Annotated in this window: 58 protein-coding genes (2 of these 58 cut by a window edge); 14 read left to right on the forward strand and 44 right to left on the reverse strand. The window is 44.6% G+C overall.

What is annotated here, in order from left to right; translation table 11 throughout:
- On the forward strand, positions 1–356 hold the final stretch of the coding sequence (locus tag LEP1GSC060_RS05845) for a histidine kinase N-terminal 7TM domain-containing protein (protein WP_002998816.1). It extends 2,197 nt beyond the left edge of the window; only the last 356 of its 2,553 coding nucleotides appear in the window; its start codon lies off the left edge, out of view; it ends in the stop codon at positions 354–356.
- Between the two features lie 3 nt (positions 357–359).
- On the opposite strand, the gene LEP1GSC060_RS05850 is transcribed toward LEP1GSC060_RS05845, so the two are convergent.
- Genes LEP1GSC060_RS05850 through efp form a run of 4 tightly spaced genes read right to left on the reverse strand, consistent with a single transcriptional unit; the run spans position 360 to position 2,938 of the window.
- Positions 360–1,058, reverse strand: a complete 699-nt coding sequence (locus LEP1GSC060_RS05850; protein ID WP_002999232.1) for an SDR family oxidoreductase — start codon at positions 1,056–1,058, stop codon at positions 360–362.
- A 12-nt stretch (positions 1,059–1,070) separates the two neighbouring features.
- Entirely contained in the window at positions 1,071–1,817 is a 747-nt protein-coding gene (gene mtnB / locus LEP1GSC060_RS05855) for a methylthioribulose 1-phosphate dehydratase (RefSeq protein WP_002998722.1), read from the reverse strand.
- A gap of 1 nt (position 1,818) precedes the next feature.
- A complete protein-coding gene (locus LEP1GSC060_RS05860) occupies positions 1,819–2,352 on the reverse strand; it encodes a 1,2-dihydroxy-3-keto-5-methylthiopentene dioxygenase (protein ID WP_002999244.1) in 534 nt (177 codons plus the stop codon).
- A gap of 19 nt (positions 2,353–2,371) precedes the next feature.
- On the reverse strand, positions 2,372–2,938 hold the full coding sequence (gene efp / locus LEP1GSC060_RS05865) for an elongation factor P (protein WP_002999096.1): 567 nt from the start codon (positions 2,936–2,938) through the stop codon (positions 2,372–2,374).
- Between the two features lie 880 nt (positions 2,939–3,818).
- On the opposite strand from efp, the gene LEP1GSC060_RS05875 reads away from it, so the two are divergent.
- Both LEP1GSC060_RS05875 and LEP1GSC060_RS05880 read left to right on the forward strand, forming a co-directional pair.
- Positions 3,819–4,724, forward strand: coding sequence for a phosphate ABC transporter substrate-binding protein (locus tag LEP1GSC060_RS05875; RefSeq protein WP_002998936.1), 906 nt, complete (start codon positions 3,819–3,821; stop codon positions 4,722–4,724).
- 220 nt (positions 4,725–4,944) lie between these two features.
- Positions 4,945–5,760 (forward strand): acyl-CoA desaturase, encoded by an 816-nt coding sequence (locus LEP1GSC060_RS05880; protein WP_002999267.1) that lies wholly within the window; start codon positions 4,945–4,947, stop codon positions 5,758–5,760.
- 135 nt (positions 5,761–5,895) lie between these two features.
- On the opposite strand, the gene LEP1GSC060_RS05885 is transcribed toward LEP1GSC060_RS05880, so the two are convergent.
- Both LEP1GSC060_RS05885 and LEP1GSC060_RS05890 read right to left on the reverse strand, forming a co-directional pair.
- On the reverse strand, positions 5,896–6,381 hold the full coding sequence (locus LEP1GSC060_RS05885; protein WP_002998797.1) for a hypothetical protein: 486 nt from the start codon (positions 6,379–6,381) through the stop codon (positions 5,896–5,898).
- Positions 6,378–7,298: an ATP-binding protein gene (locus LEP1GSC060_RS05890; protein ID WP_002999101.1), complete on the reverse strand. Its 921-nt coding sequence runs from the start codon at positions 7,296–7,298 to the stop codon at positions 6,378–6,380. Before LEP1GSC060_RS05890 ends, LEP1GSC060_RS05885 begins: the two co-directional genes overlap by 4 nt.
- Before the next feature lie 209 nt (positions 7,299–7,507).
- Here LEP1GSC060_RS05890 and LEP1GSC060_RS05895 point away from each other — a divergent pair, with 209 nt between their 5' ends.
- Together LEP1GSC060_RS05895 and LEP1GSC060_RS05900 are read left to right on the forward strand one after the other, a co-directional pair.
- Positions 7,508–8,407, forward strand: coding sequence for an NAD(+)/NADH kinase (locus tag LEP1GSC060_RS05895; RefSeq protein WP_036095566.1), 900 nt, complete (start codon positions 7,508–7,510; stop codon positions 8,405–8,407).
- Positions 8,404–8,745 (forward strand): STAS domain-containing protein, encoded by a 342-nt coding sequence (locus LEP1GSC060_RS05900; RefSeq protein ID WP_002999057.1) that lies wholly within the window; start codon positions 8,404–8,406, stop codon positions 8,743–8,745. Before LEP1GSC060_RS05895 ends, LEP1GSC060_RS05900 begins: the two co-directional genes overlap by 4 nt.
- A 4-nt stretch (positions 8,746–8,749) precedes the next feature.
- Here LEP1GSC060_RS05900 and LEP1GSC060_RS05905 read toward each other — a convergent pair whose 3' ends face one another.
- Positions 8,750–10,366 carry a PhoX family protein gene (locus tag LEP1GSC060_RS05905; protein ID WP_036095568.1) on the reverse strand — a complete coding sequence of 539 codons (1,617 nt, stop codon included), beginning with the start codon at positions 10,364–10,366 and terminating at the stop codon, positions 8,750–8,752.
- Positions 10,367–10,481: 115 nt separating this feature from the next.
- Here LEP1GSC060_RS05905 and LEP1GSC060_RS05910 point away from each other — a divergent pair, with 115 nt between their 5' ends.
- Positions 10,482–10,982 carry a hypothetical protein gene (locus LEP1GSC060_RS05910; RefSeq protein ID WP_036095570.1) on the forward strand — a complete coding sequence of 167 codons (501 nt, stop codon included), beginning with the start codon at positions 10,482–10,484 and terminating at the stop codon, positions 10,980–10,982.
- Here LEP1GSC060_RS05910 and LEP1GSC060_RS05915 read toward each other — a convergent pair.
- The 15 genes from LEP1GSC060_RS05915 to LEP1GSC060_RS05985 form a co-directional block, all read right to left on the reverse strand.
- Positions 10,963–11,493 (reverse strand): hypothetical protein, encoded by a 531-nt coding sequence (locus LEP1GSC060_RS05915; RefSeq protein WP_051061407.1) that lies wholly within the window; start codon positions 11,491–11,493, stop codon positions 10,963–10,965. The two genes, LEP1GSC060_RS05910 and LEP1GSC060_RS05915, sit on opposite strands and share 20 nt — an antisense overlap.
- Before the next feature lie 98 nt (positions 11,494–11,591).
- Positions 11,592–13,415: a molecular chaperone HtpG gene (htpG, locus tag LEP1GSC060_RS05920; protein ID WP_002999113.1), complete on the reverse strand. Its 1,824-nt coding sequence runs from the start codon at positions 13,413–13,415 to the stop codon at positions 11,592–11,594.
- A complete protein-coding gene (locus LEP1GSC060_RS05925; RefSeq protein ID WP_002998781.1) occupies positions 13,412–15,061 on the reverse strand; it encodes a BatD family protein in 1,650 nt (549 codons plus the stop codon). The genes htpG and LEP1GSC060_RS05925 overlap by 4 nt, the downstream gene beginning before the upstream one ends.
- A complete protein-coding gene (gene batC / locus LEP1GSC060_RS05930; RefSeq protein ID WP_002998888.1) occupies positions 15,055–15,765 on the reverse strand; it encodes a TPR repeat-containing protein BatC in 711 nt (236 codons plus the stop codon). The genes LEP1GSC060_RS05925 and batC overlap by 7 nt, the downstream gene beginning before the upstream one ends.
- Positions 15,762–16,808 carry a VWA domain-containing protein BatB gene (gene batB / locus LEP1GSC060_RS05935; protein ID WP_002999079.1) on the reverse strand — a complete coding sequence of 349 codons (1,047 nt, stop codon included), beginning with the start codon at positions 16,806–16,808 and terminating at the stop codon, positions 15,762–15,764. The genes batC and batB overlap by 4 nt, the downstream gene beginning before the upstream one ends.
- On the reverse strand, positions 16,805–17,743 hold the full coding sequence (batA, locus tag LEP1GSC060_RS05940) for a VWA domain-containing protein BatA (protein WP_002999222.1): 939 nt from the start codon (positions 17,741–17,743) through the stop codon (positions 16,805–16,807). Before batA ends, batB begins: the two co-directional genes overlap by 4 nt.
- Positions 17,740–18,609, reverse strand: coding sequence for an LB_053 family protein (locus LEP1GSC060_RS05945; protein WP_002998766.1), 870 nt, complete (start codon positions 18,607–18,609; stop codon positions 17,740–17,742). The genes batA and LEP1GSC060_RS05945 overlap by 4 nt, the downstream gene beginning before the upstream one ends.
- Positions 18,606–19,436, reverse strand: a complete 831-nt coding sequence (locus LEP1GSC060_RS05950; RefSeq protein ID WP_002999060.1) for a DUF58 domain-containing protein — start codon at positions 19,434–19,436, stop codon at positions 18,606–18,608. The genes LEP1GSC060_RS05945 and LEP1GSC060_RS05950 overlap by 4 nt, the downstream gene beginning before the upstream one ends.
- A gap of 6 nt (positions 19,437–19,442) precedes the next feature.
- Complete coding sequence (locus LEP1GSC060_RS05955) at positions 19,443–20,432, reverse strand: AAA family ATPase (RefSeq protein WP_002998693.1); 990 nt, start codon at positions 20,430–20,432, stop codon at positions 19,443–19,445.
- Positions 20,433–20,741: 309 nt separating this feature from the next.
- Positions 20,742–21,356, reverse strand: a complete 615-nt coding sequence (locus LEP1GSC060_RS05960; protein WP_036095510.1) for an LIC20036 family protein — start codon at positions 21,354–21,356, stop codon at positions 20,742–20,744.
- 230 nt (positions 21,357–21,586) lie between these two features.
- Complete coding sequence (locus LEP1GSC060_RS05965; RefSeq protein WP_002999236.1) at positions 21,587–22,906, reverse strand: LIC20035 family adhesin; 1,320 nt, start codon at positions 22,904–22,906, stop codon at positions 21,587–21,589.
- Positions 22,907–23,095: 189 nt separating this feature from the next.
- Entirely contained in the window at positions 23,096–24,166 is a 1,071-nt protein-coding gene (locus LEP1GSC060_RS05970) for a DUF1574 domain-containing protein (protein WP_036095514.1), read from the reverse strand.
- Between the two features lie 115 nt (positions 24,167–24,281).
- Positions 24,282–24,653 (reverse strand): PIN domain-containing protein, encoded by a 372-nt coding sequence (locus tag LEP1GSC060_RS05975; protein ID WP_036095515.1) that lies wholly within the window; start codon positions 24,651–24,653, stop codon positions 24,282–24,284.
- A gap of 62 nt (positions 24,654–24,715) precedes the next feature.
- A complete protein-coding gene (locus LEP1GSC060_RS05980) occupies positions 24,716–25,138 on the reverse strand; it encodes an SRPBCC family protein (protein ID WP_002998958.1) in 423 nt (140 codons plus the stop codon).
- Positions 25,139–25,147: 9 nt separating this feature from the next.
- Positions 25,148–25,951, reverse strand: coding sequence for an SDR family NAD(P)-dependent oxidoreductase (locus LEP1GSC060_RS05985; protein ID WP_002999322.1), 804 nt, complete (start codon positions 25,949–25,951; stop codon positions 25,148–25,150).
- Between the two features lie 158 nt (positions 25,952–26,109).
- On the opposite strand from LEP1GSC060_RS05985, the gene LEP1GSC060_RS05990 reads away from it, so the two are divergent.
- Complete coding sequence (locus tag LEP1GSC060_RS05990; RefSeq protein WP_002998698.1) at positions 26,110–26,328, forward strand: hypothetical protein; 219 nt, start codon at positions 26,110–26,112, stop codon at positions 26,326–26,328.
- On the forward strand, positions 26,309–26,689 hold the full coding sequence (locus LEP1GSC060_RS05995) for a PIN domain-containing protein (RefSeq protein ID WP_002998996.1): 381 nt from the start codon (positions 26,309–26,311) through the stop codon (positions 26,687–26,689). Before LEP1GSC060_RS05990 ends, LEP1GSC060_RS05995 begins: the two co-directional genes overlap by 20 nt.
- A 52-nt stretch (positions 26,690–26,741) precedes the next feature.
- Here LEP1GSC060_RS05995 and LEP1GSC060_RS06000 read toward each other — a convergent pair whose 3' ends face one another.
- The 4 genes from LEP1GSC060_RS06000 to LEP1GSC060_RS06015 all read right to left on the reverse strand — a co-directional run bounded on the left by LEP1GSC060_RS06000 (position 26,742) and on the right by LEP1GSC060_RS06015 (position 29,879).
- On the reverse strand, positions 26,742–28,010 hold the full coding sequence (locus LEP1GSC060_RS06000) for an NAD(P)/FAD-dependent oxidoreductase (RefSeq protein ID WP_002998657.1): 1,269 nt from the start codon (positions 28,008–28,010) through the stop codon (positions 26,742–26,744).
- A gap of 27 nt (positions 28,011–28,037) precedes the next feature.
- A complete protein-coding gene (locus LEP1GSC060_RS06005; RefSeq protein ID WP_002999217.1) occupies positions 28,038–28,589 on the reverse strand; it encodes a low molecular weight protein-tyrosine-phosphatase in 552 nt (183 codons plus the stop codon).
- Complete coding sequence (locus LEP1GSC060_RS06010) at positions 28,565–29,311, reverse strand: SDR family oxidoreductase (RefSeq protein WP_002998716.1); 747 nt, start codon at positions 29,309–29,311, stop codon at positions 28,565–28,567. Before LEP1GSC060_RS06010 ends, LEP1GSC060_RS06005 begins: the two co-directional genes overlap by 25 nt.
- Before the next feature lie 196 nt (positions 29,312–29,507).
- Positions 29,508–29,879, reverse strand: a complete 372-nt coding sequence (locus LEP1GSC060_RS06015) for a Crp/Fnr family transcriptional regulator (protein WP_002999066.1) — start codon at positions 29,877–29,879, stop codon at positions 29,508–29,510.
- Positions 29,880–29,964: 85 nt separating this feature from the next.
- Between LEP1GSC060_RS06015 and LEP1GSC060_RS06020 the strand changes: the two genes are divergently transcribed.
- Positions 29,965–31,119, forward strand: coding sequence for an acyltransferase (locus LEP1GSC060_RS06020; RefSeq protein ID WP_002999132.1), 1,155 nt, complete (start codon positions 29,965–29,967; stop codon positions 31,117–31,119).
- Between the two features lie 371 nt (positions 31,120–31,490).
- Here LEP1GSC060_RS06020 and LEP1GSC060_RS06025 read toward each other — a convergent pair whose 3' ends face one another.
- From LEP1GSC060_RS06025 to LEP1GSC060_RS06035, 3 genes are read right to left on the reverse strand one after another with little or no spacing between them, the layout of a single operon-like run.
- Entirely contained in the window at positions 31,491–32,093 is a 603-nt protein-coding gene (locus LEP1GSC060_RS06025; protein ID WP_002998685.1) for an NADPH-dependent FMN reductase, read from the reverse strand.
- 19 nt (positions 32,094–32,112) lie between these two features.
- Positions 32,113–32,820, reverse strand: a complete 708-nt coding sequence (locus LEP1GSC060_RS06030) for a ParB/RepB/Spo0J family partition protein (protein WP_002998874.1) — start codon at positions 32,818–32,820, stop codon at positions 32,113–32,115.
- Entirely contained in the window at positions 32,813–33,730 is a 918-nt protein-coding gene (locus tag LEP1GSC060_RS06035) for a ParA family protein (protein WP_002998784.1), read from the reverse strand. Before LEP1GSC060_RS06035 ends, LEP1GSC060_RS06030 begins: the two co-directional genes overlap by 8 nt.
- Positions 33,731–33,926: 196 nt before the next feature.
- Between LEP1GSC060_RS06035 and LEP1GSC060_RS06040 the strand changes: the two genes are divergently transcribed.
- Both LEP1GSC060_RS06040 and hemH read left to right on the forward strand, forming a co-directional pair.
- On the forward strand, positions 33,927–35,033 hold the full coding sequence (locus LEP1GSC060_RS06040) for a putative porin (protein ID WP_002999104.1): 1,107 nt from the start codon (positions 33,927–33,929) through the stop codon (positions 35,031–35,033).
- A gap of 11 nt (positions 35,034–35,044) precedes the next feature.
- The gene (hemH, locus tag LEP1GSC060_RS06045; protein ID WP_002998998.1) at positions 35,045–36,139 is read left to right on the forward strand and encodes a ferrochelatase; all 1,095 of its coding nucleotides are present in this window, start codon (positions 35,045–35,047) and stop codon (positions 36,137–36,139) included.
- Here the strand turns inward: hemH and hemG are convergent.
- The 10 genes from hemG to LEP1GSC060_RS06095 form a co-directional block, all read right to left on the reverse strand.
- Positions 36,107–37,423: a protoporphyrinogen oxidase gene (hemG, locus tag LEP1GSC060_RS06050; RefSeq protein WP_002999210.1), complete on the reverse strand. Its 1,317-nt coding sequence runs from the start codon at positions 37,421–37,423 to the stop codon at positions 36,107–36,109. The two genes, hemH and hemG, sit on opposite strands and share 33 nt — an antisense overlap.
- 15 nt (positions 37,424–37,438) lie before the next feature.
- Positions 37,439–38,419, reverse strand: coding sequence for an LA_0442/LA_0875 N-terminal domain-containing protein (locus tag LEP1GSC060_RS06055; RefSeq protein ID WP_155119635.1), 981 nt, complete (start codon positions 38,417–38,419; stop codon positions 37,439–37,441).
- Between the two features lie 94 nt (positions 38,420–38,513).
- Positions 38,514–39,863 carry an oxygen-independent coproporphyrinogen III oxidase gene (gene hemN / locus LEP1GSC060_RS06060; protein ID WP_002999107.1) on the reverse strand — a complete coding sequence of 450 codons (1,350 nt, stop codon included), beginning with the start codon at positions 39,861–39,863 and terminating at the stop codon, positions 38,514–38,516.
- Entirely contained in the window at positions 39,860–40,882 is a 1,023-nt protein-coding gene (locus LEP1GSC060_RS06065; protein ID WP_002998860.1) for a uroporphyrinogen decarboxylase family protein, read from the reverse strand. The genes hemN and LEP1GSC060_RS06065 overlap by 4 nt, the downstream gene beginning before the upstream one ends.
- Positions 40,872–41,564: a response regulator transcription factor gene (locus LEP1GSC060_RS06070; RefSeq protein WP_002999271.1), complete on the reverse strand. Its 693-nt coding sequence runs from the start codon at positions 41,562–41,564 to the stop codon at positions 40,872–40,874. The genes LEP1GSC060_RS06065 and LEP1GSC060_RS06070 overlap by 11 nt, the downstream gene beginning before the upstream one ends.
- A gap of 1 nt (position 41,565) precedes the next feature.
- Positions 41,566–42,480, reverse strand: coding sequence for a sensor histidine kinase (locus LEP1GSC060_RS06075; RefSeq protein ID WP_002999126.1), 915 nt, complete (start codon positions 42,478–42,480; stop codon positions 41,566–41,568).
- Positions 42,480–43,811 carry a glutamate-1-semialdehyde 2,1-aminomutase gene (hemL, locus tag LEP1GSC060_RS06080; RefSeq protein ID WP_002998690.1) on the reverse strand — a complete coding sequence of 444 codons (1,332 nt, stop codon included), beginning with the start codon at positions 43,809–43,811 and terminating at the stop codon, positions 42,480–42,482. Before hemL ends, LEP1GSC060_RS06075 begins: the two co-directional genes overlap by 1 nt.
- Positions 43,808–44,761 (reverse strand): porphobilinogen synthase, encoded by a 954-nt coding sequence (hemB, locus tag LEP1GSC060_RS06085; RefSeq protein ID WP_002999241.1) that lies wholly within the window; start codon positions 44,759–44,761, stop codon positions 43,808–43,810. Before hemB ends, hemL begins: the two co-directional genes overlap by 4 nt.
- Entirely contained in the window at positions 44,730–46,358 is a 1,629-nt protein-coding gene (hemC, locus tag LEP1GSC060_RS06090) for a hydroxymethylbilane synthase (protein ID WP_002998991.1), read from the reverse strand. The genes hemB and hemC overlap by 32 nt, the downstream gene beginning before the upstream one ends.
- Positions 46,343–47,218 carry a Rossmann-fold NAD(P)-binding domain-containing protein gene (locus tag LEP1GSC060_RS06095; RefSeq protein ID WP_002998744.1) on the reverse strand — a complete coding sequence of 292 codons (876 nt, stop codon included), beginning with the start codon at positions 47,216–47,218 and terminating at the stop codon, positions 46,343–46,345. The genes hemC and LEP1GSC060_RS06095 overlap by 16 nt, the downstream gene beginning before the upstream one ends.
- 108 nt (positions 47,219–47,326) lie before the next feature.
- Here LEP1GSC060_RS06095 and LEP1GSC060_RS06100 point away from each other — a divergent pair, with 108 nt between their 5' ends.
- Together LEP1GSC060_RS06100 and LEP1GSC060_RS06110 are read left to right on the forward strand one after the other, a co-directional pair.
- Positions 47,327–47,536 (forward strand): hypothetical protein, encoded by a 210-nt coding sequence (locus LEP1GSC060_RS06100; protein WP_036095518.1) that lies wholly within the window; start codon positions 47,327–47,329, stop codon positions 47,534–47,536.
- A 223-nt stretch (positions 47,537–47,759) separates the two neighbouring features.
- Positions 47,760–48,584, forward strand: a complete 825-nt coding sequence (locus LEP1GSC060_RS06110; RefSeq protein WP_002999260.1) for a 1,4-dihydroxy-6-naphtoate synthase — start codon at positions 47,760–47,762, stop codon at positions 48,582–48,584.
- 55 nt (positions 48,585–48,639) lie between these two features.
- Here the strand turns inward: LEP1GSC060_RS06110 and metF are convergent, their stop codons facing one another.
- From metF to LEP1GSC060_RS06135, 5 genes are all read right to left on the reverse strand, one after another.
- On the reverse strand, positions 48,640–49,521 hold the full coding sequence (metF, locus tag LEP1GSC060_RS06115; RefSeq protein ID WP_002998769.1) for a methylenetetrahydrofolate reductase [NAD(P)H]: 882 nt from the start codon (positions 49,519–49,521) through the stop codon (positions 48,640–48,642).
- Between the two features lie 10 nt (positions 49,522–49,531).
- Positions 49,532–52,039 carry a discoidin domain-containing protein gene (locus LEP1GSC060_RS06120; protein ID WP_002999123.1) on the reverse strand — a complete coding sequence of 836 codons (2,508 nt, stop codon included), beginning with the start codon at positions 52,037–52,039 and terminating at the stop codon, positions 49,532–49,534.
- Between the two features lie 24 nt (positions 52,040–52,063).
- On the reverse strand, positions 52,064–52,993 hold the full coding sequence (locus LEP1GSC060_RS06125) for a helix-turn-helix domain-containing protein (protein WP_002999141.1): 930 nt from the start codon (positions 52,991–52,993) through the stop codon (positions 52,064–52,066).
- A 327-nt stretch (positions 52,994–53,320) separates the two neighbouring features.
- Positions 53,321–54,166 carry a ParB/RepB/Spo0J family partition protein gene (locus LEP1GSC060_RS06130; protein WP_002998823.1) on the reverse strand — a complete coding sequence of 282 codons (846 nt, stop codon included), beginning with the start codon at positions 54,164–54,166 and terminating at the stop codon, positions 53,321–53,323.
- The gene (locus LEP1GSC060_RS06135) at positions 54,150–54,902 is read right to left on the reverse strand and encodes a ParA family protein (protein WP_002999316.1); all 753 of its coding nucleotides are present in this window, start codon (positions 54,900–54,902) and stop codon (positions 54,150–54,152) included. The genes LEP1GSC060_RS06130 and LEP1GSC060_RS06135 overlap by 17 nt, the downstream gene beginning before the upstream one ends.
- A 249-nt stretch (positions 54,903–55,151) precedes the next feature.
- Here LEP1GSC060_RS06135 and LEP1GSC060_RS06140 point away from each other — a divergent pair, with 249 nt between their 5' ends.
- Positions 55,152–56,405 carry the 5' portion of a helix-turn-helix domain-containing protein gene (locus tag LEP1GSC060_RS06140; protein WP_002998950.1) on the forward strand. It continues 123 nt past the right edge of the window, so the window shows 1,254 of its 1,377 coding nt (coding positions 1–1,254); its start codon is at positions 55,152–55,154; its stop codon lies beyond the right edge, outside the window.

A 56,405-nucleotide genomic window follows, 5' to 3' on the forward strand; every position in this document is an offset into this window, starting at 1 on the left:
AAGAACTGCCTTTCGTTCCGATCTATCGGGACGACCTTTTACATCTATGGACGAACCTGATCATGAACGCAGTCCAAGCGATGAATTACTCGGGTAGGTTAAAGATCGGCGTAAATCGCGAGGACGATTTTGCGGTTGTCAAAGTGGAGGACTCGGGCCCCGGAATCCCCGAATCTATTCGGGAAAGGATCTTCGATCCTTTTTTTACCACAAAACCTCCGGGAGAAGGAAGCGGACTGGGCCTGGACATTTGTCTCAAGGTCGTCGAAAAACACAAGGGAATGATTTTTTACGATTCAGAACCCGGAAAAACCGTGTTTACGGTCAAACTTCCGATCAAACATTTAAATAGTTGAATATTATAATATTCCTTTACGGGGAAGCAATCGGATCTCGTCCGGATAAACGGCGTCCGGCAAAGTGGAAAGAGTGGCGAGCCATTTTCCGAAGTCGTCAACGGGGATCATATCGTCCTGCTCGAATCCCTCTCTTCCTTTCCAAACCTCCGTATAAACCGCGCCCGGATATACGGTAATCACTCGAATCCCTTTCGATTTCAATTCTTCCCGAAGAGCTTTTGCAAAACCCGCGATCGCGTGCCGACTCGCACAATAAGCGGTGGAATCCGAAAAACCCTGATAACCCGCAGTCGAAGAAAGATAACACAAAAACGAACCGGATTTTAAAAGCGGAAGTATTTCTTTCGTAAGCAAAAAAAGGGAATTTAAGTTGAGAACAAAATGTGCATTCCATTCTTCTAATGCGATTTGTTCAATGGGTTTAAAAAGTCCGCTTCCGAAGGTGAAATAAACGCCGGCCAAGGTAGACACCCGTTCTTTCAAGGCGGCTACGAATTCAAGGACTTCGGATTGTCTGGAAAGATTACACTGAAAATTTTTCCCTCGCTCAAAGTCGCCGTTCGGTTTCCAAGCCGTCCCCGTCCTAGAAACTCCGATTGCGGCTTGATCCAATAGATTCAAATTTTCTAATACCGATTTCCCGATCCCGGAACCGGCTCCGGCGACGAGGATGAGTTTATTTTCTTTCTCGAAGGACAAAAAATTTTTCTCTTAAAAAAAAGTGGCGGGGTATACGGGAAATTCCGTGGAAAACACTTCCTGACGGTTCAACTCGGTCGCGTCCGTAAGGAGATTCTTTTTTTCCACCGGATAGGACAGACTCTTCCAGGATACAATGTATTTAAGGATAAAGTCGGTCGTTTCCAAATTTCGGTTCGCTTGGATCAAATCCTTTCCCCAGACCGTAATCCCGTGTTTTTCAATGATACAAAACGGAACGGAGGGTTTGTATTCTTTCAGATATTTTTCCAAACAATCGGATATGTCCTGTACATTCGAAAAATTGTATATTACAGGAACGTAAACTTTTGGATTTTCTTCCCGGATCCCGTAGGCTTTTAAGATTTCGATCGAGGGCAATTCCAAAAGAGCCACGGGGGCGGCTTTGGTGGTGTTCGCGCGGATCAGATTGGATTCCAAGGTATGGACGTGCAACCCACATCCGGTTCCGTCTAACGCGCGATATACGGCCCTGTGGATCGAGGTTTCCGCGCTGGGTTTTAATCCCTTTGTCGCCTTGGAATTTTTAGAATCGGAAGGTTGTCCCGATTCCAAGTCCACATATACAAAATTACGTTTGTTTAATAGATTTTTATCCAGGCCGCTCCCGCTGACCCAGAATCCGGATTCTTCCGACAAACGAATGGAAAGATTTCCGGCCGTTCCCGGCATCCATCCGTTTTTATGATAGACGGCTCCCAATTCTGAGAGCCTTTCCAGTTGTTTTTTGACGGACATATCAGTCCAGGGAATTGGTTTCTTCCACGTAGTTCGGTACCCAACCGCTCATATCTTGAAAGTAACGAACCGCTTTGATTCTTTTGTTATCATCCAGATAAAACCAGTGATTTGTATTTCTGGGAACGGAAATAAAATCGTCCTTTACGACGTGAACGAGGAACTTCTCACCCTTAAGAGCAAATCCGAAAACTCCGGAACCGTCCACGATATATCTCACTTCCTCGTCCGTGTGATAGTGAACTCGATCGAACTTTGCTAACATATCGTTCAATCCCGATACGTTCGGATGTAACACGATCAAGTCTCTGGATTGATATCCCTCTTTTTCTTTGAGAGTTTCAAATCGATTATCCAGCGTTTTTAAAAGTTCTTCCTTTTCGTTATCGGCCAGGACTTCCTTATCCGTCAGATTCGACGCGTTAGGCGGAACCTTCCAGTGGTCGTAGTCGATTCCCCTTTCCTTGAGAAAGGATTTTACTTCGTTTGTTTCCCGGATCGGCCCCAGACCGTTTTGTCTTACTATCGTTGCCATTGATAACCTCCGCAGATTGTTATTTGTTGACCCTTTCCACGTAAGTGAGATCCCGCAGGTCTATTTTGATTACGTCTCCCTGCTTTACGAATATCGGAACGTTGATTTCTCCACCCGTTTCAACGGTGACTCTTTTTTGAGCCGTGCCGGACGTGTCACCTTTCAGACCTTCTTCGGCGTAGGTCACTTGCAGAACGGAAAAATTCGGCGGAATCACTCCGATCGGTTTCCCTTCGTAGAAGGTGACTTCCATCGCGGTTTCTTCCTTTAAAAAGGGAAGAATGTCTTCCACATATTCCTTGGACACGGGCATTTGTTCGAAGTCATTGGAGTCCATGAAGATGATATCGTCGCCTTCGGTGTAACAAATGGTCATATTTCTTTTTTCCAATTCGACGCTCTCCAATTTTTCCGCCGCCTTGAAGGTGCGTTCGATGGAGCTGTTTCTGGTAAGGTTCTTGAGTTTGGTTCTGATAAAAGCCGAACCTTTCCCCGGATTTACGAATTCGGTTTTGACAACCGAGTAAAGATCCCCTTCCACTTTGAGAACCATACCTTTTTTTACTTCTGTGATACCAAGAGTCATGGAATTTCCTAAGAATAGTTTACCTCCTTCTATTTCTTTGGAAACAGACACCCTGTCAAGAAAAAGAACCCACAACGCGATCCATAGAGAGCGTTGTGGCCAAAAGCCGCGGAGCGAAAGCGTTGGCTCTTAGCGAAGCTAAGAAACAGCGATCCATAGAGAGCGTTGTGGCCAAAAGCCGCGGAGCGAAAGCGTTGGCTCTTAGCGAAGCTAAGAAACAGCGATCCATAGAGAGCGTTGTGGCCAAAAGCCGCGAGCGAAAGCGTTGGCTCTTAGCGAAGCTAAGAAATAGCGATCCATAGAGAGCGTTGTGGCCAAAAGCCGCGAAGCGAAAGCGTTGGCTCTTAGCGAAGCTAAGAAATAGCGATCCATAGAGAGCGTTGTGGCCAAAAGCCGCGAAGCGAGAAACTCAATGTTTCTCCCTATGGGTCGAAACATAATGTTGGCTCTTAGCGAAGCTAAGAAACAGCGATCCATAGAGAGCGTTGTGGCCAAAAGCCGCGGAGCGAGAAACTCAATGTTTCTCCCTATGGGTCGAAACATAATGTTGGCTCTTAGCGAAGCTAAGAAATAGCGATCCATAGAGAGCGTTGTGGCCAAAAGCTGCGGAGCGACCCGTCGGGAGCGAACGCATTGAGTTTCTTATTCGCCCAAATTTTCAACCATCGAACTCATGTTAAGAAACAACAAACCCCGTTCTGCTAAAGTTTCCCGAACGGTCGGAGACGAAATTTGAGTTCGGAAAGCGTTCGATTGCATTTCTCAAATGACCCGGGGCTTTGTGCTAATTTGTAATAATTCAAGCGCGAATTGTAATAGACTTTTTGGATACGAAAGACAAGATCCCGGGGAATTCCATAGGGAACGTAAAAGTAAACATATGAAACTAAAGTTTATGATTCTATTCTTGATCTTCGGCGCGCTTACCGGAAATTGCAAACCCAAAGAAACGATCACGGTCACCGGTTCGGAGACGATGCACGTAATGCTTCAGATGATCGGTTTGGAATATTCGAAAAAGAAATCGGAAATCCAAGTTGTTGTTCACGGAGGAGGTTCGATCGAAGGGATCGAAAAATTATTTCAGAGTAAAACGGACATCGCCGCCGCAAGCAGACCTCTTACCGAAAAGGAACTCAAGGGGTTCGATTCCAAAGGAAAGTTCGAATCCCTTACGATCGCTTATGACGGAATCGCAATCATCGTTCATCCGTCCAATCCGGTTCGTAAAATCAGTTTGGAAACCGCTTCTAAAATTTTTTCCGGAGAAATTACGGACTGGTCGAAGGTCGGGGGCAAACCCGGAAAGATAGATTTAGTGATCCGAAACGACAAATCCGGAACCGCGGCGTATTTTGAAACGCACGTCCTCAAACAAAAAGATTTAGGGATTAAGAATTTCGAATCAAGAAAGAATGTGGAGTATTCCAAAACCGCTAAAATCGTTGCGGACAACGATACGATGGCGAAGGCGATTGATTCCAATTCGAACGCGATCGGATTTATGGGAATGGGAAGCGCCCTTTTTGAAAATAAGGATAAGGTACGCGCTTTGGAATATTCTCTTTCCGGAAAAAATCCTTTTACGGTTCCGAGTATCGAAAACGTCTACAACAGAAAGTATGAACTTTCCAGAGGACTCTATCTATTTTACCTTTCCGATCACGGACAAAAAATAGACGACTTTATCACGTATGTTACGAGTGAAGAAGGACAAAGGACGATCCTCAAAAGCGGATATTTAAGAGGAACACTTCCAACCGTAGAAGTCGAAGTCAAAAAGTAGGCAGTCCTAGTGAATAGATTTTAGAGATCAGAGATTTTACAGAATAGAAAGATCATGCTTTGTTAAATTCTTATCCCTCTGTTAGGCAAGGTCACTCTGAACTCTGATTTCTAAACCCTGAATCCTAGGAATCCCTCCCTTTTTTTTGAAATAATTCGCAATTTTTCCGCAACCTTTCCCCCCAAGCCCGCTCTATTTATGCAACAGGAGTTAATACCAAATGGCGATCATACTATCGTTCTTTATCGGGCACTGGTTTTTATCCGCTTTTGCTCAGTCGTTTTTTCTTCACAGATATGCGGCTCACGCGATGTTCAAAATGAACAAGTTCTGGGAAAAGTTTTTTTATATTTTCACTTGTGTGGCCCAAGGCTCCTCGTTTTTACATCCCCGCGCTTACGCGATCATGCACAGGCAACACCACGCTTACAGCGATACGGGAAAAGATCCGCATTCTCCGGTTGCCTCCGAAGGTTTTTTGGATATGATGTGGAAAACCGCGCTCAATTACGAAGCGATCTTGGAAGAAAAAGCGAGCGTAGAAAAAGAATTCAAAGGGAATTATCCTCAGTGGCCTGCGATCGACGTGTTGGCCAATTCTTGGACGTTTAGATTGACCTTCGGAACTCTTTACACGTTATTCTATCTTTACTTCGTTCCCGCGGGTCAGTACGGATGGTATCTGCTTCTTCCGATCCACTGGTTGATGGGACCGATGCACGGTGCGATCGTAAACTGGTGCGGTCACATGTACGGATATAGAAATCATAAAAAAAATCCGGACAACTCAAAGAACACACTGTTTGTGGACTTTATGATCGCGGGCGAATTGTATCAGAACAATCACCATGCACATCCCAATTCTCCGAACTTTGCGTACCGCTGGTTCGAACTGGATCTTACTTACCAAGTGATGAAGGTTCTTCATATGCTGAAAATCATCAAAATTCAAAGAGCGGTCTGGACCGCAAAAGGTAGAAAAGTGCTCCGTGGATCGGATGTTCCCTTGGAAACTACGTCCACAATCGCCGCCTAACGTTAAAACTTCGAAAAAACCCGTCTAAAAACCGGACGGGTTTTTTATTTTGGAACCTACCTCGTATTCCGAAAATACATTACATTTCCTTAAAATAACCTAAGTTCGGCGTAAAAAAGTTTGGGCGAATCCGTTTCAGTCTAAATTTTCGAGATCCTTTAAAACCTCTTCTTCATAATTCTTTTTAACTTGATCCAAGAAATTTTCCCGTAACGGAATTTTATCGTTTAAGATCAAGGAAAACAATTCGATTAACAAATGCCTTTTCTCGTCAAAACCGGTAAACAACCATTCGAGAAGTTCGAGCGCGAGATCCATCCTTCCATCGATTCCGATCATATTACGAAATTCTTGTTTGATTTCCTCTTCCTGATCGGCTTTCAAAAGGTTTCGGATTTTTTCGGGATAAAGATTCAGCAAGGTTTGTTTTTTTGCGTTAGGCGTAAATACGAAATGTTTTTGATCCGACGGAAGATGTGATAGAACGGCTTCCTCGGCCGCCTGGGAAGAAACGCCGCTTTCCTTAAGAGTTTTTAGAAACACTTCGCCTAACAAAAAATCTTGAAAGGGATGAAATGGAAATCCAGCGCCCGAAGAACCAGTGTTCGAACTTGAACTCATTCCTTTTCGATCTCAACTTGTTTGCGCACCTTTTCAAAAAGGTTTTCGAGTTCCGAAGAAGTGAATTCTTTTGTAGGTTCGAAAGAACAGAATACGGCTCTGTAATATTTGTCCTTATGAACGAGATAAAATCCCGACTCTTCCATTAGGGTTCTGAGTTTGGTTTCTCGGGAAGATGTGACCACGATCGTAACCGACGAAAGTTTACTCTTTCTGTGATCGATATGAAAGTAACAGAGGGCTTCTTCGGGATCCAACCGATCGATCTCTTCCTTGATTTCGTCGAAACTCGTAACGTCTCTCGGGCCTTTCGGATCTCGGTAATTGATCAAAACCCTTTTGAAGTAATGAACCTTATCGCCTTCGGGAGTGATTTCGACCCCGTTTAAAACCCGTCTTTCGTCGGCGAGTTCCTTCATCAAAAATTCTCCCCTACCCCGCGAGTTTTCTATGTCGAAAAGTTCGGAGGAGAAATCCCCTTTTTTTACGTTCTCGTTGATCTGAGAAAGAGTGTATTTCATACCCGGTTGCATTTCGTGTTTGAAAGACATCTTAAAAAACGGGTTAACAACTTCATTATGTAATTCTAATTCGATTTCCGCGTATTTTCCATGGCCGTGTTCCACGATGTTTTGTGTGGCTTCGGTAGCGATAATTCGGATCGTATCCGGATCAAGACCGGCTAACGAAGAATAACGATGTACGAAATTCTTAATCTCGTATAAGGTTCCTAAACTTTCGTCGATCCTTTTGCGAATCTCGTTTTCTACGATTTCTTCTCGAAAGATCCTGGCATAATATCGAACGTTCGCCATTCCCTTTTTCAGATAGGGAGAATAAGCCGTGTTCTCTATTTGCCGTTTGAGTTTTTTGTTTTCCTCTTCCAATTCTTGAATTCGTTTCTCTTCTGGGGACATAAAGCTCTTTAATTTTCGTAACGGACTTTCACAATTCCGATCTTTAAATCGGCGGATTTCTAATTTCTAAGAAAACTTTCGATCTTATGGATTCAAGTGATAATTCGCGTTTGGCGTCGAAAAAACAAAACAAGTCTTTTGTTCCCGACAGGTTTCGAAAAAATCTCGATCATTTCAAACCGGAATCGTTTATTGGTCTGGATCATTTCATGACCTTGGAAAAATTAAAGGCGGCCAAACGAGTACTCATTTTGGGTAAACGTACCAAGTTCGAGTTGGACTTGGAAGAATGGGGATCGCTCGAAAGAATACAAAAAATTTATAAAATTCAAAACGACTCTTTTACAAGAATTCACGAATCCCATCTCAGACAACTTTCCAGCCGCGAAACTCTCAAACGACTTTTCCCAAACAGCGCTTTTATCTTCAGAAAGGACATGGAACGTAACCCGCCTTCCGATTTCGATCTCGTGATCGCGCTCGGAGGAGACAATCATTTTACGTTCGTCGCACACCACGCAGTGGATACGCTCGTTTTAGGATGTAATTCCGATCCGCCTACATCCGTCGGCGCGCTTCTTTCCTTTCATGTGGAAGATATCCAAAAGGCACTCGAAACGAATTGGAAAAATACGATCATCGAAGAATGGCCCCTGATCGAAGTCAAAATTCATTATCCGGACGGGAAAAAAGTCAGCACCTTACAGGGAATCAGCGAGATTTCGATCCGCAACAACAGCCCCGATTTAACGAGCCGATTTTTGATCTGTCACGGAGATCAAATGGAAGAACAAAAATGTTCGGGGCTTTTGGTTTACACGGGAGCCGGTTCCACCGGTTGGGTTATGTCCTGTGAAAATACGGACACAACTTTTGACAAACAATCCCCGTTTTTTAAAGTCTATTGTAGAGAACTTCGAAAAAAGGAACATACTCGGTACACACTGGATCATTTTACGGTCGTAGATCGTTTCAGCCTGATTTCGGAAATGAAAGGCGGAATTTCGATCGACTCCCTTGCGGAAACGATTTACGATTTTCCACCGGGCGCAAAAGCTGAGTTTAGCCTCTCTAAAAAAAAATTACACGTAGTGGTGCGTAAATTATGAGTCAATTGAATATCACAAAGAAAGAAATCTCGACCGAAATTTTCGTTTATGCGCTCGACGGAAGATTGGATGAAAGCAGCTTTACCAATTTTAAAAGCGAAATCATCGACCCGCCTCATCCGAACGTGGTGATCCTGAACCTAAACGAACTCAAATACGTTTCCAGTTCGGGCATCCGCTCCATCTTCGAACTGAGACACAAACTTTCAAACGACGGTAAAAAACTTTTTTTGACGGAAGCGTCCGAAAAAGTGATTCAGATCTTCAACCTTCTAGGACTCTGGAAACCCTTCACACATTTTAATACGGAAGCCGAAGCTCTCGAAGCGGCCAAGTAAACCGTCACTTTAGATAAATTGCAACTACTCCGGATCTTGGAATCGAGTTTCCACCGTGAGGCCAACGGCTCGTGGGATTTCGATAGTCCTTGGTGGTTTCTCCCGGATGTTGAACCGAAAGAAACAACTCCTTTTGATCCGGAGTGAACCAAAGCCCCGTAAGTTCAGCTCCGATCGGAGAAGAAGCGAATTGAAACGCCCTACCCGCTTCGGGTCCCGAAGTCGGAATCACAAACAATCCGTTGTTTCCAAATTTCTTATATACGGATCTGTTTAAGTTCTTGCCGGAAATGTCGGTCACGACCCAGAGATTCCCTTTTTTATCAAACGCGAGATTGTCGGGAGCGGCAAAACCGGAACCCGCTCCTCCCGCAACAAACACTTCAAAATCGAATTCCAGGCCCGCGTGGTCCCCCGACTTTTCCCGGATGCGTAAAATTTGTCCGAAAAGATTTCCGTGTCTGTCGTTGTTGGTCATCGCGATAAAAACCGTGCCGTCCAACGGATGAATTTCTATGTCCTCCGGGCGATCCATCGGAGTCGCTCCGCAAATTTTAGCCGCGCTTCTACAATGAACGAGGACGTCCGCTTGGGTTTCAAACCGTATATCACCGTTTTCTTTTTTAGAATTTCTTAATGTTTCATTGGACTCCAGATCCAAAGGAATCCAAATTCCCTTATCGAAGTCCGCCGCATACAAAATTCCCTCCTCGAGTAACGAGGAATTGGCCGCACCCGGAGAAGGGTCGTAGGTGTTCTTGGATACGAACTTATAAACACATTCGTCGCGAGCGTCGTCTCCCATATACACGACGATTTTGCCGGAAGGAGACAAAACAAGCGCCGCGTTTTCGTGCGCAAATCTTCCCAAGGCGGTATGTTTGACCGGAACGGATTTGGGATCGAACGGATCCACCTCGATCACCCAACCGTAATGGGTTTCGTGAGGAAGTTTACAGGGTTCAATGATCCATTCCACGTTCTCTTCACAAGAAAGAACGGTGTTCCAAAAAGTAATTCCTCCCGCGCAGTTCGCAAACGTACCGAAAACCTTGTTCGTATTTCCTACCGCAGGACTTCCGGCCGCCGGACCCGTTAGACGAAATTGCGTAAGTCCGTTGATTCTTCTTCCGTAGGAAGAATTCGGAGAAAGAGTCCAGTCCCCGTTTTTTTTTGCGATTTCCATCACGGTTCCGCCTAACGCATACAGATATTGTTCGATCTGTTTGTCCGTTCTCTCGTTCGGTCCTTGTTTTTGGCTGTCGTATCCGTTCACGTAGTATTCCAAAACTCCGAGGGTCTCGTGATTGTTCCAAAGGAGTCCCGCATTCTTCCCACCCTTGAAAGGAAAAAAACAATTGAAGTCGGAATTAAAACCGAACGTATCTCCTCCGGAATTGATTCTATCTCCGTAAAGAGCGATCGTATTGTATCGATAACCGGGAGGTAAGATCAACGAGTCTTGTTCGCTCGGAGAAATCGGATAAAACCGCTCGTGCGGTTTGGAACGAAGGGAAGGTTTCGACTTTGGAGAAGCCGAAAGAATTCCCGATTTTGCAATCGCCAACGCGGATGCGCCCTTTCCCAAGTACCGCAAAAATTGAGATCTGGACAGATTCATAATGTCGAACTTTTCAGAATAAAAAAAGGCCGCCATCCTGAATTCCGTTTTATCTGGTTGTAATAATCGGATGAAGTTGGAAACTTATCCGGATAGAATTCCATTCTTTGTTTCCATGAATGCTACTTTCGATTCAACGCCGTTTTATAAAATACTTTTTACGATCGGCTGTAGTTCTATTTTTTTCTTTTTACCTTTTTATCTCATCGTATCCGGCAAAAACAAAAATCTGGATCCAATCTATCAAAGTCTCAGAGAACCGGGACCGACCGTTTTCGGAACTCTTACGGAATCGGTTCGTATAGAAAAGTCGGGGAAAAGAGCTTATCTGGTTTCCTATCGAGTCCCGGACGAATCCGGAAAGTTATACGAAATCACGGAACAAGTGGACGAGAATCTGCATCAAAAACTTCGGGTCGGCGACAGTATAGAAGTGCGCAGACAAACTCTCGAAACCTTCGGAAAGACCCGAGTTTTGGCGAGAATCAAAAAAAATTCCCTGTTTATAAACGATTTTGATTTTCTGGAAACGTTCGCGGCGACTGGACTTTGTTTTTCGGGGATTTTACTCGCGGCCGGACTTTATTATTGGATCTTCAAGGGTCGGGCAGCTTGATAAAAAAAGGATTTTCCTTTTGAAAAATCAACTGCACCTGATAAGGCTCCATAACGTAACGGGAAGGATTGATTTCGTAGGAAATGTATAAAAAGTATTTATCGTATATTACAATATACATATATTCTTGAAATCGAATGTGTTTCATTTGATTTCGGATGCCGCGCATCCAAATGGAATCGGGCCGCACCCTTTCGTAACGAACGCTCGCCGCCTTGATCTGTTTGAGAAAATCGGCGGACACGGAAGGTTCCCTTCTTTTCAGTTCGAGTTTAAAGGAACGGATCAGGTTGTATTCCAACTTCGCTTTTTCAAGGGCGTCCACGTCCGGAACGGTTCGGAAATAATATTCGTAATATTCCTTGTCGAGAGTGGGGGCGTCCTTTTTGTGAACGTCCGCATTATCCTCCGAAGGCGGACCGGAAACGGGGGTTTGCTCGTTTTGAGCGAATAACACATTCGCGCAAAACACGAGTACGATGAGAAACCGTTGTATCCGAAACCGATCCATAGAACGCACAGTCTATGTATCGGATCGACTTTGAAATTCCAATCCTTTTTTTATTCATCAACGTGAATTCGGCGGTTGTCGGTTCTACCGAACTCGCGTTAATGACCGCTCAACTCTTCGAGGGTCTCCGTGGTTCGTTTTAAGTATTCGGAGAACTCGGCTTCGCCGAAAATTTTAGAGGAAAGAAGGGCCATATCGTAAACGGTACGGGCCAACTTATCCGCCTTAGGCGAACTTACGCCTTTGGACAATTCGAGGATGTTCTTTACGAGAGCCGAACGTGTATTGATTACGAGTGTATGATTTTTCAAAAGATCGAGAGGTTTTTGACCGCCCAACATGTTCATCTCGCTCAATCTTCGAAGGTGCTCCGGAAGAAGGACCACGGCGGGAACACCCTCGGCTTTGAGAGGTTCCGCCTTGATTTCCAGACCGTCTCGTTTCAGAATTTTCTCGAAAAGTTCCTTAACCAGGTCCGCCTGTGTCTTGTTATCCGAGTCGACAATGGAAGAAGCATGTTCCTTATCCACGACCCCGTCCGCAAGTTCGGAATCCGCTCTTTGAAACTTCATGTCCGGATTTTTGGATTCCAAAAATTGAATGAAGTGGGAATCGATTCTCGTGTCGACCAAGATCGCTTCGAGTCCCTGAGACTTGAGCAGATCCATATACACGGAGGAAGTTTCCGACGCGTAAAAAACCTTACCGCCGTTTTTTTCCTTGTTCTTGTTCCAATAGTCTTCGAGACGAACGATTTCCCCGTTCGAAGTTTTGAAAAATACAAGATCCTTAGCGGCCTCGTAAAACTTGTCGTCGGTCAACATTCCGTACTTTACGAAAATGGAAATCTCATCCCATTCCTTTTTGAATTCTTCCTCGTTCTTTTTGAACTCTTCGTTCAAACGATCCGCGATTTTTTTAACGATATGCGCGGAAATTTTTTTAACCAGCGGATCACTCTGAAGATAAGACCTCGAAACGTTCAGGGGTAGATCCGGAATATCTATCGTCCCTTTTAATACGGTCAAAAACTTAGGAATCAAATCGTTCGCGTCGTCGCTAACGAATACGTGATTACAGTAGAGTTTGATTCCGGATTGATTGACGTCCAACTCGTGTTTTAATTTAGGAAAGTATAATATTCCTTGAAGACGAAACGGATAGTCGACGTTTAAATGAACGTGAAAGAGAGGTTCTCCCGAAAAGGGAAAAAGGTAATTGTAAAATTCCTCGTATTTTTCCTTGGTTACCGAGGACGGAGTTTCCGACCAAAGGGGGGTTTGTTTATTGGTCTGTTCGTTTTTGACGTAAATCGGAACCGGTAAAAAGTCGCAGTATTTACGAATCAGTTCTTTGAGTTTCCACTGATCCAAATATTCTCCGGAATCACCGTCGAGGTGGAGAGTGATTTTGGTGCCTCTTGCGGTTTTATCCGAGGACCGTAAGGAAAATTCGGTTCCTGATTCGCTTTCCCACACGACTCCGGTCGATCCTTTTTTATACGACTTGGTTTCTAGGATTACCTTTGTGGAAACCATAAAACAGGAGTAAAAGCCGAGCCCGAAATGTCCGATGATTTCGGGTTTGGCGCCTTCTCCTTGAAATTTTTTTACGAACTCTTCCGCGCTCGAAAACGCGATTTGATTGATGTATTTCTGAACTTCTTCGGAACTCATTCCGATTCCGTTATCTTCGATCGTGAGAATTCTTTTTTCCTGATCGAATTCGAGATCGATTCTATAATCGACACCTCCTTCGAACTCTTCGGAGAATGCGATTTTCCTTAACTTGACGATCGCGTCGCTGGCGTTGGATACGAGTTCTCGGATGAAAATATCCTTTTCGGAATAGAGCCATTTTTTGATGATCGGAAAAATATTTTCCGTCTCTACGGAAATTCTTCCTTTAATTTCTTCGCTCATAAATCTTTCTCCTTTAGATTTTTCAAAATACGATCGGCGATAGACAACAAGGTCCTTTTCTCACGGAAGTTCAACTTTAACGCAAGTTCCGCAAAACCCGGCTCGGCTCCGGAAATTTCCACGAGAAAAAAAACGTCCTTTTCGGAAATCCCTTTTGAAAGCAGGAACTGCCTTAATACCAAGCCTCTTTTAGTTCCGGTTTGTAAGTCAAGTTCTTTTAAAATCGGAATCCCCAAAATCGGAAAAAGGATCGGAAATGACATTAGAAAAGTTGCATCCGTTTTTTGAAAACGAAACCAAATCGCGACGATTACAAAAAGAAAAAATCCGAAAGAAAAAAACAAAAAACGAATTTTACTTTCTTCGGAAATCGAATTTGAGGATTCCACATTCTTAAAATCCCCTTTGGTTCGAGGTAATACGTTCGTCGACGGAATTTCCAAAAAAAGCGTCTTATAACTTCCCGTATCCGGATCGAAAAAAACGAACTCCTTCGGTTCTTGTTTCCAAACTCCGGACGTCCTCGTCGGAATTCCGTATTCAAAACGAGCCACGGAATAAAAACCGTAACCGCCGTTTTCCAACTCGGTGAATTTCCAAGACCTCGATGTGTCATACAACGTGACTTCCGGAATACAATTTTTTCCTTTCTTACAATCGACAAACGGTTCCTTAAGGGCCGAAAGATTTCCCTCTCCTTCGATCACGACGCTCAAATACAACGTGTCCCCCGCTTGGATCGTACTAGGATCGTTTTCCGTTTTTATACGAGCCTTGAACTTACCGACGGCTCCGCTGAAATTCCCTTCGAATTTAGGAAGTTCCTTCACTTGAATTCGATTGGGGGTTGTGCTAACGGTTTTTAAGTTGAAGTAGGATTGTAGTTGGCCTTCCAAGGAAAACGTGGTTTTGCCCAGATGGAATTCTCCGGCGCGCAGAGGAACCAAGGAATAAATTTCCTTGTTGTAAACGGCGATGTCGTAGACGTTCCCTTCGTACAATACTTGGTCGGGAACTTTTACGGAAACTCCGGAAAGCACCTCGCTTCTGAAATACGGAAACTGAATCGAATCCGCGGGATTTCGATCGAAGTAAGGTTTGCGTACGTCCTTATAATACAACGTAAAATAACCGATGATCGGTTCTCCGACCCAGGCTTCTTTTTTACTCGTCTGAAAGATCACTTTCAGATCCGCGTTTTCAGGCAGATCCTCTTCTTCAAAATGAAAGAAACGATCGAAAAAAGAACCTCCCCTACTCTTCGCGGTTTTGGACCTTGCAAGCACCTGAACCTGTAGGGGATTGGGAGCGAATTTTTTGCCGTTCACTTCTATACTCACGGAGGGAAGAGTAAAAACTCCCTGTTTGGCGGCCTTGATTTTGAATTTTAAAAGTCTTTTTCGAAACACTTGGAAGTTGATGATCGTGGTATTTTCTTCGGAGCCCGCGTAAAAAAGATCGATGTCTCCGTTGGAAAGATTTTTTTGAGGAATCGAAAACCGGGAACTCATGTCCATTTCAAAAACCGCATACGATTCCTCTCCGAGATGGAACATGTTTCGCGTAACGTAGAATTTGGTTTCATCCGCCGCAAGAGACTGAAACGCGAACAAAAAAAGGAAGATACGGAACAATCCTTTCACCAAAAAACCTCTCTATCCCGGCTCTTTCCGCTTTTTCTACGGACCTTATTCAGATCCAAGGAATCCAAAATTCTTTTCGTTTCCTCCTCGGTGAGACGATCTTTTTTACCGCGAGCCCCGTTGTGATCGCGTTTTCGTACCTCGTCGTCCTGAGACTGATCGCCGTTTCCGGCGCCGCGACTTTCCGGTTGATTTTGATTGGAAGAAGGGGAATTTTTTGAATCCTTAGATTGAGGACTCGAGTTGGGAGAAGTCTGAGAAGAAGGCGGAGTTCTACGAAGATATTCCAAATTCTTTCTTGCCTCTTTTAAATCGGGCTTCAGCTTCAAGGCTTTGATGTATTCTTCCGCGGCTTTTTTACGATCTCCCGTTCGCATATAACCGTTTCCCAGATTGAACCTCGACTTCCATTGAACCTCGGGGGAAGTGGAAGTCGCGGATTTTTCAAAATGACGGATCGCCTTATCGATGTTACCCGATTTGAATTCGGCCGCTCCCCGATTGAATTCCAATCGGGGATCCTCCGGAAAATAAGACTCCGCCTCCTGATACATTTTCAAAGAGTCGGCATATTCGCCCCGATTGTAACGTTCCAACCCTTCGTCGACCCGATTCCCTCCCGGGTCCAACTCGATCGCAAACAAAACGTCTGCAAAAGACAAACAAATCAGAATGATCAAATATTCTAATGTACGAATTCGTTTCATATCGTAACGTCCTGCGATTTCCGTCCGGAGAACAGGAAAAACTCAGCCAAAATCCAATCCGATAATAGGAAAAGAACCGCCGCCAATAAAAATTTACCGGAACCTTCCACGCGTTTCAAATCCTTCTTTCTGGAATACAAATTCTCTTCCAAGGAAAGAATTTCCTTTTGAAGAGACGTTACGTCCGGAGGATCGGAATCCAAGGAATAAAAGGTTCCGTCGTTTTTATCGGCAAGATTTTTTAAAAAAGTCCGATTCATCTTAGAATGAATGATTCCGGGAGAATTCATATCCGACGTCAGAGTTCCGTCCTTCAAAAGAAAACCTTTTAGACCCGAATTTTCGTCGTTATACGCGATCGGACCGCCCGCCTGCGTCCCGGCCGCCCAAACTTGAAAACTCGCCGGAAAGGAAACGGGTTCGGGATCGTTTTGATCTTCTCCGTCCGTTACTAAAATTAAGATTCGATTCCGAAAAACTTTTTCGGATTGGAGCAAAACGTCCGCTTTCAAAAACGCTTGATTCAAATCCGTACCCCTGTCCCCCACCATATCCGCGTCCAAACCGCGCACGTAGTCCGAAAACGCGGCGACGTCCGAAGTCATCGGACAGTATAAAAACGGACTCGCGGCAAAAACGATCATCCCAAATCGATTTCCGGAAAGAGAAGGCAACATACGCAGTAATATTTCCTTGAACCTCGCCAATCGGGTCGGAGGACTATCAATCGCTTGCATGGAAAGACTTACGTCCACAAGAAAGAGTATATCGACTCCTTTGAAAGATTCTTCCTTTTTTTCGTCCTTAGTGTTCGTTTTCAAACCGCTAAAAAACACACAGACCAAGGTCGCAAGGATCAGTAGAATTCTCACAAATACGAAACGCACATTCGGAAAGGAGGAAGCCCTCTCCAAACCGGGGTAAAAAATCCTCCATTCTCTTATTTTATAAACCACGAATATTCTAAGAATAGAATATATAATCCATACGAAAACGAGGGCGAAAAATACGTTTTTCAGATACGCCGAAAATTCTTGGATCATACGTAGTACCTAAGAAAAAAAGCCCGCAAGATCAGATCCAAAAGTAAAACGGCAAGGGCTCGATAGAGCCAGATCTCGTACTCGGTTTCCCGGACTTCCTTCGGAGGCGACTGTAAGGGATCTTTTTCAAGAGAATCGATCGAAGTAAGGACCGATTTCATTTCCTCCGGATCCTCCGCTCTAAAAAATCTGCCGCCCGTGTTCGCCGAAAGTTCCTGCAAAATTTCGAAATTGATTTCGTAAGAACTGTCTTCCTTTCCGATTCCGATGGAATAAATTTTGGCTCCGATATGTTCCGCGAGTTCGGTCGCGGTTACCGGATCGATTTTGCCCGTATTGGAAACCCCGTCCGTGATGAGCACGATCACTTTGGAACGAGCCTGGGAAGACCTCAATCGATACGTGGAAAGTATGATCGCGTCTCCGATCGCAGTCCCCTGCTCCGTTACGGTTTCCTCCTCGATCGTTCCTAAAATTTCGTTTAGGGATTCCCGATCTCCCGTAAGAGGAGCCTGTAAATAAGCCGCTCCCGCAAAAACCACCAGACCGAGCCGATCGTTTTTCCTTTTTTCGATAAATCTCCGAAGTAACTTTTTAGAAACTCCAAGTCTTGTTTCGGGAAGAAAATCCCTGCTTCGGGACATGGAACCCGAAACGTCCAGCGCGATCATGATATCGACACCTTCCTTTTCGTCCGGAAGAAAAAAGGTTTTTTTGCCCGGCCCGGCGAGCGCCACGATCATCAAACTGATCGTGATCGGTTTCAAGAAGGGCAGAAATTTTCCGAAGTTCTCGAACTTGGAAAGAACCCCTTCTCTTCTTCCGGGAAGTCGGATCTCCATCCTTCTTAAGTACATTTTGTTTTTGTAATATATGTACGCCCAGACCCAAACCGGAATCAAAAGAAGAAACGCGTAAGGATATTCAAAATTCATTTTTTATCCCAGATTCCTTTCCAGTGTAAAAACTTTTCTTCCGCTTCTTTTTTGGATAAATAGCCGTTTTCGGGTCTGAATTTTTTTTCGGTCAGGAACTCCCTCCAAAACTCAAGTTCCCGTTCTTCGAACGGAAACTGATCGTATAAAAAACGAAATAGTTCCGCTTCGGTGAAAGCGGACGTTTTTCTTCCGGAAAGATTGGCCGACTTTTCACGGATATAACCGGACAACAATCGGGCAAAGTCGCGCGCGGGAATCGGATCTCGTTTTAGAAGTTCGTTCAATCGAATCTCGTAGATCTCCATCCTTTCCAGAGTCGGCTCGGTTTGAATGATCGCGTCCAGAGGAGAATTTTTACCGGCGTAGATACGATACGCATAAATTCCGAAAACAAACAAAAGACCGGCGATGATCGTAAAAACGAACAACCTTCCCAGATAAGAACCGGAAAAAGTCAAAGGTGGAACGATATCCGCGGGTCCCGTGTCCGAATCGGAAATCGAAGACTCGATCAGAACTCGTTTTTTGGAAAATTCTTTTTTACCGTTTGCGTCCGTCCAAGAAATCGGAACCGGATGTTCACCCGTAACGTAAAAAACGAAATCCACAACGAGTGAGTTTTCTTTTTTTTCGGAATACAAAACTTCGAACCGGGGAATGTCCGGAGAATCCTCCAAAAAATGGATCCCCGCCTCCGGGAATTGTACGTCTTTAACTTCTCCCGTTTCCCATTTCAATTCGTATCGGATTTTTTCGGCGACGAGCGTTCTTTCCGGCGCAAGGAACTCGACCGGTTCGGCGTTCAGTCCGGAGTATAACATTAAAATCCAAGAATATACAAAAACATGAATGTTATTTTTCATTTTGAAAAATACCGGATCAAGTCCTTGGTTTTCAGCTCGTATTCGGTCAGATCCAAAAAAGAGGACTGAAAAAAGGAACGTAAGGATTTTAATTCGTATTGGGGAGAAAGACTTTTACTCAAAAAACCGCCGTTCGATTCTTCCGGGTCCCGAGTATAAAAAAAGGATAATAAGGATTTAGGAGGATCGATTTCCAACGGATCCCGAAATCGAATCGCGTGTAGAGAATAATATTTTTTTAAACTGGAGTATTTTTTTAAACTTCCGATTCCGATGAAGTCGCTTAACAAAAACACTTCCGCGTGTCTGTGAACCCGATTTTTCAGATATCGAAAGGGAAGTAAGGGTTCCGATTTTCTAGAAATCAGTTCCTTGCCCGAAATTTTTCGCAACACCGGAAGTAGTTCGTCCCGTGATCGCAAAAAATCGGTTTCCCATTCCACCTTGTCGCAATAAAGAACGATCTTAACTCGGTTTCCTTTTTGAACGTAAAGTAAGGAAATGAGCGCCAGAACCTGGAACGCGTTTGCAGCTCGGGAATGTTCCCCCGAACCCCACTCCATCGAAATAGAGACGTCGTAAAAAAGAATAGCCTGTCTTTCCTTTTCTTCGTAGAATTCCCGCACATACAATTCTCCGAAACGAGACGTTACGTTCCAATCGATCAGTCGAGTATCGTCCCCGAAACCGTAAAGACGAACGTCCTTAAAATCCAGTCCCCGTCCTCGTTTGGAACTTTCCGCAGTACCGGTTTTTTCCTTAAAGGAACGGGACTTACGTCCCAACTCGAGATTGGAGAGAATCGACAAAAATTCTTTACGGATCATAAAAACCTAAGGAACCGGAGTCGCCTCCACAACGGTCCGGATCAGAGTTTCCACGTCCAATTCCTCCGAAATCGCCTCGAACGTGAGTAATATCCTATGTCTTAAAATTTCCGCGAGAGAAACCTTTACGTCCTCCGGGATCACGTATGTCCGTCCGTTTAGAAGGGCATTTGCTTTAGAACTTTTTAATATACTTAAGGAGGCTCTCGGAGATGCGCCGTGGCGGATATACGGTATAAGTTCCGGAACGGTTCGTTCTTCCGGTCTCGTGTTCCGAACCAATCGAACGATGTAGGATTTGATCTTTTCTTCGATGAACACGTCGTCGAGCATCGAGGAAAGTTTCAGTATTTCCGCGGAAGTGACCGTTTTTTTGATCTTTCCGTTTGTGGTGTTCAGTTTGCCGTGTTGATCGAGTATGGAAATTTCCTCTTCCAACGCGGGGTAACTAACGTTGACCTTCATAAAAAATCGATCCATCTGCGCTTCCGGCAAAGGATAGGTTCCGTCTTGATCAATCGGGTTCTGAGTCGCGATCACCAAAAACGGCCTGTCGAGTTTGTAGGTTTTGTCTCCGATCGTGATCGTTTTCTCTTCCATACTTTCGAGAAGGGCGGACTGAACCTTGGCGGGCGCTCTGTTGATCTCGTCCGCAAGAAGAACTCCCGTAAAAACCGGGCCTTTTCTGGTTTCAAACTCGGCGGTCTTCGGATTGAATACGACTGTTCCGACAAGATCCGCCGGCAAAAGGTCGGGAGTGAATTGAATTCTTTTGAAGTCCAAGTCGAGGGCGCTTGCGAGCGATCTTGCGAGCAAAGTTTTTGCAAGTCCGGGCATCCCTTCCAAAAGGACGTGGCCTTGACAGACCAGACAAACCAGGACGTTTCGGATGACCTCGTCCTGTCCGGTGATTTCTTTTCCCAATTCTTGTTTAAGAATTTCCAGTTTGATTCTGGCAAACTCCACGTCTTCCGCGGAAAGCGAATCTTTTTCCATTCGGTAAGAATGAATCCGGTTGAAGTGAATTCAAGCCGGAAATCGCCATTCTCAAAGTCTATGAGGAGTTTCGTAAAAACCGGCTTCGATTCCCAGAACAATCTACTGCCAACGTTTTTTCATTATGAGTTAAACCAGCGCCAGCGATCCGAGCGACGCGGAACGCGGTTCGAAGAACCGAGCCGTTAGGCGAGTCGCGGCAGAGCGCGGTCGAATCTTTGAGCGCAGCTCAAAGATTCGAGGCGCCATTCGAAGCCAACTTGTGCGGTTGGTTACGGATTCAAACGTAACTCGAAAGAACAACTCCCGTTATCGTTTTGCGTCCCAATTGCCGGAACTATTGTTACCTCGGTAGGTTCCGCTCATCGAGCGGCCTTCCAAAACTCCCGTATATTTTTGTGAGAACGGAACGTTACTTCCGATCTCGGAACATTTCACTCCGACACAGGAACGGACGAATTGGATTTGATTCCCTTTTGTAAAAACTCCTCCGAGGAACTCGGGTTTGCCTTTTCCCCAGTTTGAAAATTTCAAAACTCCGTAGAGTTTTCCGTTTTTTCCTCCGAAAAATTGAAGAGTTCCTTTGTGAGGACCTACGTTCAATTGATAGGCGCCTACGAAAAGTTTATCGTTTGCGGAAAGTTCGGACGTATCACCGACCTTATCATCCGGTAAAAATTCGATCTTTTCGATCAGGTCCGTCGGAATTTCCTGATCCGGGTCCGTGATCTTCAAAGTTTTTGGATCGATGGAAATCAGAAGTCCTTGTGTAAAAGATCCGTTATACGTCACCTTTGCGGTCCTTTGAATACCGGAACCGCAGGTTTTCAGGAAAAAACCCAGGGCAAAAAACAAAATCGCAGTGGGAAAAAAAATCACCAGATCGCGCTTCCAAAAGGATCGGGAAGAATTTTCAGTGTTCATACGATATTATCGGAAAATTTCAAAAAGCGCTCACCCTTGAAAACAAAAAAGCGGAAGGCGCGAACCTTCCGCTTTTCCAATTTCGACGTTTTGTTTTTAAACGAAGACCTCGACTCAGGACGGGAAAACGCGGATATTACGTCGTAAAAAACGGCGCAACGTCCGCGGAACGGAAATGGATTTCCAGGTATATCATAAAACCGGAATATGTATTTCCGTCGTTTTCGGGATCACTTACAACCCTGCATTTCTCCCATTCTTTTGTTTTCGTTTCCATTAATGTAATATACTTTTCCGGAACGAGTGGTCCAACAATCGTTTTTGCGATTGGTTCCCACCATGATCGGACCTTCCCCGACTTTCACTCCGTTTTCGTCGTATTCGATCGCTTTGGCGTCGCTCACGATCTCGAACTGCTTTTTACCGTCTTTATAGTACGTAAACGGAATATCGGGTTTATAACTCGCCTTGAGTTCGTTCGTAGCCTCGTCTATGTTCATGATCGAAAACTGAAGTTTTCCCTTTCCGATCAACTGCCCTTCCTTGTTATACGCCTCTGCGGAAGACATCATAAATTCGTTCATCATCTCGCCTTTGTAAGCCGGATTTCCGTTGTTCCAGTTGAACTTCCAAACTCCTTTGCGAGTATGTTCTCTCTGACCTTCCGCAAAGATGTTTCCGTTTTTGTAATATTCTTTCCAGTAACCGGAACGAAGCGCTTTTTTCTCTTTCGGATCTTTTTCCTTTTCGGTTCCCGGCTCCAACTTCGGTTTATAACCGCCTTCCATTTGGAGAACTCCGTTGTCGTAGTAAGTTTTCCAGACGCCCGTTCTCAAATCGTCCTTGTAAGAACCTTCGCTCTGAACCGTACTTCCGTCCTTATGATAAGAAGTTTCGGCGCCTTGTTTTTGTCCGTTGGAATAGTTGGAAACTTTTTTCTTGGCGCCGTTTTGACCGGGTTCCGCGTAGTATTCGGTCCAGAGACCGTCTTTTTGGTCGTCCTTATAAGAGCCTTCCTCGTCCATCAGACCTTCGTTGTTTTTTTTCCAATAAGGCCCGTTCTTCTTATCGGCTTTGTAAGAAGTGCTTTCTGTTTGAACTCCGTCTCTTTTGAGTTTTTTCTCCTCTCCTTCTTTCACACCGGCCGCGTAAGGAGTGTCGCGAAGAACCTCTCCGGTTTCGTAAAGGGTTTTCCAAGAACCTTCCCTTTTATCGTCCTTGTATTCACCGGTTCGGATGAGAACGCTGATTTTCTTTTTTGTAGCGGAGTCTTCTTTCTCCTGATATTCTTTCCAAGCTCCGTTCCTTTTGAACTTCTTGATCTGATCCGGTTTCAATCCGTCGAGTTGTTCCGGAGTACAGGGTTTGCCGCCGCAATCCGTAACGACGGGGCCTTCGGCTTTCATGTTGAAAGTTTCCTTATATTTTTCCACGCGGATATTCGGAGGAAGAATTTGAATTTCCTGATCCTTGCCCTTGTTTTCCACGCTGGGAGTTGTAGAACAAGAAACGGCCGCAATCGTGATAAGAGCTAAACAAAGTTGTTTCATGATTATTCCTTAAAAGTTAACAAACTTCCCACAAACGTAAAGGAGTCGAATTCAAAAGTCAAGAAATTCCGAAATCACAAACAGATGCGAGTTAGACCGATTCAAAAACGATCGGACCTTCGACAAAGTATGGAGTTTGACCCGGCTTTTTTACGGCGAATCAAACGAAACAAAAACGTTCCCGGAAATTTACTTTTTGTCCAGATAGTAGTGGAGCAGAATGAAACGAATGAAAGGGCGGTAACAATCCAAGGAGATATGACCGCTGTCCGCATAAGTATTGCAGGTGTAGTACGAATCCTTACTCATATCGATCCAAGGAATTTTCCAATCTTCATGGATCGGATTTATTCTTTGCGACCAAGTTTCGGGAATTTGTAATTCGTCCAAGACCTTTTCCATAGGAGGAGAAACTCCCGGCCTTACGAATAAGATTTTAAGATTTTCCGCCCTTTGTAGTATAAAAATTTTTTTATAAAACTCATACTGCATCGGCGAAGGGGCGTAAGAAGGATAAATCCAACCGATCGTTTTACGGGCGGATTCCTGGATCTTACCGAAATCCTTTTCCACGTAAGCTCCCGCGGGAGAAATGGCGTTTCCCTTGTCGGTTTTTAAAGTGGCGATCGTCATCGCCTTAAGCATTTCGCCGATTTCGAAATTTTCGTTTTTCAGACGTTTGACTACGTTTCCGATATAAGGTTTATTGTAACTCACTCCGAAAAGAAAATTCGCAAAGTAATAGTTCACGTTTTCCTTTCCGAAAGTCCATGCGTATTTTAGAATAAAGATCGGATCGAAACTGTTTGCTAAATTCGATTTTTTGAATGTAGTACTGTTTTTGTTAAACTGAAACGGGTCCGTTTCGATTACGATCAGATCCGGGTGAACTCCGCCGTCTAGAACGAGTTTTTCCAAAAAGTAAAGATAATAGGCGGGAGTTGTAACGGCGGAAGAAAGATTGTATATATCCCAATCCGGATAAAAGGCTTGAAGATCGGAGTTTTGAAAATAGAGCATCCGAGAAGAACCCATGAGGATCATGAGCTTTTTTTTCTTTTCCGGATTTTTGGAATATTCCCCTTTCGAACCGTATTTGGAAACGATCTCTTGCAGAAGTTCCTTTTTGACGTCGTAGTAAATATATGTGAATTCCTGTTTTACGTAATCCCTGACCTTGTCCAAAAAGAAAATCTTATCGAATAGAAAGATCGCCAAAAAAAGTAGGACCGGATACCAGAGGAAGGGTTTGGACTTCAAGGGATTCTCCGAATCAAAGCCGCTCGATCTATTTGATGTTTGGAATTGGAAGGAAGAAGAGCCGGTAAAAACACCGGCTCAGATTCTTTGAGACACAGGGAACTGTCAAATGAAATCAGGCGGTTACCATGTCTTTCTGTGAGAACTGTTTGCGTTTTCTTTGTAACTCCGCAAACCATTCTCCGGCGTGTTTATGATAAGCGACCAAACGTTTGACGTGAATTCTTCTTTCGGGCATTAACACTCGTCTCGCTTCGTGAATGATTTCCTCCACGATCTTCGTGTGAAACGTAAAGTGACTGGAAAAAAGATTGAAGTAACCTCTTTCCGAAACTTCCCAAGGTCTGGAAGTAATGTCCGTAAAATATTGTTCCAACTGTCCGATATCATTGTCGAAGTCCGATTCGTAGGGAGAATTGACCACGGCTATTGCATCGGTGAGGTCGGTGAGGGTTTGAAAGTAAGTCTCTAATTCGGGTAGTTGCACAGGTAAAAATCACCTTTCCTAAATAGGTTCCTTTTACCATCTTTTTTAGAGGCCTTGCACGTTCAAGATTTTTTTAGGTAATCTTTCAAATGTTTTCCTTCTTCTTCCCAACCTTCCGACGCGGCTTCGACCCACACGTCATACTTATCGCCAACGGGATAACCCGAATTCGTAAGTACCAGTTTGGAAGAAGTCTCCCCCAAAGAATGAAACTCCAACTTCAATTCAATATCACCGGCGGGATGATCCTGCCAAAGTAGTATCAATTCTTTTAAAGGAATTATCTTTTTATAAATTCCGTTTGTCGTTAGATCCCCTTCCATCCCGAGTCTCCAAGTCCAAGCGAAGTTAGCTCCTTCTTTCGGACGACCTGTGACCTTATCCACGAGCCAGTAGGTCAACTCTTCGTTTACGGTAACCGCGTTCCAAACTCTCATCAGAGGATAGTCGAACTGAAATTCCTTGACAATACTTCTGGTTTCCATGTTTTCCTTCTAGTGAAAATCTTTATAAAGTTTTTTGAATAGAGTTCGTTCCAAAAAGGCGGGAGCGATATTGCGTAACCATTTAAGGAAAAAACCGGAACTGTCCATGATAACCAACCTCGAATTCGGATCTTCCACCGAATCGATCATCTTAAACGCCACCTCTTCCGGCGATTTGATCTTGCTACTCGGATATTGTCCTTCGTTCAAAACCTTACCGTCCCCGTCCAAGCCGGATGAACGGAGTTTTGTTTTGGTATAAGGGGGACAGAAAATGATAAACGACAAACCTTCTTCGGAGAGTTCGATTCTTGCGGCTTCCAAAACGGCGTGTAACGCGGACTTAGACGAGGAATACGCGCTTCTACCCGGAATACCGTAAAGCCCGCTCACCGTGGACGTGGCGATCACACAACCTCGGCTCAGTTTGATCTGAGGCAACAACCTTTGAATGAGATAGATAGGACCGAAAAAATTGATATCGAACGTTTTCCGAAAGGTTTGGATCTGGGTTCCGTCAAATCGGGAATGGGTCGTAATCCCTGCGTTTGCAAAAAGAACGTCGACACTTCGATACTCTTTGGAAATTTTTTTGACCGCCTTGTCGATTTCCTTTTCGGAACTCAGATCGGTCGGGATATGTACCAAGTCGGCGACGAGATTTTTTTTTCGATTTAAAAGTTCGGGTTTTGTTCTGGAGAGATTGACGAGTTTACAATCCGATTTGGAAAGAATACCTAGAATCGCTTCTCCGATCCCCGAAGAACCTCCGGTGACCACGATGGTTTTGCCTGTCCAGAACGAAGGATTCATATCAGGGGCATTCTTATCGCAAGATGCGAGTATTCAAGAATTTTTTAAGCTCAAATCGACACGTTTTTATCTTCCGGACGATCACAAATACATTACGTTTTCAGCGGGGCGTCTCCTTTTGTATTGACATTGATCTGTATTCTGGTATGGTTTTATGTATGATCTCTCCAGCCTACGACAAACGTATCACTGCCAATCTTCCCGAAAATCTGTTAAAAGACGCCAGGCTCGTTACGGGAAAAGGAATTACGGAAACGATCGTAATGGGTCTTGAGTTGCTCAAAAGAAGCAGAGCGTACGACAAAGCTCAAAAACTCAAAGGAAAAATCAAAATCCAAATCGATCTGGATACGAGCCGTGAGCGCACTCGTCGTTGATACTTCCAGTTTTATCAGTTACTTCAAAGTTGGAAATGAAACCATAGACGACGCCCTCAAAGAGGGAAGAGCCTATCTTTCTCCGATCGTTGCCGCGGAACTTCTGAGCGGAATCCGTTCCAAATCGGAGCAATCTCTGATGAAGGATTTTCTAGAAGATTTACCTCTCTGCGGAAATGAAATCGAATCCTGGTTTAAGACGGGACTTTTACGATCTAAACTTTATTCCAAAGGTTTGTCCGTTTCCATCGCGGACGCGCATATCTGCCAATGTGCGTTGGAACTGCGCGGACATCTGATCACGGAAGATAAGATTTTTCTAAAGATCGCAAAGATAACCGAACTCAAATTGATCCGTTAACGATTTTTTTCCGCGCCAAAATGCGAACTGTCGTTCCGTCCATCCCTTACCATCAGTCCTTATCCGCGCTGACCTCGTCCTGAATCACCCGAGCTTCCGCCCTAAAAGCGATATAAGACCAAACCCAGGTGATCAAAATCGTAACCTTATTTTTAAATCCCACCTGATAGAATAAATGAATGAAAAGCCAGGCGAGCCAACCGAAAAGACCTTTCATCTTAAAAACTCCCATTTGAGCGACGGCGTCCGTTCTGCCGATCGTAGCCATAGAACCCTTATCGATATAATGAAAGGGTTTTCGTTTTTTATTCTTCAGATCGTTTTGAATCAAAGCCGCGACGTATCTTCCCTGTTGCATCGCCACCGGAGAAACCCCGGGCAAAGGACGTTCCAGACCCTTGGAATAATTCGCGATATCCCCGATGACAAAAACTTCCGGATGATTTTCTATATTACAAAATTCGTCCACCATCACTCTTCCGCCGCGATCCAAGGTTGCGCCTAACGTGGATGCGATGACGTTGGCTTGAACCCCCGCCGCCCAAATCACGGTCTGAGAAGAAATCATTTTTCCTTCGAGTTGAACCCCGCGTTCGTTGATATCGATGACTCGGGTTCCGGTCAAAACCTCCACTCCCCTACTCTCCAGACGTTTTTTGGTAAATTCTCCCAAAGAAGCGTCGAAGGTCATAAGCAACCTCGGAGAAGCTTCGATCAAAGTGATCTTGGATAAGGCGGGATCGATCGTATGAAATTCGTCCCGGATGATCTGATGGGAAAGTTCCGCGATGGAACCCGCGAGCTCCACACCGGTCGGCCCTCCGCCGATGATCACATAGTTTAACAAGGATTTAACGACTTCGGGATCACCCGACAACTCCGCCTTTTCAAAGGAGATCAAAAGTTTATGACGGATCTTCAATGCGTCCTTTAGATTTTTCAGACCGATCGTATGTTTTTCCCAGTGATCGTTACCGAAATAACTGGATTTCGCCCCAGCCGATAATATTAGATAATCATAATTCGTTGAAGTGTTTTGGTAATAAACGATTTTTGAAACGGGGTCGATTTTTGTCGCCTCCCCTAAAACCACGGTCACGTTTCTACTCTCCCCTACTATGGAACGGGTGGGGATTGCGATATCCGCAGGACTTAAAACCGCCGTCGCCACTTGATAGAGAAGGGGTTGAAAGAGGTGATGATTTTTTTTATCGATTACGGTAATATCGAGATCGTTGTTTTGAGAGAGTTTTTTAACGGCTTGTAAACCGCCGAACCCCGCGCCGATGACGACTACTTTCTTTTTTTTGGATTCACTCATGTGTGAAAATGTTCCCCCACTTTCGGATTAGGCTTTTAAATCCAGTTTTCTAGAAAGGAGGAAATCGAGAAAGTCTTCTGCGGTATCGGAGACGATATTTTGCACTTCGTCAAAGTCCTTCAGAGTTCCGTAATACGGATCGGGAACCTCGGAATCTTTTTTGGAATCCTTTTGAAAAAACCGAAAGAGTTGAACCTTTTTTCTTTCTTCGTCCGAAGAAGCGAGATACAAAACGTCTTTCTGATTGGACTTATCCATCGTAAGAATGTAATCGAACTCCCGAAAGTCTTCCTTACGAAACTGTCTCGCCCGATGTGTAAGTTCGATTCCCTTTTTGCGCGCGGCCTGTCTCGTTCTAGGATCCGGAAGTTCTCCGATATGATATCGGGAAGTTCCGCAAGAATCCACGAAGAAGAAAGATTCCAATTTTTTTTTCTGAATCAAATCCAGAAAGGCGCCTTCCGCAGCGGGAGATCTGCAAATGTTCCCGAGACAAACGAATAAAACCCGGACCGGGTTTGTCACTGGCGCGTTTTGTTTTTCAAAAGGGGAATTTATTTCAGACTGATCTTCGACCATAAAAATTCGGGAATCCGTTTCATAAGATAACCCAGGAAGGCCCATGGGAACCAGGGAACTGTAGCCGATAAAACTTTGTTTTCAATACTTTTATATATTTTTTGTGCGCCTCGTTCCACCGAGATTACAAACGGACGAGATTTCATTTGATTGTTGATCGGAGTGTCTATAAATCCGGGATGAATCACCGTCACCGAAATTCCGTATCGTTTTACTTCTCCTCGAAGAGCCTCCATGTAAACGGAAAGCCCCGCCTTGGAGGAAGAATAACTTGCGGAACCCGGAAGCCCTCTAAAGGAAGCGACGGATGAGATCGCAACGATTTGTCCCGATTTTTGTTTTTGAAAGATCGGCAAAGCCGCTTCCACACCGGCCATAGCACCGATCAAATTGGTTTCGATCACGGCACGATCGGCTTCAAAACTTCTTCCACCGAAAGAAGAAGTGGTGGAAATCCCGGCGTTTAAGACGATCAGATCCAAACCTCCGAGTTCCTTTGCCAACTTGGGAATAACTTTAAAATTCTGATCCGGATCGGAAACGTCCAAGGCTGCAAAAATAATTTTACCCTTCGCGCCGGAAGATTTCAATTCGTCCGCGATTTTTTTGAGCGAATCCTTTCTTCTTGCGGTGAGAGCCACGTTAGCTCCCGATTGAGCGTAAAACCTCGCCAATTCTTTTCCGATTCCGGAACTTGCACCCGTAATGATTACATTTTTCATATAAGACAACTCGTGCAGAATTATAACCCGCTTCAAACATTAATTTCAAGGAAAATCCGTTTCTTTAAAACCGACGAAAGCGCCCGGTTCGATTTATATGTTATCTGAATCTTTCTGTTTTTTTGTTATCGACTTTCATTCGTTTTTTCGAATCTCTTTCGGAGCTCTCAAGTAATTGCAAACGGTTACTTTGGAGTTAATCGCCGAAATATTCTTCCATCTTTGAACCGAGAATCGCGTCCGTGTTCGCCAAACGATCCGCCAGGATTCGAACCATCTTGGCGGAAAAATCAGGATTTTTAATTAGAAATTTTTCAAGCTGTTGTTTGCTTTCAATCACGGCGAGTTGACAATCCAAAATCGCTTTGGCCGTCGCGGTTCTAGGCGTCGCGCGGAACAAGGCCATCTCTCCGAAAAAATCCCCTTTTTTCATCACGGCAAGACGTTGAACGATATGTTTTCGCGTAAAAAAAACTTCGACGGAACCGGAAAGAATCACATACATCGCGTTATTCGATTCTCCTTCTTTAAAAACGACTCCGCCGGCTGGGATCTCCAACTTGTTCATTCTTTAAACCGACCTAAAAGATTTACTTCTTAATCCATAAATCACATACTGACTTAATTACACTTTCAAAAAAGCATATTCTTTTATGATTTCAAATCTTTCCTTATTTATGGATGTGTTCGGACTATGTATACTGATCCTAACGTGTATTCTTTCCGACGCCCCTTCTCAAATTCTATTGTCTTCTCCGAAAAAAGAAGCCTCAAGTAACAGAAGTCAATCCGTGGATTTCGTTCGCGGGCTCGCCATCGTCGGAATCGTTTTCATTCATGTGAATTCGTATTATCAATATTTCGGTCCCGACGAAAACGCTTCCGCGTTGACTCTGGCTCTTTCAAACTTAGCCCGATTTGGAGTTCCTGCTTTTATACTTTCTTCCGGAATTTTTTTAAAGTTCACAAACTGGAAAGATTATTGGAAACCGAAGATCCTTTCTCTTTTGATTCCTTATTTTATCGTAAGTTTTTTTGCCGCTTACGTAAAACTGCAAACTCTTCCCAACTGGAGCGAGTATTTAGGCGGGATTCTACTCGGAACCTGGTGTGCGCCTTATTACTTCGTTCCTCTTTTAGTTTCCTTTTATCTAATATTCCCTTTTTTGAAACTGATTCTACCGGAGTCGCCGAAGTCGGTTTTCATTTTAGTTGCGACGACCCTTTTGGTGAATTTAATATCGAATCACTTATTTCGTTATTTTGAAATTCCCTTCTTAAAATCCGTCGAACCCATTCTGCCGACCGGATTTATTTTCTTTTTCACCTTTGGATTGTTGGCCGGAAAATGGTTTAAAGAACCGAAGGCTTTTTTACGACTTTCCGAAAAAACAAATTCCTCTCAACTCCCCTACTCATTCAGGAAAATTCTTTTCTACGGGATTTTGTTTTACTTAGTCGTAGTGGGGATCGTGGGTTATCTCTGGAAATTCGATTCGTCCAACCATCTGATCTTTTATCCGCTTGTTATGTTTCTTTTTCTTTTTCTTTGGGCGGAGAATTCTCAGGAGCAAAAGAGACATAAAAAATTCATCTCGGTTTTCGCTTTTATCGGAAAAAACAGCATGGGAATTTTTTTACTCCATCCGATCCTCATCCACCTAATGCACGCTTGGAATCCTTTTCATTGGGGTATTACTTGGGTTTTGATTTGGATCGTCGGATTTGCGAACGTCGTCGTTCCCCTTTTTGTCTGGTTGTTTACGATCAAAACGGCGAGTTTTATCTTTCGACGCGGCGACTCCTGAGCAAAGCCAAAGAAATAAACGGGCGTTCCTGCGCTTCAAATGGATCGTACACCGAAATCAAAATATAAAAAGCGCAGGCCGGGCTTGTTCCGCGCTCCGGCGTTCGCCTTCGGTCGCCTCTAACGAGGCGACTGCTTCGCACGCTCCACATCCCTAACGCTGCGCCCCATAGGAAGCAGCGTTATGAGTTTCAACGCGCTGCGCCCTGAAACGCGATCCATAGTGAACGTTTCACTGAGTTCAGAAAGTGTTCAATCGAAATAGGCGCCTCATTCTCTATGGATCATTCAGCGGGCGAGCAGCGGAGAGCCGCGAGTCGCTCACAACGTAGTTGTGAAATAAACGCGATCTATCGAACGACCCGAGAGACGTCACATCCCGTTTGCAAATTCTTTTTTAAAGGTCACGCCGGAATCGCGGACGGCTTTCAACGCCTCCCCGTAACTCACGAGAATTTTGAGAGCGAAATCGATCCGACCGCGGATATAAGAATCTTCCTTACTTGCCGATTCCGGACCGTTGAGAACTTGTTCCGCATCCCGAACGATGATATGTTCCGGAATATAACAGAGTTTCGTGTTTTTATAACTGCTCATCCTAAGTTCGGCGATCGGATAAGCGCCCCCCCTGCTTGCGGAAACCGCGCCTATCAAAACCGGTTTGTGACCGAGCAAGGAAGAATTACAATAAAGAAGAAAATTCTTGAGTCCCGGAGAAGCCATCCCGGAATATTCCGGCGTAACAAAAATAAAAGCGTCGGCGTTTTTAAGTTCGGACTCGATCGGTTTCCAGATCCGATCCCAATCCTCTCCCCCATCCCAAAAAGAATCGTCCCATACCGGAAGTTTATGAACGCCTAAATCTAAAACCCATGTTTGATGACCGAACGATTCAAGACGGCTTGACATCCACTTTGCGACCTTAGTCGACTGGGATATTTTTCGGTGCGAGCCGACTATAATAGCGAGTTTCATATTTTCTCCGTTTAAAAAATCAACCTTTGATTCCGTATTTCTTTTTCAGAGAGGAGAGTTCTCTCAAAAATTTATCCCTCTGATGCGAAACAAGTTTTCCCAATTGAATGACCACCTTTGTAGGGGCCGACTTTCGGGATGAAATCATTTCACCCCCCCTTCCTTCTTTTTGTTTCAAAAGGGCTTCCAGATTTTTTACGGAAGCGTCTTTTCCGGATCGGAGCAGGTCCTCCACCGACTTTTGATCCAGCCTTGCGATCGAACTCAACTGTTTTACGTATCTTTCGGTAAAACCCAAAACCTTGGAAACTTCTTCCGCCGTTTTTCTTTTTTCCTTTCTTAAAAACTGAATCGCACGGCCGACTTCCCAGGGATTCAGGCTTTTGCGTTTTTCGTTTTCGGCGAGCGCCATTTCAAAACATCTGTCTTCGGAGGCCGATGTTTCAATGGCGGCGATCCTATCCCACTTAAGAATTTTGGCGGCTTGGTATCTTCTTTCTCCCGCTACGATCTGATATTTTTTTCCGTGTTTTTTGACCACGATCGGTTCGATCAGGCCCAGACGTTTCATCGATTCCGTAAGATCGGAAACCTCTTCTTTTCCGAAAACCCGAGGTTGGGTCGGATTCGGAACGATGTCCGAAAGCTGAATTTCAGACTTCGAGGAATCTTTATCCCCGAACGCCGTAAGAAGATCCATACCTGCAAAGTCGGAACGTTTAGCCATTTGAAATCCTCCTTTTCAATTCATCCGCCAAGGAAAAAAACATCTGCATGACCTTGTTGTCGTATTCCCCCAAAAGTTTTTTCTTAGCCTGAGCCTGAGGGATGGACTCTCTCCTATACACAACGGTATCGAAAACTTCGAAATATTTCCGGATAACGTCCGCAAGTCCGGCGAGCGCCCGAGTGTCTTCGTATTGATTGAGGACGGCGCCCAAAAGATTGAGGGACGGGTTTGCCTTTTTTTTTATTTTTAGAATTGTTGAATGTAGATCCTTCAGACCTTGAACGCTAAAAGCTCGAGTCTGTATCGGAACCAGAACGTGATCCGCCGCGATCAAAGCGTTTTCCAAAATCAAACCTAAGGACGGCGGACAGTCTATAATAATATATTTATAGCCGGAGCGAACCGGCTTAAGCGCGTCCTTTAAAAGTTCAAAATCGTCCCTTTCATACGGCGTCGTAAAGTTCGCGAGGTGAATGGAAGAAGGTAGCACGTCCAAATCCGGAGCAAGCCGCACAAGCAGATCCTTTACCGGGACGGGATCTTCGCCCCTGTAACCCAAGGAATGAAAAACCGATTTTTCCACGGAGCCGAAAAAAAGTTGAGTGATGTTTGCCTGGGCATCCCAGTCCACAAGAAGCACCGGAGCCGACTTGGAAAGGGCTTCGGCCAAACAAACGGAAACCGTGGTTTTACCTTCTCCCCCTTTCTGATTGGAGACCGCTATAATCGTAGAGTCATAAATGCGTTCATTCGTTTTCTGAAAGTATTTTTCTATCACTTCACGTTCGAATTTCCCTTTTCCCGAAGTCGGAATTTTCCATTCCTTCACCTTGGATAAAAATTCATCCTCGGAGGAAATTTCGAACTCATCTAAAATCTGTCGGATCGTTAGATTTTTGGAACTCATTCTCGGAACCAGGATCGTCCGAACGCACTCACCGTGTCAAATCAATACTATGTCCCATCTGTTCCGACACGCTAAAAACTGTATTGCGTGGGTAGGGTAGGGCGATTAATCTGTCTTCGTCCGTCCTCAGAATAATACGGGGTGAAATGATTGCACCCCGAAACCGTGAACCCAATCCAAAAACAAAAGTAAACTTATGAAAATAAAAAAACTCTCCGCAAAAAACTCAGCGATCCTCGGCATTTATCTTTTATCGATCGGTCCGATTTACACACAGGCGTCTCCTCCGGTCTTGGAAGAACCTCCTAAACCCGTTCAGGAAAAAGAAAAGCCGCCTACACAAGAAGAGACTTTTTTTCAAAAACTGATCAGACAATCCTCCTTTACGATACTTGCAGGACGAAACGGTGGAGAGAATATTTTCGAAACCGGCACCAAATATCCGAATCTTTCTGGACTTCGCGGAGGCTCCAGGATCACGTACGCGAGAGACTTCAACTACGGCGGACTGGGTTTCACACTTCGTTGGCAAAAATGGGAGGCAGACCTGAATTTAAAAACCACCGGACGTTACGTGAACGCGGGTGAGGGTAGGGACGAGGACTTTTTTCTAGGCGCTCCGACCGTCGAAAGAGGAACCAAAATTTCAACGAGAGAATTTTCTTTCTACGATACTCCTTACACGTTCATCGGATCCCGGAATTTTGCGGACGGAAAGGGTCGCCTATCTATGAAACAACAGAGGCAATCCCTCATCTTAAGAAGATATTTCGGAGACACGGACTCCGATTTTAGAAAGGAAGGGAAAGGTCTTTTTCTCACCGGGGGATTTCAATATACGTTTATGAAATACGTGCTCTATGACGTGCTCCAGTTCTTCGATTCCAATCCCGTTTTTCTGAACAGGATCGGTTCCGGACTCAGTCTTTCGTATTCGACTTACGAATTTCCGCTGGGCCTCGGTTATCGATACTCGAACGGGGAATGGTTTTTTGAAACCTCGTTTTCCGGGATTTTTTGGACGGGACATTTCAGGGATTTTCACTATCAAAGGGCTCTCAATTTTATCGGAGACGTTTCGGGTTTCGGAATCGACTTCAACGCAAGCGCGGGACGAATTTTCGGAAATTATCTGGTGTTTATAAAACTCAACGAACACAGACTTTTCGGGGACGGTCATTTTGCAACCAAAGGAGGATTGAATGAAAGCGATATTCTCTCTCAACATCTAGGCCATTATAAAAATTACATGAATCTAAAAGAATGGAACGTAGAGTTGTCTCTGACCGGATTTTTGTATTAAAGGTAACACATTTGAAAAATAGAATTCTGTTAATCAACCTCGGCGGCCCGCGCGCCGCTTCGGAAATCGAAAAATTTCTGATCGACCTTTTCGAAGATCCTCTCGTTTTCGATCTGCCCCTTCCCGAATGGATCCGAAAACCCCTCGCAAGACTGATCGCAAAAAAAAGGGCGGGGAAGGTAGCCAAAACCTACGAGTCTATGGGATTCGGAGGCGGTTCTCCTCTTGTTTCGGAAACCTCCAAACAGGCGGAGGCAATCGCCAAGGTTCTTAAAAAAATCACGGGAGAAGAATGGGAAGGTGATATCACTATGACCTGCGGTTATCCCGATATTAGAAAATTAAATCGGGAATTCCTCGTTCCTACAAAACGGAATATTCTACTTCCCTTATATCCTCATTTTTCCAGATCCACAGTTTTGAGCACGGCCAAACTCGTGGAGCAAACGACTAAGTTTTGTCCCGTGAGTTTCGAAGGCTGGGTGGCTCCGTTTCATTCTTCCCGAGTTTATTTGGAATCGATTCGGGATCTCATTTTGGACTTTTTTCAAGACAGATTGAACCGGAAAGATTTTTTACACTCCGAGTCCTTTCAAAAAGTTGCGAACTGGGAAACGATCGATCTCGTATTCAGCGCCCACGGGATACCGATTCGTCTAATCCAAAAAGGCGATCGATATAGGGAGGAAATCCTAACCAACTTCGAAAATTTAAAACGCCTCCTTTACGAAAAAGGATTTCGAGGAGAATGTCATATTTCGTTTCAGAGTAGGGTAGGACCCTCGAAGTGGACGGAACCGAACACGATCACGATGCTCGAAGAACTCGGAAAAAAAGGAATCAAAAGAGTCGCCGTATATCCGATCAGTTTTGTGAGCGATCATTTGGAAACCCTGGAAGAAATCGGAGAACAACTCAAAAAAATCGCACAGGAAAACGGAATCGTAGAATACCACCGAATTCCGGCTCCCGGAATTTATCCGAAATTCATCGACGCGATGGCAAAAATCTGTTTAGAATCCGTCGAGGCTCCGAAAAAAGAATGTCTGTGTAAAAAATTAGGAGGACGTAATTTAAAACCGGGAGAATGTCCGATCAATCCGTGATCCGTTTCCGTCTCGCATAACGTTCCAGGCCCTTTCCAGGATCGAACTCAGGCCGATTCCGTATCGAAAATTTCCTTCCACAAAAATCCCATCGGGCAGACTACGATCCAGCTCTTTGTTGAATTCAAGGAGAGCGGAGTTGTATACGGGAAGCGCGGATTTCCAGATCGTTACGTAGTGATTGACGGGTTCGTCGTTTTGAGCCGCGATCTTTTTTCGATCCTCTTCTAAAATGGATACGATTTCTTTTTCTTTGAGTTTTACGATCTCCGCGTCCGACGCCCCTCCGAAAATAAACGTCTCGGAATAATGTCCTTCGGAAACTCTTCCGGAAAAGATGGAGGAATTGAGTAAAACACCCCTGGCCCGCACACCCGCGTCGAGGGGGAAAAGGATTCCAAATCCGGTTTTTTTTCCGAGCAGAGGTCTGTTGCCAAATCGAGTGACCGACACAACACCTAGAGTTTTACAGATCTTTTCGTATTTTTTAAAAACGGGAATACTCGAAGACAACAATTTCAGGGAAGATTCCAAACCGCAAGCGAGGATGATTTTCGCCTTCGGATATTTTTTTCTAAGAAAGTTCAGAGTAGGGGATTCCTCCGAACGTAATATCTTGGAGTTCGGTGACGATTTGATTTTTGTTTCCATCGCGTTTAGAAGTTCTCCCAAACCGCCCCGGAAACTCACCGTTCCTCTTCTTTGATTCGGAACTTTTTGTTTCGTCTTTTTTCTTAGAATCGTATCGCGAATGTTTTTTAAAAGGGAGCCCTCGGAAGAAATCCATTTTCCCAATACGAGTTCCGCGGACATATCCTTTAGATTTCCTGCATATACTCCCGAAAGCCCCGGCTCCAACAGGTTTTCAACGGCGCCTTTCCCCAAAACCCGAAACCCCCATTGATAGACCGATTCTCCCGGTTGTATCCCGGCGGAAATCGCAAAAGCTCCGTAAAACAGCCGCAAGGCGCTCCCGAAAGACAACGGTATTCTTTTGGGAACACCGTCCTTCCAGATGAATCTTTTTTTAGATTTTTTTTTTGCGGGTAGAAGATCCAGCTTAAACGCGGACGCAAGCTCTTCGAGAGGATAGGAATTTAGGATTCCGTTTGCGGCCGTTTCTACGAGCCCAAAGGGAGTTTGAACGGACCGGATCAGACCGCCGCAGCGATTTTGTTTTTCATAAAGAAAAACGGATTCCCCCTTTAAAACGGCCAGCGCCGCGTAGAGAAGTCCGGTAAAACCGGCGCCTACGACGATATAATCGGGCGGGCGCGTATTCACGGATTGATTTTTATCTTAAAATTGATATCTGTAACCGAACATATACTTGGATTCGAAAGTCGCCGCCGAAGTGAAGCCTCCTTGTGCGGTTCCGGAATTCGCCATCGGGTTGTAATCGAAGATCAATCCCTTTGTCGTTCCGTCCGAAATTCCGACCTTGGAAGAAATTTGTCCGCCGAAAATAAACGCATCCGCCAAGTTGATCAGATAAATTCCGGCTAACACGCCCATGCTGGTTTGAAGATTCTTATAAGCCTTATCCATTGCCTCTCTTTTGTCTTGATAAGGGCTGAACTCCCGATTGTAGATATGAAGCGCGAGCGGATCGGAAATCACGGGAGGTAAAGTCGGATTTGCGATTCCCAGCGAACTGAGTGCGAGTGCGTCCTTGGAGTACGGATTTCCGTAGTTCTCATATTCTCTTTTAGCCACCATATACTTGCGATTATTCTCATATACCGCGTAACCCGCGACTAAAAAGAGAGTTGGGTAGATAATCGCGGCAAACTTTCTGCCCTCCGCCCATTGTCCCCAACCCGGAAGCGCTGCGGATCTTGCAAACGCTCCGACACGGGAAACCTCCGGTTTTTTAGGAGGTGGAGTCGGAGGAGGAAGGGGTTTATTTTTTTCCGCCGCTTCTCTTTCTCTTCTGAGACGTTCTTCTTCCTCTTGTTTTTTCGTCAGTTCAAGATTTCTTTGTTTTGAAAGTTTTTCTTCTTCCAATCTTAGGATTTCCGCGTTTCGGATCCGCTCTTCCTCTTCTTCGCTCAGATCCTTATAAATGACTTTTAAAACTTCTCTTTTGGAGACGACCCGTTTGCCTTCCTTAGTTTGAATCGTAATCGTTTTTTGATTTTGAGTGACTACCTTACCGCGAAAACTTCCGCCCTCGTGTAAAAGAACGGTTTCCGCAGAAATCGAAAAAACGAAAACCATGAATACGGCGAAGATTAAAAAAAGTTTTTTCATAGATGATTTCACAACGAACCTTCCCACGATAAGCGACTACTAATCTACAAGAAATTTCGCATCTTACCTTTTTATATATGTTTTGGACGACTGTTTGACCGAAAACAAAGCCGTTTTCCTTTCAAATCGACCTTGAAAAAACCCTCAATTCCGGACTTTTTCTCCGCAATCTAAGATCCAAACCGGTGCAAACGTTTCTAAGAAAAGGTCGACCTTTTTCGGTCAAAGAGAGAAGATTTCCTTCCCACCTAATTAGAGTATCGTCTTCCATCGAGGCCAAATACAGCCTCACGTCTCGCAAAATTCTCTCAGGTACTACAACCTTTCCGGTCGTCGATAATTGCAGAATTAACGATCTTTGTATCAAATCCTCTTCATCCAACTTATGTCCTCTAAGTGTGGCAAACCCTTCCTCACGGATACGTTTTTCGTATTTTTTTACGATTTTTTCGTTTTGGTGGAAACAATCCCAACTATCCGAAATCGCGGAAACCCCGAGACCCAAAAGCAGGTCCGTGGTTTTAGTGGTATAACCCATAAAGTTCCGAAATAAATTTCCGTTTTTTGCAGCCTGAGAAAGAGAATCCGATTCCAAAGCGAAATGATCCATTCCGATTTCCCGGTAACCCGCTTGCAAAAACAGTTCCCTGGAAACTTCGTATAACTCGCGTTTTGCGGAACCGGAAGGAAGATCCGCTTCCGTAAACAATCTTTGCGCCGCCTTGAGCCAAGGAACGTGCGCGTAACTATAAAACGCGATTCGATCCGGACGCAGTTCCAAAGTTTTTTCCACGGTGCGTTTCATACTTTCCAAATTTTGTTTCGGAAGTCCGTAGATAAGATCGAAGTTTACGGACGTGTATCCCAACTTTCGGGAAAGTTCCGTGATTCTTTCCGTCATCTCGAAAGGTTGTGTACGATTGACCAACCTTTGCACTTCCGGATCAAAATCCTGAACTCCCAAGCTGACCCTTCTAAAACCGAAATCGTGCAGAATTTTAAGCTGCGTGTCCCTGGTTCTGCGAGGGTCGACTTCGAGAGAAAACTCGGGTTTCGAAGAGACATTCATTTTTTTTAATATGGAATCCAGAAGAATTTCCAAGTTTTTTTCGGAAAAGTACGTCGGAGTTCCTCCTCCGAGATGAAGCTCTTTCAGTTCCCTTTGGGAAATTTCCGGAACCTCCTTTAGATAATTAGAGAATTCTAATAGAATGGTTTCGACGTAAGGATCTTCCACGGAATGGTTTTTTGTAATCGAAGTATTACATCCGCAAAAAGAACAAAGAGTTTCACAAAACGGAATGTGCAAATATAAGGAAAGGGAGGAAGTTTCGGAACGAAGACGATTTCTCACCTGATTCAACCATTCCTCAAGCGTCGGGTTTTCGGACCAATACGGCACGGTGGGATAACTCGTATATCGAGGCGCCGGGATATCGTATTTTGCAATCAGTTCTTTTGTAGCCGTCATTGAAACGTCTCTCTCACGATTTCTACGAAAGTTTTCACATTGTCTTCGGGAGTTTTCGGCATCACACCGTGTCCGAGTCCGCAGACCCAACCGATTCTTTCTTCGGGCGAAAGATCACGATACGGGCTTAAGTAGTACTTTAAGGTTTTCTTAAATTCTTCCCTTTCCATAAACAATAAGGTTTGGTCGAAATTCCCCTGAACCATTCTTTTTTCATTTTTAAAAACTTCTTTCAGATCCCATCTATGATCGAATCCGAAACCCGCAAGGGTTGCAATCTCACGAATCGTTTGAAAATGCGGAGAACCCGTTCCTCTTCCATAATATCCGACTTTACCGGGATAACTGTCGGCCAAGGTTTTTATTCCGGGAAATACGATCTCACGAAAAAACTCGGGCGAAAGATCTCCTCCCGCCGTATCAAAGATCATAATCAACTCGGCTCCGCCTGCAAGTTGAAACGCGATATTCTCTTTTAAGAACGGGACTATCTTCTCCAAAAATTCATTCCGAACTTCGGTAAGAGTTTTCGGAAGAGAAAGATTTCCTTCGTGTTTTCCGGAAACCGCGTAAGTGAACAAGGTCCAAGGTCCGCCCACAAATCCTATGACGGATTTATCTTTGGGAATTTTTTCCCTGGTCAGTTTCATCGCGTCTTTTTGAAACTGCATAAAGGAAATTGAATCTTCTACGGAGTTCAATTTTTTCAGATCCTCTTTGGAACGAATCGCAAAACTTAAATTCGGTCCCGCGTCCGTATATTTAAGTCCCATTCCGAGCGCTTCCAGAGGAAACAAAATATCGGAGAAAAGAATCGCGACGTCAAAATCAAATTCGTCTACGGGACCGAAGGCGACTTCCGCGGCGAGCTCCGGAATTTTACAAAGTTCTTCAAAAGAATATTTTTGTCTCAGGGCCTGATAGTGTTTATGATAACGGCCCGCTTGTCTCATCATCCATACGGGTGGAATCTTTTGCGCGACTCCGCCGACGGCGTTGGAATATCGTTTACTCGACATTTTTGATTTCCCCGGTCCATTGATAACCTACACTTCTTACGGATCGAATCACTCTTTCACCTTCTTCGCCGAACGCTTGTCTAAGTCTTACGATCGAATTGTCTATCGTTCTGTTTGTGGGAAAACTTTCCTCTCCCCAAAGTTTATCCAATATTTCCGCGCGGCTGACCGTACGATCCCTTTCGGTCACGAGGAAGTGGAGTAGGGCGCAGTCTCTTTTGGAAAGCGGGAATTCTTCGTTTCCTTTTTTAATCCGAAATCCTTGAAAGTCCAAAACGTAGTCCTTATAAAAAAATCTGGTCTCTTCGATGGAATGTTTATGCGATTCCAATACGTGCCTAACGCGAAGCAGAAGTTCCTTGAGATGAAACGGTTTCGGAATGAATTCCTCCGCTCCGAGTTCGAATCCTCTGAGTCTTTCGGGCGCCCCCGCTTGTGCGGTTAAAAATAAAAACGGAGGACAGTCTTTTGTTTCTTTCAGTTCTTCCGCAAGAGTAAATCCGTCTCCGTCCGGTAAACGCACATCCAAAAGAATGAGATGAGGTTTTTCGTCCTTGACCAATTTTTTCGCTGAAATAGCGGAGACGGTCCAAAAGACATCGTATCCTTCCTTTTGCAGGCGTTCCTGAAGAGTTTCTCCGAGAGAACGATCGTCTTCGACTAACAAGAGTTTGGCTTTCATCTTAAAACGCAACCTCCTGAAAATTCAAGTCCACTCTAAAGCCGGAAGCGCTCGGAACGATTCGCATATTACCTTTCATTTTCTTCATTAACTTTTTTATAATATACAATCCGATCCCGGTTCCGCTCGTACTTCCGTGTCTGTGAAAAGGAATTCCCAAACCCTTGTATTTTCCGTTAAATCCGGACCCGTTATCCGCAACCGTAATCAGAACCCGATTCGATTTTTGTTTTTCGGAGATCACTTCGAGGACTTGAGCCTTGCCGTGTTTCAAAGAATTTTCCGCGAGATTTTTAAAAATACTTTCGAGCGCCTTTCTGTCCGCCAAAACGAAAACGTTTTCCAATCGTGTAAGATCGATTTTCAACTCGGGGAAATCCTCTCCGATCGAAAGAAAAATTTCGCGCACGTTCGTTTTTTCTATATAAAGAATTTCAGATCTTGTCAGACTCGCAAGATACATCGCTCGGTTCATCTGCGATTCGATTCTCACCGAATCCATCAACAATCGATGAATGAGTTTGTTTTCGTTGGGGTTGGGCATCTCTTCTTGAAGACTTTCGGCCTGAAGACGAAGACTCGCCAAAGGCGTTTTCATCTCGTGGGTTACGGTGGAAAAAAAATCGTGAATCATCTTGTTCCTTCGAATATCGCGATACGAGAGCCAAATCAAAGTGGCGCCTCCGAGAAAAAGCATCGAAAGAAAAAAAGTTCCTTCCATCTTGATCATTCTACTCTGTCTTTCCAAAACCGCAAGACTCTCCGAAGAAGCGGACGAATCCAGTTTGGCGCTGAGCCCGGCAACGGTGTTCGTAAGTTTTAGCCCGAGTAATAACCACCAAACTCCGAGTGAAACGGTGACAAACAACCAGACGATCGCAAACAGAATTCTAGAATTTTTCCAAAAATACGACATTAGAGTTCTTTGAGAGCGTTTTGAGCTATCTCCAAAGTTTTTGCGACGACGTCGTCGTTATGCGCCCAGGATAAAAATCCGACTTCGTAACCGGAAGGCGCGAGATAAATTCCGTTCTTTAGCAAAACATGAAATACTTTTGCAAACCCTTCCTTATGTCCTTCGGGAATTTGATCGATCCTTCTCACGGGCTGAGGCGTTTTTTTTCGGAACCAAAACAAGGAAGAATGTGTCACCGCTTCCCATTCCTGATTCGATTTTTCATTCAGAAGTTTTACCATTCCATCGGAAAAAGTTTTCGTTCTTTCAACTAACACGGTATAGACGGAATCCCTTTCCGCTTTTTTTAAGGTAGCAAGACCCGCCCTCATACCGAACGGATTTCCGCTTAAGGTTCCCGCTTGATAAACCGGACCCGAAGGCGCGACCAAATCCAAAAGATCCTTTCTCCCCGCGTAACAACCGACCGGAAAACCGCCTCCTATGATTTTGCCGTAGGTCACAAGGTCGGGACGAATTCCCGACAAACCGGCCATTCCCTGAAGACCGGTTCTAAATCCGGAAATCACCTCGTCAAAGACGACTAACGTTCCGTGTTTTTTAGCGACCTCTACGATTTTAAGAAGAAATTCCTTTCTTTGAATCAGCAGTCCGTAGTTTGCGGGAAGAGGTTCGATAATGAGAGCCGCGATATTTTTTCCTTCGGTCTCGAATATTTTTTCTACGGCCGTTTCGTCGTCCAAGGGAAGTACAAGAGTGTTTGCGATCGAAGTCGCGGAAATCCCGGCGCTATCGGAAGAGGATTCTCCCGCAAGACCGGAGCCGGCCTTTACGAGAAGAGCATCCAAATGACCGTGATAACATCCGTCGAACTTTAAGATTTTTTCCCTTCCGGTCGCGGCGCGTGCGACACGAAGCGCGCTCATTACCGCTTCGGTTCCCGAATTCACAAAACGAACTTTTTCGGCCCAAGGAATCCGGCTCGTTATAAACTCGGCGAGTTCCAGAGAGTAGGGCTCCGCCGCTCCGAAACTCCAAGCAAGGCCCGCGGTTTCACGAACCACTTCCTCCACTTCCGGATCCCTGTGTCCCAGGATCAAAGGACCGAAACTCAGGCAATAGTCGAAGTATTCCTTGCCTGCAATGTCGGTTAACGTGGCTCCGTTCGCGGAAGCGAAGAACACGGGAGTTCCTCCCACCGAACGAAAAGAACGAACGGGAGAATGGACTCCGCCGGGGGAAACTTTTTTGGCTCTTTCAAAAAGTTCTTCGGAAGTTTTCCCTTTCCAAAAATCGGAAATCAATTTCGAATCGGATGAATGTTGGCTCAAGATAAAATCTCCTTACCTCTTCTTGCGGCGTACGTAATCAAATAAGCGGCGCCCGCTCTGGAAAAAATCCGCCAGGTTTCTAACAAAGCCGCGTCGAAATCGCAAAAACCGTTTTGGGCAAGGTAATGGATCGAAGCGTATTCTCCGCTGACCTGATAAGCGCCGGTCGGAAGTCCGGTTTTTTCTCGAATCGGACGGATGAGATCGATGGAAGTCATTCCCGGTTTGACCATGAGAAAGTCGGCGCCTTCCTCTTGATCGCGGATCGAGGAAAAAATCGAATCCTCCCGATTACGAACGTCTATTTGATACGAGGAACGATCCCCGTGGCCCGGAGCGGAATCCGCGGCCGCACGAAACGGTCCGTAAAAATTGCTCTTAAACTTAGTAGAATAACTTAAAATTGGAATATTCGAAAAACCGTTTGTATCTAAAATGGAACGGTGACTTTTGACTCTTCCGTCCATCATGTCGCTTGGAGCGATTCCGTCCGCGCCGGACCGAGCGTAAGTCAAAGCGATTTCGGAAAGACGTCTAACGGAAGAAGGATTATCGATACTTCCGTCCGCGTGCAAAAGTCCGCAGTGGCCGTGAGTCGTGAGAGAACACATACAAGTATCGATCCACAAAAAGGCGTTCGGAAATTCTTTCTTTAAGGAGGAAATGGAACGTTCGTAAAAAGATTTCGGTATTTCCGAATCGGATTTACGTTCCGGAACGAGAAAAAGAATGAACTGTGTCACTCCCTTTTTAAGATCCGATTCCACTTGTTTTAAAACGGAAGTTTCCGTGTCCCTATAAACACCCGGAAGAGAATCCATCCTTTCTCTTTCTTTCAAACCCTCCGCGATAAAAATAGGTTGTATTAGTTTTTTTGAATTTAGACTTTCCGAAGACGCAAGATCTCTGAGCGAAACGTTAAGTCGGATTCTTCTTTGTTTGGTTTCCAAGGTCTTTTCCTTTGAATTCTTCGAGCCCTAAACTTTGAAGCCAGGACTTATAATGTATAAAGATGGATAGGTTTGCGGATTCTCCCAGAACTTTCCGGATATGGGAAGAAGTAATTCCGGGTCCGCAAGAGTGAAATCGATTTCGGATCCGAGGGTAAAGGGAAAGGGCTTTATCGAACTGAGAGGCGCTCATCCAAAAAAAATGGGTTTTTTCGGAAAGATCCGGGTGATCTTCCAACGCCTGCGTTTGATACGTAAGAACCCGCGGCAAGTCGGAAGCGATTTCCGTGGAACCTACGTGAGTGCATTTCACGAAATCCAAAGACATTCCAAAAATGGAATGTTTTGGAAGTTCCTCTTCCCCGAGGGCGTCCAAGGAACCGTACACCCAAATATCCCTTTCGGCGAGTTGAACCCAAGTTTTCAAACCGGACGTCCAAACAAGTCCCTTATGTTCCCAAACAGGATCCAAATTCGGAAACGCGTTCCCTCGTGTTACGAGCCAATCTTTTAAGATCAATTCTTCGGGAAGAACGACCCTGTGTTCTTTACCGTCAACGGAAAGAACAAATCCTTGGGAAGAATCCAAAGGAATTCGTTTTTGTTTCAACGCCTCTCCCGGAGCCGGATATACTTTTGCGACGGACTCGGCGTGCGGCGCCAAAAAATCGGAGAACTGTTCCTCGATCTCCAACGTTTCCCCCGAGTCGGTCAGTCCTCTTTGGTATAAAATTTTTCCGTAAGATTTCGGAAGAATGGAAACGCCGATCTTTTGATGACATCCCCCGCCGAATCGTTTTAGAATGGCTCGCTCCTCTTCGACTGCGGCCACCGTCGCGGGATTACTCAGAGATCGGATCAAATCCAAAACCCAAACGTCTTCGGTTCTTGCTTCGGCGGCGATCGCTCCCTGAGCGGGAGCGGACGGATTGAAGGAAAGAGGAAAAACCTGAAACACGGAATCGTTCAGAACTTCTTTTAAGAACTTTCGTATTTCTTGATATTCTAATTCGTTTGAGTGCGGGAAGTCTTCCGACAAAAGTCGATCGAGAGCGGCCTTTGCAAGTACGAGCCCGTCGGCGTCCGACTCTTTCCATTTGCGGATTCTCGTCTGAATGTTTCCCCGAACGGGCAAAAAGTCGAAGTCCGCATTTTTATAACGGGAAGGAAGCGACTTAGATAAGAATTTTCTTAAGTTGTATTCTCTTCTCGGAGAAGAGGTTTGGATTTTCAGTTCGCCGGGAGAATGTTTGGAGAGAGAGGATTTTTTCCAAAGTAGGACGTCTCTTGTGTCCGCTCGATCCAACACGCCTACGATCGTCGTTCCGGGACGGTCTTCCAAATCCAAGTCCTTCCAGGAATGGATCACGAGATCCACTTTTTTTTCCACGAGATCCTTTGTGAGATCTTGCGTAAAAACGCCCCTTGTTCCCATTTTCCAGAGAGGGGTTTGTAAATCCTGATCGCCCGAAGCTTCTCTAAAATGAAGTTCGGTTTGAATGTCCGGAAACTTTTTCTTTAGGGCGCCGAGTACAAGGTAAGTTTGAAGTCTTGCGAGAGCGCTTTTGCGGGAACCGATCTTTAGAACGCGGGACAAGTCAGATCTTCCCAGCCGAAAATGAATTGTTGCGTTTCGAGTTCCCGCTCCTCCACGATTTCGTCTAACGCAGGCCGAATTCTTTCCCGAATCTGCAAGGCCCTTTCCTCGACTTCACGAATCGAATCCAACATCGCTGCAAAAGATACGTATTGAACGGTATCGGGCCATCTTTCTTCCAAAGGGACCTCCCTGAAATCGACCACAACCGCGCCGTTTGCGATCAAATCCAAATGAGAAGAAAGGTCCAAGGGCGCCGCGATCACAATCGCTTCCGTGGAAGGACTCCAGTCGCTTAACAATTGTAGGGAAATATCGGATTCTTTAGAAAGTTCTAATAAACGTTTTTCGTTCCGGCCGACGAGAGTCACGTTTCGATTTTTCAACCAAGGAAGAATTTTTTCGGCGAGTTGTCCCGTTCCCAAAAGAGAAACCGAGGTTTGGTCTTTCAGATATTTATTGGCGAGACCTCCGTAAGATTGTTCGCCGATATTCTGAAGATAACGGGAACGAATACTTCTCGAATCCTGAATCAGACTGTCTCTGAACCTGGCAAGATAGTCCCCGAAGGCGGAAGAGGGGAGGGAGGAATTTTTGAACTTATCTCGAAATTGTGCAAGCACTTCGGTTTCACCCAAAAGTCTGGAATGAAGGCCGGAAATGACCTCAAGCACAAAACGATAACCTTCGTAACCATCATACTTTTCTAAGGTAGTGAAAAGCCCGGAAGGTTCTGCGTGTATCCGACTGTCTGCGATCCAAATCGTACGCATACAAGTCATCCAAGAATAGGAACCTGGAATCTCCACATTCTCTCTATCCTTTTGAATCGAATGATAAACTTGCAGAGTGGACCACATATCGATAAAAGAACTATACCCGTTTTAAAGCTCTGATTGTCAAAGAAGTGTCATTCCCTTAAAAAAGTTTCCGTTGACTTTATTGAGACCGGTTTTCAATTTGGAAGTATGCACTTGGATATACAAACACAGGATTGGATCGTATATACGATCGTGAGTCTAACGGCGGTTCGGCTTTTTTTTCCTTTGTTGTCCGTCATTCGAGAATTTATCGGCAAACCTTCGGGTAACGACGACGACGATTTCGGTTGTTACAACGGTGCGTGCAAAAGTTGCGAACCGGTCGCCTCAAAAAAGAACACTCCGATTCTCCGCTAAAACCGGAGCGACTTTCTCGTTGCTATGTCGTATAACGTGTCTCGCGGAAGTTTCTTCCCGTATCCAAAGCGTTGTTCGAAGTTGACGACCGGAGATTCCTAAAAAACGAATTGCAAGAATGGGTTTTCTTTTTTTGGCGAAATATAAAAATGATCTTACGCCGATAAACAAATCAACAAGGGTCTCTTGTTAGGACCGCTCGGTAAGACGAACTACAAAAACGATGGAATTCAGTTTAGCCTATTCCCCCTGTCCCAACGATACGTTTTTATTTTATCATCTTGTACATGGCAAGGTCGCCGAACGATTTCGAGTTCGGGAAGAACTTCACGACGTGGAAGAATTGAATCGGGCCGCGTTCCAAGGAAAGTATCAGGTCACAAAACTTTCTTTTGCAGCCTACTTTTCGGTGATGGATCGATATTCCATTTTGGATTCCGGATCGGCGCTTGGAAGAAACTGCGGGCCGCTTCTCGTTTACAAAAAAGGAAACAAGCCCGGAAACCCCAAAGGAAAAAAAATTCTCATTCCGGGAGAATTGACGACGGCCAATCTTCTTTTAAAAATTTTCCTAAAAAACGATTTCCGAGCGACTGCGGTTCGATACGATAAAATCATTCCTCTTCTTTTGTCCGGAGAATCCGACTTCGGAGTTTTGATTCACGAAGAAAGATTCACTTACGAAAGACAGGGCCTTTCCAAATTTCAAGACTTAGGAGAATGGTGGGAGGAAACGACCGGCAAACACATTCCGTTAGGCGCCATCGCATTTCGAAGAGATCTCGAAAAGGAGTGGAAGGAGAATTTTGATTCTTCCCTGAAGTTGAGCCTTGATCTTGCTTATAAAAATCGAGAAACAACTTACGAATATATCCTCAAACATTCCCAAGATACGACCCGAGAAGTCGTCGACGCACATATCGGTCTTTATGTGAACGAATTCACGCGATCGCTCGGCTCTGTAGGTAGAGACGCGATTTTTACGCTTTATCAGAAAGGCGTGGACGCGGGGTTTCTCCCTTCCGGAAAGGAAAAGGATCTGTTCTAATATCAGAAAATCATACTTTTTGCAAGTAACGAGCCTCGCCGAACAGGCTCAAAACTTAAAGAGAACCGCCCTTCAACTCCCTCACAATGTCGTAACTCGCATGAGATTGATTCAAAGTATAAAGATGGATTCCCGGAACTCCCATCGCAAGCAACTCCCTGCATTGTTTTACGGAGAAGTTTAAACTTCTCCTGTAAAACTCTTCGGGACGGTGTTCGACCTCTTGCAAATCCTGGATGAGAGAAGAGGGGAACCCACAACCGGCCATCGAACGGAACCGCTCAATCTGAGAAAATGAAGTGATCGGCATAATTCCGGGAATTATAGGAACGTTAATTCCGACTTTCCTCGCCAAGTTCAAAAAATTTTCAAAAATAGAATTCACAAAAAAAAGCTGAGACACCAAAAAATCCGTTCCTGCATCCACCTTCAGCTTCAAATTTCTCACGTCTTCTTCGAGAGTTTTTGCATCGGGATGTTTTTCGGGATAACAACCGCCTCCGATACAAAAGTCCAAATTTTCGGAACGAATGAAGGAGACAAGTTCCGTCGCGTTTTCAAAACCGCCTTCGGTTTTTTTAAACTCTCCTTCCCCTTTGGGAGGATCTCCCCGAAGAGCCATCAAGTTTACGATCCCGGAAGAACGAATTCCTTTTAGAATTTCCAAAATCCGATCTCGATCGGCGCCGACACAAGTAAAATGTGAAACCGTAGGAAAAGAATAATTCCTCGAAATCTCGGATAAGATCTGCACGGTTTTATCTCTCGTCGAACCTCCGGCGCCGTAGGTTACCGTGACAAAATCCGGATCGAGACGAGACAATTCCTTCACCGTTTCCATCAGTTTCAAATCTCCTTCCGGAGTTTTCGGAGGAAAGAATTCAAACGAATACACCGGCCCTTTTTCGGCGCCGTAAATTTCAGATATTTTTTTCATAAACTCCCGATCATTGAAAGCAGAGAAGAATTTGGATCTGCCCTCGTCCGCCGCGGAGAGGGGTCAGGGCTTTTCCAAAAAGACATCCGGGACGCAGAGACTCCGCCGAAATTCGAACGGCATGTCCTCCGGTCAAACCGGTCACAAGTAAACTCCCCGGTTGAATGGGATAAGCGGACGCGTCCGCATTTACAGTTACAACACCGGAAACGGCAACCAACCAATAAGTTCCGTCGGAAGGAGCTGGGTCACCGAAAAGAAGCGCCGCCGATTTTACGGCAACCCCAATCGTATGAGTTGCGTTAGCCGCCTTTGCTTTCTGTAATCGGCCGTCTTCTCCCATCACCAAAATATCCCCTTCCGAAATCACGTCCGAGGGATTTACGGAGAAAAACCTCGCGATACAGTCCGCATTTTTTCCCGTCGAAATTCGAACAGTTCCGGAAAATTCGGATTCTCCCTCCGCAAGAAACGCCTTGCCGGATCCGACTTCTCCAAAAGAAGGAATTCCTTTTCCCGTCGCAAAAAGGGCGACCCCCGATCGGGAATGAAAAATTCCACCAAACCCTCGTTTGGCGAGACCGACGACTCCGGCGCCGTCCTTGTCCGAAGAATCTCCTCGAACTCCGAATTTTTCTCCGTAACCGATAAGGCCCGTGTTACGAGCCGCTCCGACGATCCCAGCCCCTTTTTCACTTTCATTTTTTCCGTAAATGGGAGAGTGATTTTCCGGAGGAGGGGAGATATTCGTATAAGCCGCCTCCGTATTTCCTTTTACTTTCAGAAAACCGGTATGAGAACTGAAATCGTGATCCAAAGGCGCGTAATCGTGTGTATGCGACTTCGGATCTCTCTTGTCGGATAACCTTGGATCGTCTGCGGAAACGACCTTTCCCGGTGCGCCGCTACCAAGCGTTGCTATTTCCACGATTCCGGGATACGACGTGGTGGCGTTACGAAGCCGTTTATCGTTTCCTTGAACCACTACACCTTCTTTTGTTTCTCCCGATTGCGCCAACTGAATGATTCCATAAGTTTCCGTTGTGGCGATTTTTAGGCGTTTATCATTTCCTTGAACGGCGGCCTCCGAGGATTCTTCTCCGCTTTTTGCAAAACGAACGATTCCGGAAAATTCCGTATTTGCCTTTTTGATTCGAGGATCGTCTGCGGTTACGGCCTTTCCCGGTTCGGACGCACCCGGCTCGGAAAGGATCGCAAGTCCGTATTTTTTCGTTGTGGCGATTTTCAATCGTTCGTCGTTTCCTTGAACCACTACGCCTTCTTTTGTTTCTCCATTTTCTGCGAGTTCCACAATTCCAAGGCTCGACACCGTTGCTGTTCGCAAACGGTCATCATTTCCTTGCACTGCTCGTTCTGCCCGATTTTCGCCATTGGACGCCAGGCGAACGAGTCCGTGTGCGAGTTCCGTCGCATGTTTTAGGCGTTTATCGTTTCCCTGGACGACAACTCCTTCTTTTTCTTCTCCGTCTCCGGCAAGTTCGACAATTCCTTTGTATTCGGTGGACGCGTCTCGGAGTCGTCTATCGTTGGATTGAACCGCGACCCCTTCCGAATTTTCTCCGTCCACAGACAATCGGACCAATCCGGATCTTAAAACCGTCGCATAGGGAAGCGGCTCTGCAGTCGGCTTATTCGTCAAATCGTTCAGGTGCGGAGTCGCATACAATTCCAGCTCTACGATTTTTGATTGATAGAATTCCTGATTTTTTTTCTCTTTCTGGCGGGCGACGAGTTTCAGATAACGCACGTTTGTCGGTAAAAATCTCCACTGATACCAAACGCCCGGCTCGGATAAGAATTGATTCTCTTCCAACAATTGATTCCAAGATAAATCGTCTTCGCTGTAATAAACGATAAAACTTTCCGGAAAAAAGGTCGGTTCGAGTTTCGGCGTCAAAAGTCGTAACTCATTCACGCGACTGACGGATCCCAAATCGACTAAAAAGAATTCTTCTCCCGGTTTCGGAGTTTCTTTTGACGACCAACCATAGTCGGGTCGTTGGTCGATCAAATTCTCTTTCACCCAAAATCGATCGTGTTCCGTACTCACTTGAATTTTAACGATTCCTGAAATTCCGACTTCCAGTTGACCCAAAGAAATTTTGTATTTTCCGGAACCGTCTTTCTCCGACACTTGGCCGATCAATTTCAAATATTTTGCCTGAACCAAAGAGAAATTCCATTGTCCCGTTTTTTGGTTCAATCGCTTAAATCCGGTCTCTTGTAAAATCGGTTCCCAAACGATTCCGTCCATGGAAATCTCAAATCGAAATGTGTCCGGAAAAAAGGACGCTTCTTGTAAATTCGAATGAAGTCGTATTTGATTGAGGCTGGAAATTTCCTCAAAGTGGAGCGTTAGTGCGGAAATTCCCGGCGAACTTTTGGTTTCGGTATATCGGAGTAACTTTCCTTCCTTTAAATCGTATGTTCCTGTAGATTTGATTTCGCGTATTTTGATCAAACCGGGGTGGCTGATTCGTATGGATTCAGAGTTCATTCAAGATTTGTCCTGTTCTCTTTTTTAATATTTTACGGATGTAGTTCGATTTTCTTCGTTTTTTGCGGAAAATATAACCAATATCGGTGGACGGATTTCCTCTGTGAAGTACTTTGCTATGATCATTCGCAAGGTCTCGGGTAGCGGCTCCAATATACAAAGTGTTCTTCCGTCCGGCTCCACCTTGACTCTTTCCAGCTGTTCGATACTCGTTCGTGTCAATCGGTCTTTTGACCATTGCAAAAATCCTTTCCACGTATTGTCCTTTGGATATGTGGCTTCCTCGTTTTGATTAAATTCCGGCACGTCTGTTCGTCTTAGATTTTTACATATCCCCTGCACATATCTTAGATTCGTTTCCATTCCTCTTGCTTTGGCGATGGTAAGCGCCTCGGTTAAAATGGGTGTGCCGTATTTTTCTTCTATTCCACTTAAACTTAATTGCGCTTTTTTCTTTTCTAGTTCTTGGTTTTGATTGTTAGTTATGGTTATATTGATATGGTTTGGGGCTCCTTCTTCAAACCCCTGGGTTCCCTTCTTTGGCACCCCTGAGTTCCCAATTTCCTCACCCCCAGGGTATCCCGGAATATACCCCTGAGGTGGAATTTTGGTCCCTTGGTAGTTGAAACAAAAATAATACCGGGAACTTGTATGTCCCGTTCCCGGTGTAACTTGAAGCAGGCCCGCTTGGATCAAGTCTCTCTTTCCTTGTATGATTGATTTTTTGGTTTTAAATCCTGTTAGCTTTAGTAGTTTTTCCGTACTTGGCCATACTGGCTTAAAGTGCTGATCACTAAATTTAAGCAGCACTAAGTAAAGCGTTTTTGCGGCCGAAGATAGGTTGGCCCAGACACCCGATTCGATGATATCTGCGTAGAATTTTATGTAAGGATAATGCTCACCCATTTTTCTTTCGGGACCCTCCTCTTGGGAAAGTACATTAATTTTAAGCAAAAATTCCGAAGAGAGTTGACATTATCCGACATAATGATACTTATGTCTCATCCAACAACATTCCCTCGGGAGAATCCGGCCCCTGGTTAGCCAGGGGATTTTTTTCGTCCGGATCAGATATATGCCTTCGGCCTCAATCCTTTAGGATTTGGGCTCGGTACTATATTTCCGTTTACTATATTATGTCACATTAAACTTTTTAGGTCGGGGTTTGTCAATCCTATTGACCCCTTTCCCTTTGTTTTTGGTAATTTCTTTTGCTAAGTACATGTTTGTACTTTTTTGATGTCGCTTAACAATTTTATTAAGCGACATTGCGTATGAAGATTATATGGATTCGAATTTTTTACGAATTTCTTTTTTGATTAGTTTTAAGATTTCGCCTAACAACACTTCGTTGTCGGAACTGATTTGGATCAAACCTTGTTTTTTTGTAATCTTATATTCCGTTGATTTCGAATTTGAAATTTTCTGATTTACGGGATTCGTGATTTTAGGTGTAAATAAATTTTCCTCTTCTCGGTTAAAAGATTTTGCATCCTTTACGGTTTTAAGCGTACCTATCTGGAACAAATTTAAGAATTCGGAGAAGGTTCCTTTTCGAGAAGCGGAGACGGCTTGGATTAATAGATTTTTACTTTCAATCCCTGCCTCTTTACAGGACCTTAGTTCTTCTTTGCTCAAACCTGAGATTCCGAGAAGTTCCGTCATGTAACTTCTACTTTTTCCAAAAAGATTTCCTAACTCTTGGTCCGTGTATTTGAAGCTCGTCTTTAAGTGTGACATTGCTTCCACTTCTTCATAAGGGGATAGGTTTTCTCTTTGAAGGTTTTCTATGATTGCAAGTCGAAAGGTTTCTTTTTCGTTTCGGTCTAAAATTTTACATTCTATTTCCGTCCAGCCGAGCTGTTTGGCTGCGTGGTATCTTCTTTCTCCCGCTACAATTCTATAGTTTTCGTCTTCTGGATTTTGTTTTGTGACAATGATGGGTTGAAGAAGTCCGTCTTGCTCCAAACTTCTCGCAAGATCCTCGACTCCTTTTTTTCGATCTTGCCTCGGTTGGTTTTCCGACGGGAGAATTTTATCGAGTCGAATTTTTCTAACGGTCCCTTCTAATTTTTCAGCTTGGAACACATCTGCGAGAGAGCCAAGTCGTTTACTTTTTGAGCTCATTCAAAAACTCCTCTATAAACCCTTCGTATTCTTGAGCCTGTTTGCTGGTTTTGTTGTATTCGAATACGGATTTTTTAGCAAGGTGAGATTCTCCAACTGCAACCCCGTCCGAGATGCTTGTTTCGAAGATGCGGAAGTATTTTGTTAAAACAGGTATGATGGTTTTTGTCAATAGAGTTTGGGGTTTGAGTTGAGTTACCAAGGCGCCTAAGATTTCGAGGTTCGGGTTGATTCTTTTTTTGATGCTTGTTATTGTTTGCTGAAGTCCCACGATCCCATCGACGGAAAATTTTTCAGCCTGAAGGGGAATGATTACATAGTTGGATCCGACGAGCGCATTGATCGTAAAGATAGACAAGCTGGGCGGGCAGTCGATGATGCAAAAGTCGATTCCATCCACTCCTTGAAGTGAGTCTCTTAGGATGTACGGTGCGTCTACGGAGCTTCCGGAGAGCGTCTCCACTTCTGCAAGGTTCATTTTAGAAGGAGCCAAAAATAGATCGGGCTGCCTCGTCTCTATCATAATTTCTTTGATTGTCATCCTCGAGTTGAAAACACCATGCATCGACTTCGCTACACTTTCCGGATTTGTAAATATGCCGGTGGAATTTGCCTGAGGATCTATGTCAACGAGCAGGGTTTTTTTCCCTCTTCGCGCAAGCCCCATGGATAAATTGAGAGAAGTTGTCGTTTTACCTTCTCCGCCTTTTTGGTTTGCTATGGATACAACTATCATGAATTCTACCTTATACTCTATTGTCGGACATCCGACATTGAATCCTTATCGATACCGGGTATTGATTTGTGGAAATTTTGCATTCAAAAATCAAGTGAGTTCGCTTAGGTTCGGTCCTGTTCCCAGATGGAGCGAAGGTTTCTTATCTTCAATCATTTATCCAAAATTGTTATTTTTTCCTGAGATATTCATTCTTTCCAAAGATTACTGTCGGACGTCCGACATTCCCTCCTGTACTTGGTTGACAAGATGCTTAATTTTAAACATCTTTCTTTTGTGCATCCGTCTTTATTGAATCTTTTTTTTACAGAACAGCCGTCCATTCAATTCAAAAGGGATGCATTTTCGAATGCTCTGGAGGAGTGGGTTCGTATTTCTAACGGAGTTTGTGGCGTTTTAACTTTGAGTTTTGACCATGGTAAATCCTTAGTGGAAGTTGCTAATTCCGGTTATGACGATGATGGCTTTTTCTATTCTTTTTTATCTAGGGCAACCGGAAATTTAGACAAACTTTATCTAAACTCCGATTTTTCTCCCCTTTGGTTTTCCTCCGTCGAATCTGATCTTTTTCATCCGGAGGCCATCGGTTGTTTGGTCGGCGGAATTCGAGGAGACTCTTTTTTGGAAGGGTTTTTTCTAGTAGAATTTTTGGTAAAACCTTCCGACGCAATCCTTGCACTTTGGACCTTACTCGCCAAAAAAATCTCGGAAAATCCCCGTCCGAGTATTGCCGTTTTACGGGCTCATTCTTCCTCTTCGGCTCGAGTCGATTTCCTTAAAAAGGAAGGTATTGGAGAGTTTTTGGCGGAAATTTCCGGCGTTCAATCTTTACCGGATTGGCTCAGTGGTAAAAATTCTTGGGTCCGAATTTCCGGTCCTGTCGGTTCCGGAAAAAAAACCCTAGGTAAATGGCTGCATCGAAATTTGAGTCCCGAAAAAGGGATTTTGGTCCTAGGTTTTTTGCCCGAACAATTTTCTAAATTAGAGAAATCTTTGGACGAGTGGATTCGGATGACCGATTCTGGTACGATTTTGATCGAGGGCGTGGAGAAATTCACTTCCGTTCAGCAAAAGTTCTTTTTCAATATTCTTTCCGGGGGCGGCTCCGAAGATTTTCGACTCATTTTTACGGAAACTGAGGGTGTGGAGCCGAACGAAATTTTCAGGCCGTTCCGGGAATTTCTCCTCCAAAGAACGTTTGTTATTCCTAGTTTAGATACACTTAATTCCTCTCAAAAAAATTCTTTAATTCGACTGGTTTTGGATGATTTGAAAGAGTCGATAGGCCGCGAGGATCTTCGTTTGTCGGATGAAAATCTACAAAAGATTCTAAAAATGAATTTTGAGAATAATCTTTCCGGCTTGCGCAATCTTTTAGAGGAATCTATTTTGAGTTCTTCCGGTTCGGAGATCGGAATTCTGGACCGGAAAAAAATTCGGGATCGGACGTTGACGATTCCGGATTCTGAGGATCTGGATCTCCGAAGGGCGGTGGAGGCAGTG

The organism is Leptospira weilii serovar Ranarum str. ICFT (assembly GCF_000332415.1).
Taxonomy (GTDB): domain Bacteria; phylum Spirochaetota; class Leptospiria; order Leptospirales; family Leptospiraceae; genus Leptospira; species Leptospira weilii_A.

Bases quoted from the DNA above. Each gene is read 5' to 3' on its own strand.
- LEP1GSC060_RS05990 (WP_002998698.1), top strand. From the start codon at position 26,110: ATGATCTCTCCAGCCTACGACAAACGTATCACTGCCAATCTTCCCGAA.
- LEP1GSC060_RS06025 (WP_002998685.1), bottom strand. From the start codon at position 32,093: ATGAAACTCGCTATTATAGTCGGCTCGCACCGAAAAATATCCCAGTCG.
- LEP1GSC060_RS06000 (WP_002998657.1), bottom strand. From the start codon at position 28,010: ATGAGTGAATCCAAAAAAAAGAAAGTAGTCGTCATCGGCGCGGGGTTC.
- LEP1GSC060_RS05980 (WP_002998958.1), bottom strand. From the start codon at position 25,138: ATGGAAACCAGAAGTATTGTCAAGGAATTTCAGTTCGACTATCCTCTG.
- LEP1GSC060_RS05945 (WP_002998766.1), bottom strand. From the start codon at position 18,609: ATGAAAAATAACATTCATGTTTTTGTATATTCTTGGATTTTAATGTTA.
- LEP1GSC060_RS05880 (WP_002999267.1), top strand. From the start codon at position 4,945: ATGGCGATCATACTATCGTTCTTTATCGGGCACTGGTTTTTATCCGCT.
- LEP1GSC060_RS06005 (WP_002999217.1), bottom strand. From the start codon at position 28,589: ATGGTCGAAGATCAGTCTGAAATAAATTCCCCTTTTGAAAAACAAAAC.
- LEP1GSC060_RS06120 (WP_002999123.1), bottom strand. From the start codon at position 52,039: ATGAACTCTGAATCCATACGAATCAGCCACCCCGGTTTGATCAAAATA.
- LEP1GSC060_RS05910 (WP_036095570.1), top strand. From the start codon at position 10,482: ATGAATGCTACTTTCGATTCAACGCCGTTTTATAAAATACTTTTTACG.
- LEP1GSC060_RS05890 (WP_002999101.1), bottom strand. From the start codon at position 7,298: ATGTCCCCAGAAGAGAAACGAATTCAAGAATTGGAAGAGGAAAACAAA.
- LEP1GSC060_RS06065 (WP_002998860.1), bottom strand. From the start codon at position 40,882: ATGTCGAGTAAACGATATTCCAACGCCGTCGGCGGAGTCGCGCAAAAG.
- mtnB (WP_002998722.1), bottom strand. From the start codon at position 1,817: ATGTCCGTCAAAAAACAACTGGAAAGGCTCTCAGAATTGGGAGCCGTC.
- LEP1GSC060_RS06110 (WP_002999260.1), top strand. From the start codon at position 47,760: ATGGAATTCAGTTTAGCCTATTCCCCCTGTCCCAACGATACGTTTTTA.
- batB (WP_002999079.1), bottom strand. From the start codon at position 16,808: ATGATCCAAGAATTTTCGGCGTATCTGAAAAACGTATTTTTCGCCCTC.
- metF (WP_002998769.1), bottom strand. From the start codon at position 49,521: ATGAAAAAAATATCTGAAATTTACGGCGCCGAAAAAGGGCCGGTGTAT.
- LEP1GSC060_RS05950 (WP_002999060.1), bottom strand. From the start codon at position 19,436: ATGATCCGTAAAGAATTTTTGTCGATTCTCTCCAATCTCGAGTTGGGA.
- batC (WP_002998888.1), bottom strand. From the start codon at position 15,765: ATGAAACGAATTCGTACATTAGAATATTTGATCATTCTGATTTGTTTG.
- LEP1GSC060_RS06095 (WP_002998744.1), bottom strand. From the start codon at position 47,218: ATGTGGTCCACTCTGCAAGTTTATCATTCGATTCAAAAGGATAGAGAG.
- LEP1GSC060_RS06130 (WP_002998823.1), bottom strand. From the start codon at position 54,166: ATGAGCTCAAAAAGTAAACGACTTGGCTCTCTCGCAGATGTGTTCCAA.
- LEP1GSC060_RS06035 (WP_002998784.1), bottom strand. From the start codon at position 33,730: ATGAGTTCCAAAAATCTAACGATCCGACAGATTTTAGATGAGTTCGAA.
- LEP1GSC060_RS06015 (WP_002999066.1), bottom strand. From the start codon at position 29,879: ATGAACAAGTTGGAGATCCCAGCCGGCGGAGTCGTTTTTAAAGAAGGA.
- LEP1GSC060_RS06010 (WP_002998716.1), bottom strand. From the start codon at position 29,311: ATGAAAAATGTAATCATTACGGGTGCAAGTTCCGGAATCGGAAAAGAA.
- LEP1GSC060_RS05860 (WP_002999244.1), bottom strand. From the start codon at position 2,352: ATGGCAACGATAGTAAGACAAAACGGTCTGGGGCCGATCCGGGAAACA.
- LEP1GSC060_RS06040 (WP_002999104.1), top strand. From the start codon at position 33,927: ATGAAAATAAAAAAACTCTCCGCAAAAAACTCAGCGATCCTCGGCATT.
- LEP1GSC060_RS05900 (WP_002999057.1), top strand. From the start codon at position 8,404: ATGAGTCAATTGAATATCACAAAGAAAGAAATCTCGACCGAAATTTTC.
- LEP1GSC060_RS06100 (WP_036095518.1), top strand. From the start codon at position 47,327: ATGCACTTGGATATACAAACACAGGATTGGATCGTATATACGATCGTG.
- efp (WP_002999096.1), bottom strand. From the start codon at position 2,938: ATGACTCTTGGTATCACAGAAGTAAAAAAAGGTATGGTTCTCAAAGTG.
- LEP1GSC060_RS05915 (WP_051061407.1), bottom strand. From the start codon at position 11,493: ATGGATCGGTTTCGGATACAACGGTTTCTCATCGTACTCGTGTTTTGC.
- LEP1GSC060_RS05985 (WP_002999322.1), bottom strand. From the start codon at position 25,951: ATGAATCCTTCGTTCTGGACAGGCAAAACCATCGTGGTCACCGGAGGT.
- htpG (WP_002999113.1), bottom strand. From the start codon at position 13,415: ATGAGCGAAGAAATTAAAGGAAGAATTTCCGTAGAGACGGAAAATATT.
- LEP1GSC060_RS06020 (WP_002999132.1), top strand. From the start codon at position 29,965: ATGATTTCAAATCTTTCCTTATTTATGGATGTGTTCGGACTATGTATA.
- LEP1GSC060_RS05885 (WP_002998797.1), bottom strand. From the start codon at position 6,381: ATGAGTTCAAGTTCGAACACTGGTTCTTCGGGCGCTGGATTTCCATTT.
- LEP1GSC060_RS05965 (WP_002999236.1), bottom strand. From the start codon at position 22,906: ATGAAACAACTTTGTTTAGCTCTTATCACGATTGCGGCCGTTTCTTGT.
- batA (WP_002999222.1), bottom strand. From the start codon at position 17,743: ATGAATTTTGAATATCCTTACGCGTTTCTTCTTTTGATTCCGGTTTGG.
- LEP1GSC060_RS05875 (WP_002998936.1), top strand. From the start codon at position 3,819: ATGAAACTAAAGTTTATGATTCTATTCTTGATCTTCGGCGCGCTTACC.
- hemN (WP_002999107.1), bottom strand. From the start codon at position 39,863: ATGACGGCTACAAAAGAACTGATTGCAAAATACGATATCCCGGCGCCT.
- LEP1GSC060_RS06135 (WP_002999316.1), bottom strand. From the start codon at position 54,902: ATGATAGTTGTATCCATAGCAAACCAAAAAGGCGGAGAAGGTAAAACG.
- LEP1GSC060_RS06030 (WP_002998874.1), bottom strand. From the start codon at position 32,820: ATGGCTAAACGTTCCGACTTTGCAGGTATGGATCTTCTTACGGCGTTC.
- LEP1GSC060_RS05955 (WP_002998693.1), bottom strand. From the start codon at position 20,432: ATGGAAAAAGATTCGCTTTCCGCGGAAGACGTGGAGTTTGCCAGAATC.
- LEP1GSC060_RS05960 (WP_036095510.1), bottom strand. From the start codon at position 21,356: ATGAACACTGAAAATTCTTCCCGATCCTTTTGGAAGCGCGATCTGGTG.
- LEP1GSC060_RS05895 (WP_036095566.1), top strand. From the start codon at position 7,508: ATGACCTTGGAAAAATTAAAGGCGGCCAAACGAGTACTCATTTTGGGT.
- LEP1GSC060_RS05905 (WP_036095568.1), bottom strand. From the start codon at position 10,366: ATGAATCTGTCCAGATCTCAATTTTTGCGGTACTTGGGAAAGGGCGCA.
- LEP1GSC060_RS06070 (WP_002999271.1), bottom strand. From the start codon at position 41,564: ATGAAAGCCAAACTCTTGTTAGTCGAAGACGATCGTTCTCTCGGAGAA.
- LEP1GSC060_RS06075 (WP_002999126.1), bottom strand. From the start codon at position 42,480: ATGTCGTATTTTTGGAAAAATTCTAGAATTCTGTTTGCGATCGTCTGG.